The sequence below is a fragment of the Paenibacillus mobilis genome (genome assembly GCF_058267595.1).
On sequence record NZ_JBZCMS010000010.1, the window covers coordinates 114,000 to 159,692 of the forward strand.

Genomic DNA, 45,693 nt, shown 5'->3' on the forward strand with positions numbered 1-45,693 from the left:
TCCGTTCGATATCAAGCACCTTCTGCTTCACGAACAAATCCTGATCCCACGGAAAATACAATCCGCCCTTCAAGCCGCCCCAGGCGTTAAACCCCCAGTCGATCCCCCTGACTTCCCCTATGCCGTCCTTCACGAAGGTTGGCCCGATATCCCTCATCCAGGCATCGTTATACGACAGCTCAACAACGCGGATCTCCGGCGGGAACAAAGCCCGGACATGCTCGTATTGACTGCCCGTCACGCCCATCGTGACCGGCTCGAACTGCGAAATCGCCAGCGCCACTTCATAAAAAGCATCCTGGGCCGGCTTGGCTCCGAGCCTCCAGGTGTCCGTCCTTGTGGGCCACAGCATCCAGGTTCCCTCATGAGGCTCGAACTCGCCCGGCATCCAAAAACCGTCCTGCCTCGGTCTGCCGTTCACGGTATATGACATGCTGCCCACCCCTTCTTTGCAAACTGATGGAACGATAATTTGCTTAAGGACCAGGTCCGCTTAATAACGCGGGTTATATTAACATATGAACTTGCGGACGGAGAGTGTGTTATTCCGCACGTTCAGAGATTAAATTGGTCAAACGAAAAAGCCGCCCGGATGGGCGGCCTTTCTTAAAGCGAAGGAAGGGGATTCGTTCTAAAACCTCAACCCTTCACACTCCCCTGACAAACCAGTTATCTTTGAAAAACGCCGCCAGCTTGCGTCGGTTGGCAAAAGCCAGCAGAACGAAATTTACAAATCCAAAACACAGAACCGGAGCCGGGAACCCCCGTACCAGCAAATAACCGAAAAGCAGCAGCATGCCAAGCACGACCTGGAAGCCGTTGGCATCGTCCGAAATCCGGCGGCTTCCCTTCAGCAGCATCGAAGCAGACAGCAGGCAAGCAAGCAAAATGGCGTAAGCCAGAGCGGCCTCAAAAGAAGTTACCGCGCTCCAAACCCCAAAAGTTACCGCGATGCCTTTCCCGCCCTTGAACTTTAGAAACGGAGAAAACATATGCCCTAGAATCGGCGCAGCCGCCAGCAGAGTCAGGCTGTAGCCGGCAAGGAAGTCCTGGCGGACAAGCCAGGCGAGCGGAAAATAACCCTTCAGGAAATCCAGCGCTATGCCCGCCAGACCCAGCCTCCAGCCTGCTGCCGCCCATAAATTAAACGCGCCCGGATTCCCGTCGCCGACCTGCCTCACATCCTTGCGGACCAGCAGGCCAAGCCAGTAAGCAAACATCAGGGAGCCGAAGACGAATTCCACCCAAGCCAGCATAAAAATCATCATGAAGACTTCCGGCCCCCCACCTCTATCGTCCTGCCTTTCCAGGCGACTTTCTTAAGAAAAACAACCTGGTAGGCCGAATAGATAAACACAATGAGGAAAAATAAGACAGACAGCACATGCAGCAGCGGCATCAGAAAGCCAAACCGTCCGACGTATCCGTTCAGGATCAGCATTTCGATGGTGAAAAGCATGTAAGCAATAAACGTCGGGTAAGCCCAAACCGTCGGCCAAAGGAACCACGCCGACTGGGAGGCGATCAGCGCTATAAACCAGACGGCGACCAAAGCTACCGTAAAGGGACTCAGCTTGGACGTGCTGGTTACCGCCCCTTTGCTGAAGCCCTCCAGTTCGCTGCGGATCCCGCCGGGGTACATCCGGAAGGAAACGTCTTTGCCTCCCAAATAATTCGTGACCGGAATACCCGCTTCCCGGTATTTGGCGCCCAAATTCAAATCGTCCAACACTTCGAAGCGGATGCTGTCATGGCCGTTAACGGCCACATAATCCTCTCTGGTGGTGACGATGCAGGAACCGTAAAGCCCCTGCTGCGGGTTGCGCCGTTCAAACGGCGAGGTGAAAGCAAATACGCCCAAAATATTCGGCACCATGGCCAGGCGCTCATAAAACTTCTCCGTGTAGTGAAACGGTACGGCCGATACCACACCGCCATTGCGGGCTCGTGCATGAAGCAAAACATTTAAAGCATCCGGCGAAAGCCGGATATCGGCGTCCAGAAAAACCAGAAGATCGCCGCTAGAACGGAGGAAGCCGTTCCAGACCGCCCAGGTTTTGCCTGTCCAACCCGCGGGGAGCGATTCGTTCTGCACTACCGTCACCCCGTAGCTTTCGGCCACGGCCCGTGTTCCATCCTCCGAGCCGTCGTCCACGACAATAATTTCGTCTGGCCGGCAGGTTTGGGCCATCAGGGAATTTAGCAGGTACGGCAGGTTCCCCTCCTCATTCCTGGCCGGAATAATGACGGATATCCTCCCGCCGCTGTAAGGGGCGGCGGCTGAAGGAAGCTTTTTCCTCCTAAACAAAACCAGCCCCGACAAACATCCAATCACGCTTAACAACAGTATCCACAAGGTAATCCCTCGCTTTCCGGAGAGCCGGGAATAGCCAAGCTGCAACAAACAAACCGATAAACGGACTCCGGCTTTGCTAACATTTTAATTTTATGTACAAAAAAACCGAGAGATGCCAGATACATCGAATTCTCCTGGCAGAGGCCGACGCTCCTCCACAAAAACAGCTCGATTGATTATCAGCAAAATCTCGGTGATTCTTTTATTATACTACTTCTAATTGGCAGGATAATGGAACTTTTTTTTCGGAAAAGGAACCGAAGGCTCTGCCGCCAGCGCTCTAGCGATCAAACCAACCTCCTCCGGACCTAGCGCCTGCTTCCGGCCGGTCAGGTCCCACTGCCGCAGCATCAGCCGGTAAAGGGGAAGCATGGGCCGTCCGCTGTCATACCCCTCCGGTTGATAAAATTCTTCGAATTGGCCGTCCTCGTCGATGACAAAGCTGGCAAAGGAGAAATGCTGAAATTCCCAATGCCGGCTGAAGCCGCGGAATTCCACCGTCTCAGGGGGAAGAGGAACCGGGCTGTCGAGCTCCTCATAGGAAAGCTGAAGCGCGCGAAACATCTTCAAGATAAGAAAGACCTCGTCGCTGATTTGGCCTGGAATATCATCGCATACCATATCGAGTACCTGATCGTAATAATGGGCGTAGCCTCTTTGCAATATTTTGATCTTCTCGTCGTAGTATTGGCCGTCTCCAAGATTCAAGGCTTTCAGAATTTGCAGCTGATTGCTCAAAATAAGCCTTTCCGCTTTGGTAAGCATCGTTCCCCTCCCCTTTCCGAGTCCTTCCATTTCCCGCTGCCAAGCACGGGTACAGCCAAGTCCCATCCTCATTCTCCCGCCATCAGGCTTCCAAGCGAGATCCTGCGCAGACCGCCCAAATAATCCTCTTTCCTGTCCCTCAGCACCAGCTGGGGCACATGTTCCGCCGGCACGTATTTGGCGCAGGCCGCCGCAACGTCCCGGACCGCCGCTTCATCCAGATTCTCCCGGCAAAAAACAACCGCATGCGGATTGATCACCGCAACCAGCATGGACACCATCCTCGCCAGGCTGTCAATGACCAGCGGTTCGTTCCGAATCCCCTCGGGGCAGCTTCTTCCCCGTTTCGTCGCCTGCAAAAATGTCATCTGATCGTATTGCGGAATATAGGAAATCTCTCCGGAGAAAAAGCTGCTGCCGCGCACGACATCGCCATTAATGAGGATGCCGGCTCCCGGCCCTTCGGTGCCAAGGAACAAATAAACAAGCGTGGGGCTTTCCGTTTTGGCAAACCTTCCGTGATAGCCGAGCACGGCTGCGTTCATATCGTTTTCCACATCCACATGCATGGCCAGTTTCGACTCGTAATAACTTTTGAGGTCAAAGTTTTGGTAGGACGGAAAAATGGGAATATGAAACGTAATTCCGTTTTTGACCGCTCCCGGCACCCCCAGGCTGAGCGCCCGTATTCCGGGATACCGCTCCGAAAGGGACCGGACGATTTCAGTCAGGGAATCCGGATGCTCCTCCCACGAAATGGCCGTCTGCCCCTGCTCCAGCACCTCGCCGACATAATTAAAGACGGAATAGACGGCGTCTTTTCTTTCAATATATAGAGCAAGCCCAAGCTTAAAACCGGGATTAAGCGCATACCGCTGGGCACGCCGCCCCCCGCTGGATTCGTCGGTGCCCACCAGCATGATTTCCCCGTCTCCGGCAAGCTGGTCCACGATTTTGCTGACCGTCGGAAAGCTGACCTCCGCCGCACCGGCAATTTCCGTTTTGGTTGCGTCACCCAGATGCAGGAGCTCCGTACGGATTCGTCTAAGGACGAGCTCGCTCATTTGTTTCGGCGAAACAAAGCGCTCTTTCATAAAGCCCTCCTTCGGGCATGACTTTTTAAACAGGTTTAATAAGTGTTGATTTGAGTTTATCACAGGGCGGAAGCAGTGGCAATGCGGTGTTTTTAAGATTATCGAGGTTGAATTTATGAAGGTCAAATCGCAAAAACAAGCAGGAAAAATCCCGACAAAGCTAGAACATTCCTTCCATGATTATGCAGAGTCCCGAGACCGGAGGTGTTTCCCGCGTGCCTATTGATTATGAACCCTTAAAGGATGCTTTTTTCAGACAGACTTTTCATTATGCTCCCATCGGTATGGCCATCCTGTCAACAAGCGGCAAATTCCTTAAGGCCAACCCGGCCTTATGCCTTCTATTGGGGTATTCGGAATCCGAGCTGAAGCTCAAGCGTTTCGAAGATATTACCCATCCGCATGATCTCCCCCACAATCTGGGACATGCCCAGCTTCTGCTTAATGGAACCCTCGATCTCTATGAAACCGAGAAACGTTACCTTCATAAAAACGGACGGGAGGTATGGGCCCTGCTGGCCGTATCCCTGCTCCGGGACGAAGAGAACACGCCGCTGCAATACATCGCCCAGATTGTGGATCTGACGGAGAAGAAACAGGCTGAGCAGAAGCTGGAACGGGAACACCGCACTCTCCAGCAAAAAGAACTGCTGTACCAGTCCATCGCGGACAACAGCTTTGATTTTATCACCCGGCACGATCTTGACGGCACTTATCTGGACGTTTCGGTTTCCTGCTATGAAATGCTAGGTTACGACAAAGAAGAAATGATCGGCCAGCCGGGACATGCCTTCCTCCATCCCGAAGAAAGGGCCGCTATTCTGGAACGCCATCTGGCTTTGCTGCAGACCGGACAGCGGTACCGGCTGATTTACAGGCTGCGAAGGAAGGACGGACATTATTTGTGGGCGGAATCTACCATGATCGGCATTCCGGACGCGGACTCGGGCCACTTAAAAGAAGTTGTGATCGTCTCCAGGGATATCAACGACCGCGTCGAAACATGCAGCCATCTGATGGACGCCCAGCAGAAATACCAGGTGATCGCGGAGAACGCCAGGGAGATCATTACCTTTACGGATACCCGGGGCATTGTGCAGTATATTTCGCCCGCCGTCTCAGCGCTGCTGGGCTACGATACCGCAGAGGTCATCGGGACCTGCATTTTTGATTACTGGCATCCGTCTGAACGTCGGGCCAGACAAGGCGTGGAAAGAGGCAACGACTGGTTCACCGCTGCGCCCTATAGCCGCCTCCTGCATAAGGACGGCCGCTATGTCCATGTGGAAACGACGTTTCAGCCGGTGCGCAGCAAGGAAGGCGAAATTGTCCAGATCCTCTGCATCAGCCGGGACATTACGGGACGGAAGCTGGCCGAAGACGAGCTGCGGATGACCAAGGAAAAGCTGGAGTCCTTTATTTCCAACCATGCCGATGCCATTTGGCTGATGGACCGGGACGGCCATGTCCAGCAGATCAATGCCTCGTTCCAGAAGCTGTTTCTATGGAGCCCCGCCGAAATTTTATCCTCCCGTCTGCCCGTCATCCGGGAACAGGACGCCAAGCAGATGGAGGAGCTAATAGCCAAGGTGCTGTCTGGCGGCTCTGTAGCCGGTTATGAATCCGTCTGGAGACGGAAAGATGGCATTGGGGTCGAAGTCAGCACCACTCTTTTTCCGATCAGGGACAGCAGCGGCAGCATTACCGGCATTGCCGGAACCACCCGCGACATCCGGGAGAAGAAGCGTTATGAAAAACGGCTGAAGGCCTCCAAGGAGCAGCTTGAGGCTTATCTGGAGCAAAACATCGATCCCGTTTTGATTCTGGATACGGATTACCGGGTGGTAAGGGTGAATCCGGCCTTTGAAACCACCTTCGGCTGGTCCACTTCGGAAATCGTAGGCACGTTCATTTTTGAGCTGCCCAGCGTACCCGCAGGCACGCAGGACAAGCTCAACTCCACTTTCGAGAAAATGAAACCGCATTCCATAGAAACCATCAGAGAAAAAAAGGACGGCGCGGTCATCCCCGTTCTCCTCTCCTTATTCCCGCTTCAGGATGAATCCGGCGACCATAACGGATGGGCCCTCAACCTGCGGGATATGACGGCCTACAAGCAGGCCGAGCAGCTGCTGATCAATTCGGAGAAGCTGTCGGTGGCCGGGCAGCTTGCAGCAGGCATCGCCCACGAAATCCGCAACCCGATTACCGCGATTAAAGGGTTCATTCAGCTGATCAATTCGGGCATCGCGGATAAGCAGCTCTATTATGACATTATGTCTGCAGAAATCGAACGCATCGAAATGATATTAAGCGAGCTGCTGATTCTGGCCAAACCGCAGGTCGTCCAGTTCGAGCAAACCGACATCCGCCGCCTCCTGAACCAGGTCATCACCCTGCTCGATTCCCAGGCCAACATGAACAACGTGCAGATCACGACCGAATACGAACCGGGGACCGCCTTGATCTTATGCGACCCAAACCAGCTTAAGCAGGTGTGCATCAACTATATTAAAAATGCCATCGAAGCCATGCCGGATGGCGGGCATGTCCATATCCAGCTGAGTCGGCAGGAGGACAACCAGTTTCGGGTTCGTTTTACCGATAATGGCATCGGCATTCCGGAGGATGTTTTGGCCAAGCTTGGCCAGCCCTTCTACACCACCAAAGAAAAGGGCACTGGCCTAGGCTTTATGGTCAGTAAAAGGATTATCGAAAATCATAGCGGGACCGTAACGGTCTACAGCAAAGAAAAAGAAGGAACCATGATCGAGGTGGTCCTGCCTGCCATGCCGTCTCATAGTTAAATCCCCCCCGGTCTCTCCACCGTCTTTTTCTTCAAAAAAAGAACCGCTCCCAAACAGCCGGCAGACTGCGGGAAGCGGTTTTTTTGATTAAGCGCGTTAACGATATAGGGAATGAATCTTATTTTCCGGCTGATTAGTTCAGTTTGGCAACTCCCACGGCGATATTCTCCAGCGTCTTCTCCGACAGGGTGCGATCCGGTGAGCTGAGGGTAACGAAACGGTCGTTCAGCTTAAAGGAAAGCATCGCCGTATCGCTTGGCGTGTACCATTTGGCTTTTACGCCGTTGGACAGCGTGATTTCCTTGCCGTCATATTCAAAAGCGTTGTCCCTTGGAGATACCTGGACCCTCATGTGGTCAAATTGAAACGTTACCGAGTCGCCGCCGGCGGCCGCTTTTTGGAAATGGTCGCCTTTCGCCATCTTCATAGGAGCATAGGCCGTAGTAAACCCGTCGAATTGGGCAAATTCGGCTTTGATGGCCTGGACTTGAAATGGCGCATAGTTTACAGCTGCAAGGCTGGTTACCGTTTGGGAGCCGCCGATTTTGGCAACGCTGGCGGCTACCTTTTCCAACTGCGTCTTCGTCATTTTCTGTGCCGGGGAAGATACCGTTACAAAGCGGTCATTCAGTTTGTAGGTCAGCATTGCCGTATTGCTTAGCGTATACCATTTGCCTTTCAGACCGTTGGACAGAGTAACCGTAGTCCCTTTGTAACCATCAGAGTAATCGCGCGGGGATACGCTGACCGTCATGCGGCTGAACTGCAGTTTCACGCTGTCTCCAATAGCTGACGCGCTTTGGAAAGCATCGCCTTTCAGCATCAGTTGCGGCGCATAAGCCGTTTCGAATCCTTCGAAGTTTGCGAATGCTTTCTGGATCGCAGCCGTTTGAGCAGCCGTATAACCAGGCACTACCCAGCTGTCCACGACAACCGGGCCGCCGCCGGAGCCGCTTGGACGGCTGCCGATGGACAATACGCCGGTCTTTTTATCATAGTAGACAGGAACCTTCAGCGCTTTGGAAAGAGAGCTGACCGGAAGATAAATCGAATCCTTATACACGATCGGAGCCAGCTTATGGCCGTTTGCATCGGTTGGCGTAAAGGCTGTTCCGTTAATTTTAATGTTCAGCGTGTGATTCAGGTAAGCGGTAATCTTTTGCAAATTGCCCCCGGCATAAACGCCTGCCGCACCCGATAAAGTCATGCCTGCCACCATCATGGCCAGCACCGATTTCTTGACGTTCTTATTCATAAAATGATCTCTCCTTTGTTTTTGGCTGCCGGAGCAGCATATTTGGTTAGGGAAGATGCCTTAACGAAAGAAATTTGAATTCTAACCTTTTCTATATCTCCTTGCCTGAATTCAATTTCCCGGCTTCTTTTTCTATATCTCTTGTTGAAGCAGCTCCCTTACAAAACCAAGTATAGAACCGCCTTATCTCTAAAACATTTCTGCTTTGTATCGGACCTGTAAACATTGTTTTCCCAAAAAAGTCCTTTAACCACTGCCGGGCGCATTGGCCAAACCGATAAAAAAAGCCGCCGGACTCGAAAGTCCGGCGGCCTGGCTCACAGCCTGATCCGCGATCAAAAATTAAAATCCAAAACCTGCGTAACCGTCTGCGAATCCTTGCCTTCAAAAGTGACGCCGATCCGCTTGCCGGACGGGCTCCAGCTAATCGGAAACTGCAGAAAATAATCCGGTCCTACCAAGGATAACTGTCCCGAGTCATAATCAAAAACATAGAGGCCGTTCAGCCCGTTTTTATCTTCGTTATAAACGTTCAGCGCCAGCTTCGAGGAATCCGGCGACCAGGAGATATAACGCAGCAGAGTACCTTGGGCCAGTGCGCCTCCTTCAACTTTTCCGTCAGGCCCGAGCAGCCGGAGTTCGCTGGATTTCCGGTCGCTTTGAAGAATGACCGCAGCCAAATGTTTGCCATCCGGAGAAATCTCGAACTGCGCCACCTGCTGGCTTACGGTTTCAGGCTGACTTTGCTCAGGCTCGAATTTCTTTAAGACGGACTCGCTATCGACATAATAAATCCAGCCTTGGCTGACCCCAAACTGGGTAAAATATTCCACGGTGGAATCTTCCAGAGCCAGCTTCTTCATCGTCCCGTCCGTCCCGATCTCCAAAATATCCCCGCGGCTGGACATGCTTCCAGCGGCAAGAATATAATGCTCTCCGTCCAGCCAGCCTCCGCGCTCCATATAGTTGTCGACCTTAACTTCGGTCATCGCTCCGGTCTGCAGGTTTTTTATAAAGTTTTGGGCCTTATATTTGTCCGGCCATTTCTGGATAAAGCTGAATTTCCCGTCCGGGGAAACCTGTTCTTTCACTACGGTTTGGTCCGCTTTATCGCTGCCGCTCGCTTGTTCCCGTTTGTCCCCGGCCGTCAAATCCACCACGAAAGGCGTGTATGAAAACTGCGCCCCTTCCGTGGCGGTTGCGGGTTTAACCTCCTTGATCGTCGTAACCCGGAGTTTGTCGTCGGAAACCCAGGAGTCGATGACAGTGTCCTTAAGCTGGTGAATATGACTGACCGAAACCGCCTGAGTCTGCTTTTTCTCCGTGCCCCCTACAACCGTGAGCTTGCGTTTCTCCGGAGAGATGTCCCCCGTAGCAGCCCCGTTATCGGCCTTATTGTTATCCGGCGTGCCGGAGCCGCCGATCAGCCGGTCCTGCAGCGGCTGGCAGGCCGCCAGGCTGACGGCCAAGGCAGCGGCGGCGGCCACCTTCAGGACACGTCCGTAATCCAAATGGTTCATGTTCGTGAATCCCCTTCCTTAGTAGATGTTACAGGTAGTATAGGATCCCCTTATCTCCAATTCATCTCCGGATTGTAACGGGCTTGTAACAAAATGGAACCCGGCTTTTTCTGACCGGAGAAATCCTGTGAACCGCGCAAAAATCACCCGGCAGCCTCGGCCTCGCCCGGCAGCTCAATCACAAACCTGGAGCCGTCCGGTCCGGATTCCGCAAGCTTTACCGTACCGTTTTGTTTCTCAGCAAGACTCCGTACAAGCGACAACCCCAGCCCCGTCCCGCCGGTCTCCCTGGAACGGTCCGTGCTGACCGTGTAAAAAGGATCAAAGATCCGGCTTTGCAGCTCTTTCGCTATGCCAATACCGGTATCCGCAACCTCGATGACGACAAGGCGGCGGCCTGAAGCCGTCCGTTCCGAACGGCTGGATAACGTCACTTTACCGCCGGGCCGGTTGTATTTTACCGCGTTGTCCAGGAGGTTGGTCACCATGTGCATGACATTATCCGGGTCGGCCCAAGCCGTCTCATCCGTTAACCGTGCTTCGAGCGTGACCTGCCGCCTCTCCGCCTTGATCCGCAGCCGGCCGACCGCCTCCTGCAGCAGCGGCTTCAGGCGCACCTCCTCCGCCCGGGTCTGGAAATCGTAAATGTCCATGGAGGAAAGCTGGAGAGCTTTCTCGACCAACGCATAAAGCCGTTCGGCCTCTTTGCCGATTTGGGTTCTGGCGTTGCGCAGCAGCTCCGGATCGTCGCTGTACATCTCCAGCAGGTCCGAATAAGCGAGAATAGAGGTCAGCGGCGTCTTCAGCTCATGGCTGATGTTGCCGATGAACTGCTTTTGCTGCTGCTCCAGCTCCTGCAGCCGGGCTATGGCCGCCAGAAGCTTCTGCTGTTCTTCATTCAGCTCGGTGACATAATTGGCGATACTCCCGCTCATTTCGTAGATCCCCTCGGCGAGTTCGCCGAATTCGTCTTTCCGCTTGACCGGAGGAGCGGCCAAATACTGCCCCTGCCCGATCTGCTTCGCGGCCGTGTTCAGCTTGGACAAGACGTGAACCTGCCGCCAGACATAGAGATAGCCGACCACAAATCCGGCCAGCAGCACCGCCGCGCCGGTGACGATAAACAGGTTTTGGATCCGCTGGTAGAAAGCGTTCTGCTCTATCAGCGAGCTGTGAAACTGTACGGTCCCCAGAAACTGGTCGGCATTGTATAGCGGAGCCAGGTACAGCAGCTGCTCGCCGTCGCTAATGTAAGCCGATTTCCCTTGGGCGGTGTAAGCGAGCGCATCCTTCACGTCGGTTAACGGATGAATCGGCAGCGAGGTGCCGGCAAATTCACCTTCGTCATTATAAAGCGTCACGGCCATCCCGCTTTGCTCGCCCAGATCGACGGCCAGCCGCCGGCCGCTTTGCTCCATAAAGACATCCGGGGGTACCTGCTCGCCGGTCAAATAATCCTCGCGGACCCGAAGGTTGGCCGCATCGGCCTGGTGGGCAAAATTTTGCTCCAGCCGGATCCGCTGATCTTCACGGATTCCCGCGAGTACAAGCGTGCTGAGCAGCACCAGCACCGAAGCCAGCAGCAGGGCCAGCAGCAGCGAAAGTTTCCCTTTGAGCCCGATCCGGAACCTGCGGGATTCTCCCGCCTTCGAGGAAGGCTCGAGAGGATTCTGTTCGGAGGTCATGAGAGGGTCCTCGTGCTTTTATAGCCGATTCCGTAAACGGTCTGGATCAGCCCCTGCCATTCGCCGAGTTTCTTGCGCAATCTTTGAATATGGATATCGACCGTCCGGGTTCCCCCGGCAAAATCCATATCCCAAACCTGATCCAGCAGCGTTTCACGGGAATAAACCCGCTCCGGATGACGGGCCAGCAGAGCCAGCAGATCAAACTCTTTAGGCGTCAAATCCAGCTCCCGGCCATCCATCCGCACCGTCCGGCTGAACGTCTCGATCGTCAGGCCGCCGAGCTCGACTTTTCCCTCATCAGGACCGGTTTGCAGGTCAGCCGCAAAATTTTTCCGCCGGGACAAAGCTTTCACCCGGGCCACGACCTCCCGGATATCAAAAGGTTTGGACATAAAATCATCAGCGCCCAGCTCCAGGCCAAGCACCTTGTCTACGATATCGTTTTTGACCGTCAGCAGCAGCACGGCCGGCCGGTTTTTCTCGTCCAGCTTCCGGCAAACCTCGTACCCGTTCAGTTTCGGCATCATAACATCCATCACCATTACATCCGGATGAAAGGAGGCCACCTTTTCGAGGGCTTCTTCCCCGTCCTCTGCGGTGTCCACGGTGAATCCTTCCCTTCCGAGTGCATAGGCTACCGCGCTGGAAATGCTGGTTTCATCATCTACGACAAGCACTTTAATCATGTTAATTACCCCTTTAAACCTAATATATGTATGATTTTAAAAAAAGAAAGAGCCCCACCCTTGTCGTAAACTAGACGAACCCAGGCGTAAAAAAGTTGTGCCCTTTGTTGCCCCGGCATCTATTCCTTATTTTGCACTATATTTCGGAGGTTTACTCGGTGGTGATTTCAGACCCTCCGAACCTCTGCATGCAAAAAAACGCCTCAACCGGGCTATGGCTATAGACTATAACCCAACCCGATTGAGACGTCCTTTTAACTTTTGTCTTAATCTTTACCTTTAATCACCAGCCCTACTCCTGGTTCCCTTAGTCCTTCGTCACCAGCTTCAGCGGCGCCGGAATGGATTTTTCGACCGTTTTGCCCTGCAGCACGTCGCGTGCCGCCTGCACGGCCATTTGGCCGATCAGCTCAGGCTGCTGAGCCACCGTTGCGGTCAGCTTGCCGTCTTTGATCGCTTTCAGCGCGTCGTCGCTGCCGTCAAAGCCGATGACCGGAATATTTTTGCCCGAGCTTTGGATCGCTTCGATTGCGCCCAGCGCCATTTCATCATTCTGGGCAAAAACCGCCTGCACGTCCGGATGCGCCTGAAGCAGGTTCTCCATCACGTTCAAACCTTTGGTGCGGTCGAAATCGGCCGCCTGGGAAGCTACCACATTCAGCTCGGTGTCCGCCACCTCGTGAAACCCTTTGCCGCGTTCACGGGTTGCGGAAGCGCCGGCTACGCCTTGAAGCTCAACGATCTTGGCGCCTTTACCTACCAGCTTGGCCAGGTATTCCGCCGCCATTTGGCCGCCTTTGACGTTATCGGAAGCCACGAAGGCTTTAACGTCGCCTTTATCCGCCGAGCGGTCGATCGTAATGACCGGAATGCCCAGGTTGTTGGCGTTCTCCACCTCGGTAGAGATAGCCGCCGAGTCGGTCGGGTTGATCAGCAGGGCGTTTACGCCTTTTTGCATCAGATCTTCCACGTCGTTGGTCTGTTTCGCCGAGTCGTTCTGGGCGTCGACCACAATCGTTTCAATGCCCTGCTTTTTGGCCTCGGCCACAACCCCTTCTTTCAAAGAAACGAAAAACGGATTATCCAGGGTCGAAACCGAAAGGCCGATTTTGATGTCGCTCAAATCCCCGCCGGTTTTCGGTTTGGCCCAGCTTGGGGGCTGCATGGAACAGCCGGTCGTTAGCACAAGCAGCAGCGCTGCAATTAATAACGTTAACTTTTTCATCGTTTAATCTCCCCTTTATGCGGATTTCTTCCGGTCGATGAGTACGGCAATCAGGATGACGACCCCTTTGACCACCATCTGGTAGAAGGAAGATACGCCGAGCAGGTTCAGCCCGTTGTTCAGAATGCCGATGATCAGCACGCCGATCAAGGTGCCGACGATGCGGCCGCGGCCGCCGGACAAGCTGGTGCCGCCGAGAACGACCGCCGCAATCGCATCAAGCTCGTAAGATGTACCGGCTGTCGGCTGGGCCGAATTCAGACGGGAAGTCAGGATGGCGCCCGCCAAGGCGGAGAGCAGTCCAGCCAGCGCGTAGATCATGATTTTGACGCGGGATACTTTGATGCCGGATACGCGGGCCGCTTTTTCGTTGCCGCCAATGGCGTACGTTTTGCGTCCGAAAGACGTTTTATGCAGAACCACCCACAGGATGGCAAAAGTAATAATCATTGTAACGGCCGGTACTGGAATGCCGAATTGATAACCGCGGCCAAACAGCTGGAACGCCATGCTGTCGCCGAGTCCCGTAATCGGGTTGCCGTTTGTGTAGACAAGCGTCAAACCTCTGAAGATCGTCATGGTTGCCAAGGTAGCGATAAATGGAGCCATTTTGCCTTTCGCGATCATGAGGCCGTTAACCGCCCCCATAACGCCGCCGGCCAGACAGCCGATGATGATGGACAGGACCGGATCAAGTCCGGAAACCATCAGGTTGGCGACAAATGCGCTGGACAAGGCCAGAATCGAACCTACCGACAAGTCGATGCCGCCCGTCAGAATAACGAAGGTCATGCCAAACGCGATCAGCGCGTTAATCGAAACCTGGCGCAGCATATTCAGAATGTTAAGCGGTTCCAAAAAACTCGGATTCAGCACCGAAACGATGATGATCAGTATAATCAGGCCAAGCAGCGGGCCGAGCTTTTGCGTGACCTGCGACAGCTGGAACCCTTTGGCTGTTTTTGTTTCATTGATCGTAGACATGTTATTGTCCCCCCGTAGCGAGTGTCATGATTTTTTCCTGCGTAGCTTCTTCCCTGCTCAGTTCGCCGGTGATCCGGCCTTCGTGCACAACCACGATCCGGTCGCTCATGCCGAGCACCTCCGGCAGCTCCGACGACACCATGATGATAGCGACGCCATGTCCGGTCAGCTCGTTCATCAGCTGGTATATCTCTCGTTTCGCGCCGACGTCGACGCCACGGGTCGGTTCATCCAGAATGAGTACTCTCGGACCGATGCCCACCCATTTGGCGATAACCACCTTCTGCTGATTGCCGCCGGACAGATTGCCCGCCGCCGTTTCGGACGTGTGGGTTTTGATGCGCAGCCGCTTGATCAGCATATCCACGAACGACTTCTCTTTCTGAGCCGAGATCAACCCTTTGGAGGTAAAGCTCTTCAGGCTCGGCAGCACCATATTCTCACGGACGGAAAAATCAAGGATTAGCCCCTCATCCTTCCGGTCCTCCGTAATAAACCCGATGCCCAGCTTCACCGCGTCGTCCGGCTTGCGGATGGCGGCTTTTTTGCCGAACAGCGTGACTTCGCCGCGGTCCAGCGGATCGAGTCCAAACAAGGCGCGCATGATTTCGGTGCGTCCCGAGCCCATCAGCCCGGAGAACCCAACAACCTCTCCCTCATGAACCTTGAAGCTGATATCCTCGAACATCCCTTTACGGGAAGCATGCAAAACCTCAAGCGCCACTTTGCCGGGATTCGGCGTCCGTGCCGGATAACGTTCCGTCAGCTCGCGGCCAACCATTTTTCGCACCACTTCATCGAAGTTTGTGTCCGGGATCGCTTGGGTATCGACCGTTTTGCCGTCCCGCATCACCGTAATCCGGTCGCAGATTTCGAAAATTTCCTCCATCCGGTGGGAAATGTAGACGATGGAGACGCCTTCTTTTTTCAAAGAGGCTATAACTTCAAATAACTTGCGGATTTCCCGTTCGGTCAGCGCCGACGTTGGTTCATCCATAATGATGACCTTCGTTTCCGTCAGAAGCGCTTTTGCGATTTCGATCATCTGCTGCTGGCCCACCGAACACGCTCCGGCTTCGGCGTTCAGCGGAATGTCCACGGACAACTTGCGGAACTGCTCGGCTGCAAGCGCCTTCATTTCTTTCTCTTTCAAAAGCCCGAAGGACGACGACATCTCGCGCCCGATAAACAGGTTCTGCAGCACGGTCATATCCGGCCATACGTTCAGTTCCTGGTGGATAAAAGCAATGCCCGCTTTCTCCGCTTCCTTCGGATTCGAGAAGTACCTCTCTTGGCCGTCAATCGTAATTGTCCCGGCGTCTTTCACGTACAGGCCGGTCAATATATTCATCATCGTCGATTTCCCGGCCCCGTTTTCGCCCATCAGCGCGTGAACCTCGCCCGGCTCCAGATCAAAATCTACGCCGGACAAAACCTGGTTGCTGCCAAATGCTTTATGAATGCCTTTCATTTCAATGCGCATAACGGCTCCTCCTTAATTCCCGAAATTAACGCCCGCCTGCAAAATCACGTTTGCATACGGCTTGGCTTCACCCGTGCGAATCACGGCTTTGGCCCTGCGGGTCAGCTGCTTGAACTGCTCATGAGGCTGCTGTTCAAGCTCGGCTCCCGCAAACTTTTCTCTGATATATTGAAGCGCTTCCGGATTACCGGTTTGAATCTCCTCCGCCAGCACTACTTTCTCCACAACCATATCCTCGGCCACCGCATTGACGGTGTCTTCAAAGCTCGGCGACCCGAGCGTCAGCGCCAGGTCGATTTTGGGGACCCCGTCCGGAACGGGCAATCCCACATCGGCGATCACGATCGTATCGGTATGGCCAAGGTCGGCCAGCACCTTTGCGATATGACTGTTTAATATCCCCAGTTTCTTCATGTTACATCTGCTCCTCTACTTCCCGTCGTTCCGGCATCCCGCCTTGTGCCCCAAACTTCGTCACGGACAAGGAAGCCGCCCGGTTGGCAAAACGCACGCTGTCATAAACCGGTTTGCCTTCGGCCAGCGCCACCGCAAAAGCCGCGTTAAACGTATCGCCCGCTCCCGTAGTATCTACCACTTCGACCTTGTAAGAAGGCACCAGCACTTCCTGCCCGCCGTCGAAATAACGCACGCCCTTGCTGCCTTCGGTAATAAACAGCTTGTTCGGATATTTCCGGAGGGCTTCGGCGATACTCATTTCCGTAAAAAGAATCTTCGCTTCGTGTTCATTCGGCGTAATATACGCCGCATTGTCGATAACCTCCTGCGGGATCGGCCTTGCCGGAGCCGGGTTCAGCAGCAGCGGAATGCCCAGTTGTTTGGCCAGTCTGCTGACGTAAACCACCGTCTCTTCGGGAATCTCCTGCTGGATCAGCACCATATTCGCGCCGCTAAACGCGTCCACTGCCCTGGAACTGATATAAGCAGGCGTTACTTCATCATTGGCGCCTTTCACAACCACGATGCTGTTGTCGCCTTCAGCCAGAACGATGTGCGCGGTTCCGCTTTCGCAATGTGTAACCGGTTCCACATGCGTCACAGAAACCTGATTGCTCTTGAAGTTCTCCAGAATCTGATCGGCAAAATGATCATCGCCCACGCGGCCCACCATCGTTACCTCTGCGCCAAGGCGCGCAGCTGCTACGGCCTGGTTGGCTCCCTTGCCTCCGGGAACCGTCTTGAAGCTTTCGCCGAGAACCGTTTCGCCGGCTCCCGGACGTTTGGATGCCGTCACTACAAGATCTACGGCCGAGCTGCCTACCACTACGATTTTTGCCATGTTATTCTTCCGCCTTTCTCGTCGTATCCCGTTCGGTAAACGTTACGGGCATTTGAATTGTAGTTTGATCAATAGGTTTATTCTCCATAAATGCTATCAGCAGTCTGGCAGCCGCCCTTCCCATATCGTAAGCAGGCTGGCGGACCGTCGTCAGCGAAGGGTTCAAAATCCGGCTGAGCGGCACATCGTCATACCCGATGATCTGCACGTCTTCCGGCACTCGCTTGCCCAGCCGCAATGCCTCATGCAGCACGGCTGCCGCCACGATGTCGTTGCTGGCGATGACCCCGTCCGTATCCGGATATTGGCTGAACAACTGCTCAGCCCAGGTCCCCGCTTCCGTAAAGGAAAAAGAAGAAGTCTGGATGACATTGTACGAAATCCCCTGCTCCTTCAGCATATCCACGGCGCCTTTGTAACGGTCCTGTGCCGGACGGATATGTTTGGGTCCCTGCATGACCGTTACACGGCGGCTGCCCCGGGCTACAAGCTCGCGGGCGGCGATTCGGCCGCCTTCCCGTCCGTCGGAATAAACCGACGGGCTGTCGTCCACCGTCCGGTCCAGAAACACCACCGGGATCTCCAGCTTCCGGTAGGTATCCGTGTCCGGATAGTTGGTGGAAGCGATGACGCCGACCACGTTATTTTGCACAAAAGTCTGAATATATTCCTGCTCTTTATCCCGGTCCTCGTCGCTATTGCCGAAAATGATGCGGTAATCGTTCTCCTGCATCTCGTCTTCGACCCCTCGGGCAAGCTCCGGAAAAAAAGGGTTTGTAATATCTGGCAGCAAAAGGCCGGTCAGCTTCGATTTTCTTTTGTAGAGAGATCTTGCGACCTCATTCGGCGTATACTGAAGTTCCTTGATAGCGATTTCAATGTTGCGGCGCGTATCCTCGTGGACATAACCCGTTCCATTAATCACGCGCGAAACCGTCGCCACCGAAACTCCGGCATGTTTGGCCACATCACGTATGGTTGCCATAGCTGTTCTCTCCTCATTGGGAAACCGGTAATGTGTAACCGGTTACATCATTAAGATAACATATCGTTTGAAGCTTGGCAAGAGGGGTTTTGGCGGCATAATTTGGAAAATGTTTAAATTTATCCGGAGGCCGGTAAGCCTGGGCCAGCTCCTGCGTGATAAAATAAACGGAGCACCGGGCAGGTTGATTATATGGATCTTTTTAAGCTCAAGGAAACGACGGACAACAACAATAAAGGAGGGTGGGCCAGCATGACCACTGAACTGAAAATCATGTCTTTCAATATACGCACGCTGCACGGGGATGATGGAACGGTTAACTGCTGGGATAACCGGAAAAACCGGGCCGTGCGGGTGATCGACGCTTTTGCGGCGGACATCGTCGGCCTGCAGGAAGCCTACGAGGCTCAAACCGATTATCTGCTGAAGCACTCCCGTCTGCCATACCGGTCTATCGGCACTTCCAGACTCGGAGATACGAGCGATGAATACGTTAATATCTTATATCGGACGGATAAGTTCGACGCCGTTCAATCGGGCCAGTTCTGGCTGAGTGAAACGCCGGATGTCCCCGGCAGCCGCAGCTCTCTGGACTCCGATTATCCCCGTATCTGCACTTGGGTTCGTTTGCAGGCCAAGGGCGGCAGCGCTGATTTTTATTATTTTAATATCCATTTCGCACTGAAAGAGGCCGCACAGGTTCAGTCCACCAAACTGATGCTGGAGCGGGTCGGGCAGATTGCCGGTTTAACCGGACTTCCTGTCTTTATCGGCGGAGACTTCAATTCCACGGAGCAAGGCGAAGCTTACCTTCTGCTGCAGGGCTCCGATTTCACCGATACCTGGATGCAATCGGGACAGGACCTGGCCGGCACCTGCACCTTCGGCAATTACACCGGCGATACAGAGGGACCGCATATCGACTGGATTTTTCAGCGCGGCGCAGGGCCTGTGAAATCCATCGTCATTAACCATTGGAATGAAGACGGCCTGTACCCGTCGGACCATTATCCCGTGGAGCTTACGATTGAAATCCCGGGGCGGTAGAATAACCGGAACGGAAAAGAGCCGCTGGCGGAACGAAATCCGCAGGGGCTCTTGCTGTTTTTCCTCTTATTCGTTTCGGGTCAAAGCCATGCTGAAGCGGGTGCTGAAGCGGGTTAAGTAACGTTCGCCCCAGCGTTATTGTCGTGTCTCTTCTGAATCTCATGAACGCCCATAATGACCGCCACCAGCTCATAATCATTCAACAGCTCGCTGGAATTGCTGAGTTCGTAGGCACTCGCCGAAAACCAGCCGCTCACCTTGGCGAACCGGGCTACGACGCCGTAATCATTGACGACCTCATATTCCTTGGAGAAAGCCGGGGATAAAATATCGTACTCCCCCCTCCCGTTCGTTTCGTACGTGTATTTCTTGCTGAAGAAGGTAAAGCGGCTTCTCAGCTTGCCCCATGTATTTCCGTGGACGTCCTGAACCTCCCAGCGGCCGGAGAAAAAGGGGAATCTCCCGCTGCATACTTGTACGCCATTCCCGTAAACCTCAATCGACGATCCAAAAGCGCTCTTCAAATTCAGATAACCGACCCGCTCATTCCGTTCGTTCAGAATTTCCGTTTCACCGGCATTAAAAAAATTATCGCGGAAATATAAGTTCATCAGCTTCACCTCCATAATAATTTACATACGGCTGAATTTCCAAAAGGTTACAGCTTACTTCATTCCACTCTAGAGATTCATTTGCCAAGCACATATTAAACAGACATTAATTATTGTGTATACTTTCTATATGATGTTCATTAAAGCCGCTGCGGAAGTAAATCAAAGAACAGGAACAATAAAGGAGGAACCCAAGCTTTGGCCAGATCCCTGAACAAAGAACAAAACAAAACGAACATGCTGCGGAAAATCATCCCTCCCATCATGGATCAAGGCGGTTTCCAGCAGCTTAAAATGGAAGAAATCTCGGTCCTGATGGAGGTCAGCCGGGCCACTATGTATAAATATTTTTCGTCAAAGGAGGAGGTCGTCGAAGGAATCGTGGACATTCTAGTCGATTATATCCAAGAGCTGAAGGAGCCCGCGGTGGATGACGACCCGGCGTCTTTCGGGCTGTGCTTTCAGCAGCTGTTCGAGCAGGCTGCCTCGTCCGTCGGCAAAATTACCGAGGGATTTCTGGCGGAGCTTCAAGCCTCGTCCCCGGATGCATACGACAAGCTGAGCAGGGCGCTGGAGCAGCGCAATCGGAAATTGCTCGAATTTTACGCGGCAGGCAAAGAGAAAGGCATCTTTAACCCGATTAACGAAACCTTTATTCTTCTCCAGGACGCGCTGCTGCTTCGCGAAATCACGAATCTCAAATACGTGCTTCAGAATCAGACAACCCTCAAGCAAGTGCTTACCGACTACTATCAATTAAAAAAGATTCAGCTGTTCCGCCCGGAGCGTCTTTCCCTGGTAGACGACTCCAACATGATGCCCGTGATCGAACATCTGGCGGATAAATACACACGCAGACTCCAGGCTTTGTTGTAACAACAAGCGGCCAGCCTCCGAGGACTCCCGGAAACCGGCCGCTGTTTGTCTGCTTATTCCCGGCCGGAACGCAGCACGCGCATCGCGTTGATTACGGCGATTACCGTAACGCCTACGTCCGAGAAAACCGCCTCCCACATGGTGGCGAATCCGAAAGCCCCCAGCAGCAGGAAGACCGTTTTAACCCCTAGCGCAAAAATAATATTCTGCCAGACAATCCGCCGGGTTCTTTTGGCGATGCGGATCGCCGAAACCAGCTTGGACGGCTCGTCGTTCATAATGACGATATCGGCCGCTTCGATGGCCGCATCGGAACCAAGTCCCCCCATGGCCACACCGATATCGGCACGTGCCAGAACCGGCGTATCGTTAATTCCGTCCCCTACAAAAATAATTTTATCTTTGGCCGTTTTCTGCTCGTTCAGCCTTTCCATCCGGCTCACTTTGTCCTCCGGCAGCAGCTCGCTGTAAACTTCGTCGATCTTCAACTGCTGCGCTGCGGCTTCCGCAACGGACCGGATATCTCCGGTAAGCATGACGGTTTTCTTCACGCCGAGCTCTTTCAACGCTTGAACGGCGGCTGCCGCATCTTTTTTCAACTCATCCGAAATGATGATCGAACCGGCATATCGGCCGTCAACGGCCAGATACACCACGGTTCCGGGGGCTTCAGGCCGAACGAAAGGGATATTTTTCAGCTCCATCAGTTTGGCATTGCCGGCCAGCACCTGGTTCCCTTTAACGGCTGCTTCTGTGCCGTGCCCCGGGATTTCGTTATATTCGCCAATCACGCGCACCTCCAGCTCCCCCTTGTACGCATTCCGGATGGACTCCGCAATAGGGTGATTGGAGTGAAATTCAGCATATGCGGCGTATTCAAGCAGCTCCTCTCTGGAAAACCCGGGTTCAGGGTTAATCCCCGTAACTTGAAAAGAACCTTTCGTCAGCGTGCCGGTCTTGTCGAACACCACGTATTTGGCCGCATTCAAAGCTTCCAGATAGTTGCTCCCTTTCACGAGCACTCCCTGTCTGGACGCCGCTCCGATCCCTCCGAAAAACCCGAGTGGAATCGAAACAACAAGCGCGCAGGGGCAGGAAATGACCAGGAAGATCAGCGCGCGGTACAGCCAATCCGAAAACTCGGCTCCGCTGATCACAAGCGGCGGAACAACGGCAAGGAGCAGCGCCACGATGACGACAAATGGCGTATAATACCTGGCGAACTTCGTTATAAAATTTTCCGTGGGCGCCTTTTTGCTGCTCGCATTTTCGACCAGTTCGAGGATTTTGGCCACCGAGGACTCGCCGAACGTTTTTGTGACCTCTATCGAAAGTACCCCGTTTTTGTTAATAAATCCGGCCAATACCCCGCTTCCGGCCTGAACCTCTCTCGGCACCGATTCTCCCGTCAGCGCCGACGTATCCACCAGGGAGCTTCCTTCAAGAATCCGGCCGTCCAGCGGAACCTTTTCCCCCGGCTTCACGACGATCCGGCTTCCGATGCCGACCTCCTCCGGATGAACACGCCTGATTTCGTTTCCTTCTTTCAGATTCGCAAAATCCGGCCGGATGTTGACCAGGGAGGTTATGGATTGCCGCGAGCGTTTGACGGCGAGGTTTTGAAACAGCTCCCCGACCTGATAAAACAGCATTACGGCAACGCCCTCCGGATACTGCCGAATGGCAAACGCCCCGAGAGTGGCGGCCGACATAAGGAAATATTCATCAAAAATGCGGCCTCTGACGATATTTTTCAGCGCCTTAAGGACGATCTCTCCCCCGACGATCAGATAAGCGGCTGCAAACAGCACGAATTCGGGCCATCCCGAAATATGCCCCAGCATGCCTGCTCCTGCGATCAGTGCCCCCGCGATCAAACGAACAATCAGAACTTTGTCGAGCCCTTCCCCGGGCATACGGTTTGGGCTGAGGTTCTGGCCGGAATCTTGAATGCGGCGGCCATCAGGCTGCAGAGGCAGAGATTGGGCCCCTTTTTTCGCCTGCAGTTTTATTCCGGGTTCCAGCCTTTTGACGGTTTTGGCCGTCTCTTCCAGCACCCCGGCTTCTGCTTCGGCCGTTGTCTCCAGCGCTAAAGTCCGAGTCATAAAATTGACCGAGCATGCCGAAACGCCGGGAACTTTTTTCACTCCATTTTCAACTTTTAAGGCGCAATTCGCACAATCCAGACCTTCCAGCACATATTCATGTTTTATATTGGTTTTGGCATTTGGCATCGTGGGACCCCTTCCCCCTGCTCTGTGTTAATACATGAACAACTGTTCATATGTTTGCTTTCATTATATTCTTGCCTTTATTTTACGTCAATGAATCGGTATAATTTTAGGGAAACAGCCGGTTTTAAAGGCTGCATTCCTTGAAACGGGTAGGTGAGATTATGAAATACGAAGAGGCAACCGCGGAAGAATGTGATCTTACCTGCGAAGGAACCGACGATAACCTGCAGGCCGTGAAAACGGCTATGCTGAATATAGACTCCGCCGCGCAGATGGCAGATTGGTTTAAAGCTTTCAGCGATCCTACGCGAATAAGGCTAGTTGATGCACTGCGGCAAAAAGAGCTTTGCGTGCATGATCTGACCGTTCTGCTCGACATGGGGCAGTCCGCCGTCTCCCATCAGCTGCGGTACCTGCGCAATTTAAGAATCGTCAAAAGACGCAAGCTGGGGAAAACCGTATTTTATTCCCTCGACGATACGCATATCGAGCAAATTTTTATGCAAACCCTTCAGCACATTACGCACGAATGACGTTTCGTTCCTAACTAACTGGGGAACAATTATCGATCCGGACCCGAAAAAGGCGCCTGTCTCCTTCTGGAGAAAGCGCCTTTTTCTTTTTTTTAGACTCAGGGCTCGCCAGACGAACCTCAGAATTTCAATACTCGATTTCTTTCACATTCAACAGGGATTCGGCGACCGCCTTATCCTGCTTGAGCTTGTCACCCGGCGTACGGATTTCAGGGGCATGTTCGCTTTGCTCTTCCTGCGGCTCCGTATAGGCACGGTCACGCATCGGCATCGGCTCCTGCTCCGATTCTTCAAACTTAGGCATCTTGAATTCTCCTTTCCAGGCGATGACGCAGGCTATCCGCCCCGGTCATTCCGCTTGTTTCAGGATGTTTTCCGTCCTGCCTATTATTTACCCGTTTGAGCAGGATCTATGCCCAACTTCCTCCAAATTGACTGCGAAGCGGGCTCTAACGGCGGTCAGCGTTGTTAGTTAACGTTCTCAACGGATATTTTCGTGTTGGGCTCATGATTAGCCGCTCTGGCAACCATTTTTTATTCCCCGAGCAGCTTCATAAAGTTCGCGGGCAGCGTAAACTGCTTGTCGTTAATCATGATCTTTTGCAGCTCTTCGGCTTCCGCCTCGCTGTTCGCGTCCTTCACTTCCTGGATTTCCCGCTGCAGCCGCTCCATTTGGTGGTCCAGCGCATTCGCCGACTCGGCCGCCGCTTTCAGCTCGTTCAACAGGTTTTGCGGAACCGCTTTGCTGTACTTGTAAAAGATTTTGTGCTCCAGACTGGCCCAGAAATCCATCGCAATGGTGCGAATCTGGATTTCGACGCACACATGCTCGCACGTATCGGACATAAAAACGGGAACCTCCACCAGCAAATGCAGGCTCCGGTATCCGTTGCCTTTCGGCTGCTGGATATAATCCTTGATCTCCAGAATCTTTAAATCATCCTGCTTCTGCAGCATGTCGCTGATGACGTAAATGTCGGATATAAAAGAACAGGTAATCCGCAAACCGGCGATATCCTTAATGCTTTCGCGGATGCCGGACAATGAAAACTCGCGGTTTTTGCGCAGCATTTTATTCATGATGCTCTCCGGCGACTTCAACCTGGATTTCGTATGTTCAATCGGGCTGTAGTCGTGCAGCGTCTGAAATTCTTCTTTCAAAATGTCGATTTTGGTTTCGATTTCATCCAGCGCAAACTTGTAAATCAGCATAAAGCGGGTGATTTCATATCTGAACTTTTTTAGTTGATCGATTTGCGTTAAAGAATTCATGGTTTAAAAATCCCTTCTGTTCTGTCGTTACCCTCTGAACTTACTATAGCCCAAAACAGCAGGGAACTTCAATTTTCGCGGCCAGGGGCGCCGGACGTCACCCCGTCCCATTCTTCTGCGCTTTCTTCCCCATAAATAAGGCTTAATAAGCGCCCCCCTGCTTTTCCGGCCTACTTGAGTTATAATGAGCTTCACGGAAAGGGAGTGTACGCATGGAATGGAAATTGAAGTCTTTTGAGCAATTGACCGGGGACGAAGTCTACCGGATCCTTCAGCTTCGCATGAACGTTTTTATGCTGGAGCAAAATTGCCTGTACCCGGAAGCGGATAACAAGGATCAGGCAAGCCATCACCTGTTTCTGGAGACAGATGGAGAAATAGCGGCTTACTGCCGGCTCCTGCCAGGGGGGATCTCTTACCCTCAAGCTTCAATTGGCCGGGTAATCGTCAAACCTTCCTACCGGGGGCGCGGTCTGGCTCAGGAGCTGATGGGCAAAGCTCTTGCTTTCCTGACAGGGGAATGGGGAGAAACCGAGGTGAAAATCCAGGCCCAGCACTATTTGGAGAAGTTTTACGGCTCTTTCGGCTTCCGGCCTGTTTCGGACGTTTACCCGGAGGACGGCATTCCTCATGTGGACATGGTATTAATTGCAGAAACACCTACGGGCTTTTCCAAAAATAATCCTTAAAACGCAAATACACCCTTCAGAAGGACGGACGCACGGCTCGGACGGCTGGTGCCCCTATCCATTCTAAAGGGTGTTATGTCAAAGCATGAGGCCTTGAGGGCCATCATACCCTTGATTTTTTTGATGGAGAATCGGGTCGAAAAAGTAATGCTTACCGCAGGGTCTTTAACGCGCCACTCCAGGCCACAACCTGATCAAGCATTTCACCGACGTTGCTGCTCAGGTGCGGAGCTTGGGGTTTAAACACGGTGCCGTTCTCAAAGTCCGTAAACAAAGACAATGTAGGGTGAACGCGCACGTCCGCAATCATCAACTCGCCCAAAATGCCTCTCAAATGCTCAGCCGCGCGCGCTCCACCGGCAGAACCATAACTGACGATGCCCGCCGCTTTGTTGTTCCAGGCTTCACGCGCAAAATCCAGGGCGTTCTTCAAAGCCCCCGTGATGCTGTGATTGTACTCCTGGGCAATAAATACGAATCCGTCGAGACTTGCAAGCTTCTGATTCCAGGCCGCAATCCCCGGCTCCGATCCGTCGGTTGTGCCGAGAAAAGGCAGCTGATAATCCGCAATATCAATAATCTCATAATTCGCGTCTCCGCGTTTGTCCGCGATTCCTTTGACCCATTCCCCGACCTGCGGGCTGACGCGTCCTTCGCGTGTGCTGCCCAAAATAATGCCGATGTTCAATTTTTCCATGATTGGTTCCTCCTTGGTTGCATTTCCGATCAGCAAAAGAATGCGATTCCCGGACGGATCGGCCGTCTCGCAAATGCCGTCGTTTTCCGTTACGGAGACGCCAAGATTTTTCAGGTTCGTTATGACCTGGTCCCGGGCTTCGACACTTGGATAAATTAACGAAAAAGCTTGAAGTCCTGCACTGTTCTCCGCCGGCCTTGGCGCTCCGACCCCGTTCCAAGTATTTAATCCGATGTGATGATGATATTTACCCGTGGAAATGAATAACGCCTGGTTCCCAAAACGGCTGACCACCTCGAATCCAAGTCCTTGACCGTAAAACCTCTCGGTTTCAGGCAATTCGGAAACATGCAGATGGATATGGCCCATTACCGTACCTGCCGGCAGCCCCGCCCATACCTGGTCTTGTTCCCCCGCAAGCAAATCCCTGAAGTCCAAAGGATCAACGGCCATGACTACTTCGCCGCCTCTCCATGTCCATTCCGAAGCATCCCGGTCCCGGTAAATCTCAATGCCGTTCCCGTCCGGATCAGACAAATAAAGGGCTTCGCTGACCAGGTGGTCGGAAGAGCCGACAGGCAGCCCCACCTCGGAAAAATGACGAACCACCTGCGCCAGATCGGCACGGCTTGGAAGGAGCAGCGCAAAGTGGTACAACCCTGTGGTTCTTCCCTGATGCGCAATAACATCGGCAGGCTGCTCAAGGGTGATAAGCACGTTTTTCCCGTCTGCGGTCAAATCGGCCGCTCTCGCGGTCTGACTCAAAACTTTAAAGCCGATCACCTGCCGATAGAAATCCAAGGAACGCTGCAGGTCCTGCACTTTAAGGTAAACCCGCCCTACGTAAGTGTTAGGTTTGCTGTGGAAATTCACCATTTGTACTCCCTTCTAAACTGAAAATCAAATCTTAAAACTCAAAATCAAACCTTTCAGGTTTAAATCAGTGTGCCTATTACTCTTCTGTTTTGTCACTAAGTTACTTTATGTAAGTTATTATATTTTTAATATTTATTTTCGTCAAGTATGTAATTATTTTTCTGTAATGAAATAACTTTTGCGGTGTAGTATAATGGGGACGAAGGGAGTGATTCCTATGGGTAAGTCGATTTGTCCGAAATTTGAACAAGCCATGCAGTTGTTAAGCCAAAGATGGAGCGGCTTGATTATTCATCAGCTGCTGGAGGGTCCGCAGCGGTTTTGCACCGTAGAAACCGCAATTGGAATCAGCGGCCGGGTGCTGTCAGAACGTCTGAAGGACCTGGAGCAGGAAGGGATCGTAAGAAGAACCATTTATCCCGAAACCCCTGTACGCATCGAATATTCCTTGACCGAGAAAGGGCTGGATTTTGAGCCGATTCTCCGGGATATCGAAAAATGGTCCCAAAAATGGATCAAAGCAGAGGAACAATATATCGAGGAACAACTATCATAAACAAAAGCGGCCTTGGAAAATCCGGCCGCTTTTTTCTGTTTTTCCGTATCGGAAACGTTCCTGCCCTATCCTAACCTGTCAGGTTTTAATTAAATCTCCCTGATCTCAAACGGAAGCAGCACCTCTTCAATTTGACTTCTGTGAGGCTCGTATTCTTCCGGAAGCATCAGGCTGCTGCCCATCGTTTCGTAGGTTTCGTCATGCGCAAAGCCCGGCGGATCCGTGGCAATTTCGAACAGAATTTCCCCGTGCTCCCTGAAGTAAATGGCGTTAAAATAATTCCGGTCCTGAACGGCTGTGACCCGGTAGCCATTCGACTGCATATAACTCTGCCATTCCAGCTGATCCTGATCATCTTTGGCCCGCCATGCAATATGATGAACCGTGCCGACGCCCATCGTTCCCCGTGCCAAAGCCGTTATTTTTACATCAACGATATTTCCGATTTCAGCTGCAGCACGATACCGGGCGATATCACCTTCGGTGCCGACATATTCAAGCCCCATTACTTTCTCCAGCAGTTCTCTCGTCTGACCGGGATCCGCCGACAGCAGCGTAGCTCAGCCGAACCCTTTGATGGCCACTTCAGCCGTTACCCCGCCAAAAGCCCATGGATTCGGTTCGCCCTCCTCCCTTTCGACCAGCTCCAGATGAAGTCCATGCGGATCATCGAATTCGAGATAGTCCTCGCCGAATCTCGTCATTTCGGTAAAAGGGACGTTTAACCGCGTCAGTCTTTCTCTCCAGAAAGGCAATGCTCCAACCGGAATCACGTAAGAGGTAACCCCCACCTGACCCGATCCAATGGTGCCCCGATAAGCGTTCGGCCAAGGGAAAAATGTAATGATGCTGCCCGGTTGGCCTCCCTCATTGCCAAAATACAAATGGTACGTGCCCGGATCATCAAAGTTGACCGTTTGTTTCACCAGCCGCAATCCGAGCACCCCTGCATAGAAATCTACATTTTCCTGCGGATGCCCAACAATCGCCGTAATATGGTGAATGCCTGCTGTTTGTTTTGTCATTTTGCTCGCTCCTTTTCTTTATTACATATTTAAATATATTCACTTAAATTATCTTTAATTAAAGATGCTTGATGGATTCATCATACTTCTATCCGAAAGGAAAGTCAACAGGGATTGTCCGGCTTCCCTTCATGTTCGTGAAATAGGAAAAACCACTTCTTCCCTAACTACGCACAAAAAAATACACTACGGATATTGTGCGCACATCCGTAGTGTATTTTTTTTCAGGCCTTATTCTTTAACGCCGCCCAGCGCTACACCCGCAATAATATACCGGGATAACAGGAAGTAAACCACGAACAGCGGCAAAGCGGTCAGAGCCAGCCCCAGATAAATGGAGCCGAACTCCGTTTTGTAAATATCGCCGCGGAGCAGGCTGACCATGATCGGCATCGTATATTTTTCCTTTTGCGTGAGCAGGATCAGCGGCATGAACAGGTTGTTCCAGTTGCCCACAAAAGCAAAGATAGCCTGCGTGGCCACGGCCGGCATCATCAGAGGCAGGATGATCCGGTTAAAGGTGGAGAATTCACCCGAACCGTCTACGCGCGCTGCTTCCACAATCTCTAAAGACAACGTGGCGAGCAGGTATTGGCGCATGAAGAACACGACGGCCGGGGCCGCAATGGCCGGCAGAATCAACGGCCAAAAGCTGTTGGTCCAATGCAGCTTATACATAAATTGATAGAAGCCGATTGCACTGGCTTGATAAGGGACCATCATGACGCACATGATGAAGGTGAAGAAAGGCTGGCGCATTTTCCAGTTGTAAGCCACAAGCCCATAAGCCGTCAAAGAAGAAAAATAAACGGTAAAAACGGTCGCAGCCGTCGAAATAATAAACGAGTTCAGGAACCCTTGAATCGGATCGAAACTTTTGTCGAGCAGCACATGCAGGTTGCTCATCAAGTGAGTGGAAGGCAGCAGCGATAGACCGCTTTGGATCTCCGGCGTAGAGCGCGTGGCGTTGACAAACATAATCCAAAACGGAAGGATGCTGAGGATCGACAATAAAATGCAGACGATATAAATAATCGTTTTGCTGATTCTACGGCCGGCAACTTCGCTTTTCTGAACTTTTTCCATGGATTACACCTCCCGCGCGGCTGCTTTGGCAGCTTTTTCACTTTTGTAAATGTTTTTTTGGGCTTTTTTCAGTTTTGCCGCGTCACGGTCCCGCATGAAGTAGAACAGCAAGCCGGACAAGACCGCCGCAATGACAAACATGATCATGCTTGCCGCTGCAGCGCGGTTGTACATATAACTTCCCTTAAATGCCTGCCCGTAAATAAACATGGACGTGGTCAGCGTGGAATCGTCCGGTCCGCCTGCCAGGAACAGCTGCGGAATATCGAACATCGTCAAACCGCCGATCATCGAGGTAATCAGGGTATAAAGCAGAATCGTGCGAAGACTCGGCAGCGTAATGCGGAAAAAGGTTTGAAACCCGTTGGCGCCGTCAATCGCCGCGGACTCAAAGAGAGCCGGATTGATACCCATAACGCCCGCCACAAGGACAATCATCGTATTCCCGTACCACATCCAGAACTGGATAAATGAAACGATGCCCCTTGCCGTCGTCTTGTCCTGCAGGAAAAAGGTCGGCGCATCCGACCAACCCAGCATTTGAAACAAACTGTTGACCGGACCCATAGGGTAAGCGAACAAAGAACTGAAAAGGACGGCGATCGTACTCGCGGTGATAATATTAGGCATATAAAGCAAGACCTTAAACGCCCCTTGGCCCTTGATGTTGAGACGGCGGTTCGTGAACCAGGCCGTCAGCAGGAGCGCAAGAACGATCTGGGGAATGAAATTCGTAATCCAGAGCAAGGCCGTATTGACCAGGGATTTTCTGAACGATGGATTATCAAAGATCAAATCTTTGAAGTTTTGAAAAGGATTATCCAGAATGTGAATCGGTTTTGGAATTAAACCCTTCATATCCGTAAACCCGATCACTGCCGTATACAGGATGGGATACAAAGAGAAAATCAGAAACGCAAGGACAAACGGTAAGGTAAAAATGTAGCCGTATTTCGAATAGTTGACACCCTTGCGGCGCATGCTCTCACCTCATTTATTGGTAGAAGGGGCGGGAAATTTCGCCCGCCCCTTCCCTCTTTCTTATTCGCTCTTGTTTCTTGTTTATTCGCTGTCGATACCAAGCTGGTCTTTGACCTGCTGCTTGAAGGTTGCGATAGCATCGTCGCGGCTTTTGTTGCCAGCCGTATATTCGCGTACCTGGTCGCGCCAGAGCTTGTTGATCGTTTCGTCGTATTGGGTCAAGTTCTTGCCGGAAGCGTTGGCGTTAGCCGGAACAAACACGTCAAACATGTTTTGTCCGCCGAGGAGCGGAACTTCACCGTTGGATTTCGACATGACCACGGAGGAAGCTACGCTGTCCTTCGTCCCTTGCTCGCCTTCCTTCATCGTGCCGTTAGCCCAGTAATATTGCAGGCCTGTTTCGGAAGTATCCAGCGTTACCCACTTGATGAAGTCTGCAACCGCTTGTTTCTTCGCATCGTCCTGAAGGACATTTTTGTTGGCCAGCAGCCAAGTGCCGCCCCAGAAGAAACCGGTTGGCGGTTCAGTTACCGCCCAGTCGCCGTTCGTATCTTTCACTTGACCGCTCATCGTGTAGTTGATCAGCCAAGCCGGGCCAAAGAAACCGAAGATCGGTTTGGAGCCGGAACCGGACATATCCGCGTACCAGGCTTCCGTCCAGTCCTGCGTATCGTTGTGGTAGCCGTTGTCTTTCAGCTTCTTGGAAAGATCCAGGAACTCTTCGCGTTTAGGATCGATATGAAGTTTGCCGTCCACGATCCAGCCTTTTTCGGAGCTGTTTTCGATCGGGTGCCAAATGTCGCCGTCGCCGGAAACGATGCCGTATCCTTTGGCTTTCAGCTTGGCGGCAGCGTCGAAGAATTTATCCCAGCCAGGGCCGATGGCCGTTTTGATCGTTGCCGGATCGTCTGTACCAAATACGTCTTTGGCAATCGAGCGGCGATAAATGAAGGCGCCGCCGGTAGCCTGATAACCCAGGCCTTTCAGTTGGCCGTCACTGCTGGTGCCGATATCCACCGAATATTGGGCAATCCCTGCGTCCTTAACCATTTGGTCGTCCAGACCCAAATCAGAGTAATTGGCCGCATAAGTTGAGGCATCACCTTGTGTATATTTCAGCACAAACGCTGCTTCCGCTGAATAAATATCCGGGGCATCTTTACCGCCGGCAGCGAGTGCCTGGTCAAGAGCCGGCTGATAGGCGCCGTCGGTCGTTGCAATAACTGTAGTTTTAAATTCTACATTTGCGTCTGGATGCGTTTCCAAATATTTAGTCGTCATGTTCGGAATTTCGTCTGTGAAACTCCAGAGGTTGATCGTGATTTTATCGCCTTTTGCCGTTGAACCCGTGTTGGTGGATGAAGCCGTTGAAGCATTTGAGCTTGCGCCGGATGAGTTGGAATTGGAGTTTCCGCCGCCGCAGGCTGCGAGAACCATCGTCATCGCAAGCACGGTAGAGATTCCGGCTAAAACACGTTTCGTTCGTTTCATACTTTGCCTCCCCTTTTTATTGAAGCTATTTTGTAACCGCATACATGATTATAGACCCTATGTTTCGACTGCATAAGGAGGCCGCCATTGGGGAAAATTCCACTTTTTTTGGGTAGTGATTTTGGGTCTATTTTTGATTGGAGGCAAAAAGAAAAGACGCCAAGAATGTTCTTGAGCGTCTTTAGATTCGAATAGAATGCCTGACTTCAATTTAAATTGTCCAGAAGAGAAACGATGGCCATTATCCGCTCCCGCTTACGGAGCCGACGAAATAATCACCCGGCTTACGTTGGCTCCGCCCAAACCTCCGCTCACGCGGATCACGTTATGGGTGCCCGCATTCAAATCAATAAGACGGCTGGCCTGACCGGTATAAGTGCCCCAGCCCCCAGTACCGGGCAAAGTAAGGTCATAACCGTTCCCGGGCGAATCGCCGCTGGCGTTCACGTGAAAGGTTGACGAGTTGTCCGCAGAGGCGTAGATGACGGTAAGCAGCTTTTTGCCGCCCCCCAAGCCGTCGATGCCGGTCAACTCGAAATAGGAGCCCGGAATGTGCAGGTTTTCAATGTTGCCGCCGGATTTGGTTGCCCCGCCTCCAACAGTCACATTGCTTCTGCTCATCGGATATTCCTTTTGCTGAGGTTCGCCGGGGTTCTGAGGTTCTTGGGGGGCCTGCGGAGTTCCCGGATTCAGCGATACGATGACCCGGGATACGTTGGCCCCTCCCATACCGCCGCTCAGCCGGATCAAGTTATTTGTGCCGGGTTCCAAATCGATTAAACGGCTGGTCCGGCCGGTGTAGTTCCCCCAGCCTCCCGTGCCGGGCAGGGAAAGGAAATACCCGTCGCCGGAAGGGTCGCCGCTCGCGTCCACCTTAAAGGCGGCTCCGCTGTCGCCGGAAGCGTAAAGCACGGTAACAAGCGCTTTGCCGCCCGTACCGCCGTTAATGCCATTCAGTTGGATGTAGGAACCCTGGATGTGCATATTTTCGATATTGCTGCCTGACCGGGTCGCCCCTCCTCCAAAGGATACGCTGCCGGCATCCATCGCATATTCCGTTTGCTGGGTGTACTCGTCAAAATTTTCATTAATCAAGTCGTAATACTTGACCTCCGTCGCCTGGGAACGCGGCCCAACGGCCGGGACGCCGTCCGCTGTCTGAATGACCTTTTGGATCGTTCCGTCGGCATTGAAATTCAACCGGTCGACGGCTACGGAACGCAGTGTTCCGTTGGCGGAAATTTTAGCGTTATGATAAAACATGTACCAGTTGCCCTTATACTCCACGACGGAACCGTGGGAGGTTTCGCTGCCTTCTACCGGATCCAGGATGACGCCGCGGTTTACCCAAGGGCCAAGCGGGCTGCTGCTGGTTGCATAACGCATATTGTTCCCGCCCGAATGGTTATCGGAATACATCAAATAATAGAGATTTCCCCGTTTGAAAACCCAGGTGGCTTCATGGAAGTCGTTCAGCTCCGTGAACTGCTTGATCGGGCCGTCTAACGATACCATGTCGTCACCCAGCTTGACGCCGTAGCTTTTCCCCCCGCCGCCGGCATAAAGGTAGTAGGTCCCGTCGTCATCGCGGAACACGCTGGGGTCAATCATGTTGCCGCCCGGAAGCCCTTCTATATAACCTTGGACTGTAAAATCCGCGGCTGGTTTATCGCTCGTGGCCACTCCGATTTTCCAGGTGTCGTTCCAATTGCTTCCGCTGGGATGCGGGAAATAGAAATAATAAGTTCCATCCTTGTAAGCAGCGTCCGGTGCCCACATAAATCCTCCCTCCGGACGTCCCCACGGCACATCGTCAGCGCTCAGAATCTCCCCTTCATCCACCCAATCCACCATGTTATCCGAAGAAAACACATGGTATTTATCCATCAGGTCACTGCCTCTGGAAGGAAAAATATCGTGCGACGGGTACACATAAATACGTCCATCATCCCATACATGCGCAGAAGGGTCGGCTGTAAAAATACTGGTGAAGATCGGATTGCCGGAATAGGCGACATCATCGGCGGATACGGAAGAGGACGTGAAACCGAAGAAACCGGAGATCACCATAGTTCCTGACAATAATAGGCTCAAGAGCTGTTTTCTCATAAGACTACCTCCTCAAGTATTTGGTTTCGGGCTGCAGCCCGGCTTACCGTTTCAAAAACGCACATCCCTCTAGCCTGCCTGGCATCAGACAGCAGCAGACAGCGAAGCAGAACAACCAACCACTCCTCTCGGCGTGCATGATGGAAAAAATGTAAATATTATGAATCAATAATAACTTACAATATATGTAACCTGTTAGATAGTGGGACATTATTAAACTTTTAATGCCATTCTTGGCTTCCCTTCCTCCCGGCGCAAACAAAGAAAACCACTCCGGAATTTAGAAGTGGTTTTCTTTATTAAAGGACTGTTCCTTGTACGTTAGATGGAACCGTCTTACGTCGGATTTTTTAGAATTGAGAAAATCAGCCAACGGTTTTTCCCTCCGCCCGTTCCCCCACCTTCCCCAAGCTCCGGTCGAGCAGGGTCATTCCAATGAGAACGATACCGATTCCTCCGCAAAACCAAGCAATATGATGCATGCCGGCCGAGGTGGCCCCGGATTTGAGAAACAGTCCGTTCGCAGCCGATGCGAGGATAGCCCCCAAATAAAAAAAGGTTCGCATCAAACCGGATGAAGCGCCTATCTGCTTGGGATCCGCTTGATAGTAGACCGCATTCTGGTTGGCCAGCGTAAATAAGCCTTGAGGAATCCCCAGCAGCAGGGTGATCACGATCAGGAAGACCAGACTGCTCGATGAATGGATGAATAGCAGGAGCATGACGGCAATAAATTGAAAGAAACTTCCGACGATCAATTTCAAGCGGATGGCAGGATTTTTTCCTGTGGCCCGAGAGACCGCAATAGCCGCCAAAAACAACGGAAGCAGCAGCAAACCGTCCACGGAAGGGGATAATCCCCTGCCTTTCTCCAGCCATTGCGGATACCCGTACAGGAAACAGTAACTCACGACAGCGTACAGCAGGCTTCTTGCATAGGTGAGCAGCAAAGGAATGTTTCCGCCCAGCAGCCGGAGATTAATGAAGGGATCCTTGGCTTTTAATTCGGCAATCGTGAATACGGCCCCCACAGCCATTGCAATCAAAAACAAATAAAAATGGCTCCAGCCCGGGTTCATCAAAAAAAGCAAAAGCGAGGTTAGCGTAATGCCGAAGAAAATGATGCCCTTTAGATCTATGGAGCTTTTTATTCGCCGTCCCTCTCCGTCCAAGCTTGGCAGGGGCTTTGGAAAGCGGGAATAACCCAACAGGACACAGGCAATCGACAACGGAAGGTTCAGTATAAAAATGCTTTGCCAGCCGCCGAATTCAATCAGCAATCCTCCCAAACTCGGACCAATAACGGCAATGGTCTGATTGGAAATCGCAAGGGTCGTGAGAATCCACGCCGGACTTTCTTCGCCTGTGCGTTCCGCTTCCCTGCGAATCAGGTACATGGAGGCAGGATAGCCGGCGCAGGTGCCGAACCCGAGCATCACTCTTGCCGCTACCAGCCACCAGAAATTGGGGGCAAACGAGGCAATAAGGCTGGAGATGCCCACCAATGACGTTGCCAGGATAAACAGGGGCTTGGGACCGAAATTATCAATCAGCTTGCCGACAACCGGCTGCCCATCGACGTCGCGAGATACAAAGCAGAGACCAGCCAGGCCGTCTGTGACGGGGGAGCCCCGAACGCCTCCCCGATCGGGATCAAGGCAACCGATATAATCGAGGAGTTGATCGGATTCAGAATGGAGCCCAGAATCATCGGCAACATCAATTTTTGGTTAAAAAGAGACGCATTGCGGGCCCTGGACAAGGTTGATTCCTTCTTTCCCTTTTGTCGTTTATTTCAATGTATCGATCCAGGCCTCAATCGTTGTGACATCAGCCTGACGCGGAAAAACTTTCTCCAGCAAAAACTGGTGCATATCCGGTTCAGGATCAAAACACGCATCGGCCAGCACCTTAATGCCAAAATCTTTGTCAGCCGCTTCCCGAAGCGTAGAAAGCACAACGCCGCTAGTAGAGATTCCGCATAGAACAAGCTCCCCGATTTGCTGCGCACGCAAAATGACTTCCAGATTGCTGCCGGCAAACGCGCTGACGCGATATTTAGTCACGACAGGTTCATGGGCTTGGGGCAACACGGACTCATGAATCTGCGTAGCTTCATCTGCGACCGTCATCCCGCCGTATTTGCCTATGTTCGAGAACATTTTGTTAAGCGGACTAATCTCAGGGTACCCGGGACTAAATCCCACTCTCACGAAAATGACGGGAAGCCCGTGCACACGGGCTGCTTGAACAGCTTTCCGATAGGCGGCCAACGCCTCATCCCGGCGATCTCCCAGTCGGGAAACGATGCCATTTTGTACATCCATGACAAGCAAAGCAGCTTTACGACCTACATTTTGCATGTGTTGTAAACTCCTTTTCATTGGATTAAAATTAAGCGGAGAACCATCTCATTTATATTAAACGGAGAATTCTCCGTTTGTCAATTTGTTGTTCCATTTACCGAGGAGTGATGCCCCAATGGCCGAAAAAAATCAATCCCAGGCACGTCCGGAACGGCGCGATGCCGCCGAAAACCGTCAGCGCATCCTGGATACCGCGCTCAGGCTGTTCGATGAGCTGGGAGTTGAGCAAGTCAGCATGAATCAAATCGCTTCGGAAGCCGGCATTGGTCCAGGCACGCTCTATCGCCGTTACCGGAATAAAGGGGAACTATGTCTGGATTTGATCAAGGACAAAGTGGAGATTTTTTTCGAGGAAGTGGAGAGCTTTCTTGAACAGAACCGGGCAGAGCCGCCAGGCACCCGATTAAACGGAATTCTCCGGTTTTATATCCGGTTCAGGGAGAATAAAGCCCAGCTGCTCAAGGGCGTTGAGGACGCTTCAAATGCCAAACCCTCCAAGGTTACGAAACGCAGCCCGATTTATGATGAACTTCATCAGTATTTCGCTGACCTGTTTGAAGAGATGACGACCGTTAAAGGAGCTCGGCCGAGCAGCTCATTCCAGGCGGACCTGCTGCTTGCCGCTTTGCGCAGCGATACTTACGGCTTTCTGAGGGAAGTGCGGGGGTATTCGCCGGAGGACATTTTGGAGCAGCTTTGCGCCACTTTTATAGACGATAAAGGAATATGAGCAGCTGAATTTAATTCAATAAGAACAAAAAGGCCATCCGATGGATGGCCCTAAAAATAAAGGCAGCAGTGAAACCAACGGCAGAAAACCTGCCGTCAGGAACCCTTTGAACCCTAAATCAATCACTGCTACTGCTGTTCCTCCTCCAGCGTTACGGTCACCTTAAACAAATCTCCGTCAATTTCGAGATCCAGCTCTCCCCCATGCAGGTCCACTATCGATTTGGCGATCGCAAGCCCAAGGCCGGAACCTTCCGTATGGCGGGAAGTGTCTCCGCGTTTAAAACGTTCAAACAGCTCGTCGATATTTTCGCTCAGTTCATATTTGGTTACGTTCTTGAACGTAATGATCGTTTGCCCGGGGTTTGCTTCTACTCCTATATACACCCGAGTGTTTTCAAGCGCATATTTGACACAGTTGCCGATCAGATTGTCGAATACCCGCCACAGCTTTTGACCGTCCACCCATACCAAAACCGGGCTGTCCGGAGTCGTCACCCGTAGCTGAAAGCCGGACTGTTTGATCGTCTCGTCATATTCGGCAAGTGCCTGCTCCAGCAGCTGGACAATATCTACTCTCTCCTTCGCAAGCTCGACTTGCCCGCTAGCCATTTTGCTGGCTTCGAATAAATCATCGATCAGCACCTTCAGCCGCTGCGACTTGCGGTCAAGAATGTCCACAAAAGCCTGCCGGTCTTCTTCGGAAAGCTCCTTGTTTTTAAGCAGCTCGGTATAAGTAATGATAGAAGTCAGCGGTGTCCGTAAATCATGGCTGACGTTCGTGATCAGTTCCGTCTTTAGTCTTTCACTTTTAGCCTGCTCCCTGCGCGACGTTTTAACGCCATTTTTCAGCAAATTGATGTTCGCCGCCAGCGAAGCCAGTGGTGATTTCCCTTCGATGGTCAGATTCTGCTCCAAATTACCGCTGACCAGCAGGGCCGTATGACTGGCGATCCGGTTAAAATAACTGATCCGTTTCAAGGTAAGCCAAAGGGCCGGAACCGCGAAAAGCAATAAAAGAATCGCGTAAATAACGATCGCTTCATTTCTTGTGCACACCACAGCAAAGCCGATGCCTGATCCGAAAGCAACAACCAAAACGAACAACGCCTGAAAAGCCAACGACTTAATCAACGCTGCTTCCCTAAGACGTTGATAGATCCAGGAAGCCACCGTTTTTCTCGAAGCTTCCTTAAAGGATCCTGCCTCGCGGTATTCCTTGATTAGCATCCCCGCCTGCAGGACCAGCAGCAGCATGAACAAAGAACTCACCAACAGGTATACCAGCGAATGATATAACATGTCCGCAAATCCAAATCCATACCCCAAGGAATTCTGGGTCCATTTCATATGGACTAACGCCGAAATTGCCGTTATGAATAGCAGCAAGGCTCGAAGATCGAACGGAATTCTGCGGTAATAAGGAATCAAAGCATCAGCGGATCTGAACAGCCTTTCTATCCGGTAGCGGCGTGTCACCCCAATCAGCCCTGCAAAGGCCAGTACACCTAAAGCGGTATATACGAAAAACGAAATCTGTTTATTCTCATACATGTGAAACTCGGCCATGACCGGAGAGTCCTCAGGCAAGGATTTAGGAACGCCGATCTGTCCTTCAAAGGTCCCGTATTTAAAGCCGATCCCATTTTGATCCACCGGGGAATCGGTGTAGACGGCTTGATTGGATGCCGTTAACGACCGGTAGTTATGGATGAACCTCATCCCCGAGCTTTTTAATCCGTTATCCGCATTGCCTTCATCACTGGAAGCCACATTCGTAAATACCTTCCCGGTTTCCGTCTCTACTAAGCGATAGGCGAATGAGGCCTGAAAGTTTTTATAGTTGGAACGATAACGCTCCAGATCTTGAACATACTCTTTGATCTCCTGTTCCTTTTCTTTCACGATCTTTGTTTTAACCGCATCGTCACTTTTGAAATCAGCCGTTATATCGGCAATTTTGCTGTTCATTTCTTTGGTAAAAAAGGTCACGAGTTCCTCGTTGCCGGAATTGCGCGCTTCCTGAATTTGAGATTCGTATTGATCCCGGATGGCCGTCACCTGGTCGGTCAAACTGCCGGATCGGCTGCGGTAGTCTTCGATTTCCGCCTGAGTGACCGTGATTTTTTGTTTGGCCTGATCGGCCGAAATCGCGTTAAAATCCATTTGATTCACGTAATTAATCAGCTGCTGCACCTGATTGGCATACTCCGCCGTATAAAAATAGTTTTTCTTAAAATACGTGCCTCGGGTCTGCGCCAGCTGAAACAGCGTGCTGACACTCAGGGTCAGCAGGACCACCCAAATCAGCGTTAGCAGACTATTTTTCCATTTTATATCCAATTCCCCAGACCACCTTTAAAAAATTCGGATTTTTAGGATCGATCTCAATCTTCTCTCTAATGTTACGGATATGGACCGCGACGGTATTTTCCGCGTTGAAGCCCGGTTCCTTCCAAACCCGTTCGTAAATTTCGTTGATCGAAAATACCCGGCCGGCGTGGAGCATGAGCAGTTCAACAATTTTATATTCGATCGGAGTCAGCCTCACTGGCTCGCCATGAACCGTTACCTCTTTGGACGAAGGATCAAGCACCAGGCCTTTCAGGTCTACCACCTTGCTCTGGCCTTCATAATGCCCCAACGTCACATATCGGCGCAGGTGCGACTTGATCCGGGCAATCAGCTCCAGCGGATTAAACGGTTTGGTGACGTAGTCATCGGCCCCGACCTGCAGTCCCCAAATTTTGTCCATATCCTCGCTTTTGGCGCTCAGCATAAGGATCGGAATATTTTTCTGCTCCCTGATTTTAAAGGTGGTCGTTATTCCATCCTGACGCGGCATCATAATATCCAAAACAATCAAATGGATGTCCTGCTCCTTCAGCACTTCAATGGCCTCGATCCCGTCTTTGGCCTGAACAACCGAAATGCCTTCATTTTTCAGATAGATTTCAATCGCGCGCCGTATCTCTTGATCGTCATCCACGACCAGAACGCGGTATGAGCCGGTATTCACTTTTTCGCCCCCTCTCTATTTTTTGTTCCAAGCTTTTGGAATAGTTCTATTGTAATTTCCGGTTCTTAATAATTAGGCAGGGAATTTCTTAAGGAATTCTGAAGAATGGCAACGCCTTATTCTAATTTCTCCGCCGGGGAAGCGCAACATACTTCGCTTAGCAAACCTTTTCCAATAAAAAGAAAAAGGCCGATTTCCCTCTAGGGAGATCGACCTTTTGGATCTTTCTGGACGCCGCCTGGCTATACTTTTTCAACTATCTTTATAAAAGCACCGGGGTGTATGCAGCTCAGTTCCCCCAATATTGCTCCGCAATCCGTTGACCTTGTTTAATTTTCGCCCACTGTTCCTCTTCCGTTAGCTCATTGCCGCCGTCACAGGACGCAAATCCGCATTGGTGGGAAAGCAGCAACCGGTCCTTATCAATAATTTTAGAGGCCTCGTCTAGCATTCTGATTACACGGGTTTCGTCATCAAGCGTATTGGTTTTGGAGGACAACAGCCCCAGCACGATTTCTGTCTCAGGCTTGTCCTTGAATACCGCCAGCGCCTCAAGCGAACCCGCACGTTCATCATCCCATTCCAGGAAAAAGCGGTCATATTTAAGCTGCTTCAAGAAAAGATTTGCAATTTTAGCATAGGAACCGCCGCCCATATTACGGGAATCATAATTCCCGCGACAGTTGTGCGTCCACATTTTCAGCCCTAAACCATGACCAAAGTCGATAATCGTATTGTTAATATCGATAAACTCTGCAGCTAATGCCTGTACTTCCGCTTGATTAATATGCTCGCCCGTATAGGGGGAGTTCGGGTTATCGTCCGCAAACAGCTCCCATAAGCAGTCGTCAAATTGCAAAATTTTCCCGCCGGCAGCAGCAAAGTCCTGAACAAACTCCTTATAAGCCTTAACAAGACCTGCTTTCAGCTCCAGTTTATCCTTATAAACGGCTTCTTTCCCGCCAATGTTATCCGACCAGGACAGCTCCCCGAAAATATGGGACGGAGAAGGCACGCACAGCTTTGTTTCCCGTTCGCCGGCATGGGTTTGAAGCTTTTTAAATACATCGATAAAATGATGGTTTTTCCCGCCCAATTCACCCGTAATGCGCAAACCGATATCTTTCCGTGTTTCATATTTCGAAGTTCCATCCGTATCTCTGAAAAAATAGCCATGATCCGCTATGTAGCGGCTCACACCTTGGAAGCCCCAGACAAAGTCCAGGTGCCACATCGATTTGGAATATTCCCCATCGGTAAGAATGGACAACCCATTTTTAATTTCTTGATCGACTACAGCCTGAATCGCATCGGATTCACACTGCTCATACCCTTGGAAATCCTGGTAAAAAGGATAACTGATATCATCGCGATGTTCGATCTGATGTTTATATTCCAATAAATTGGACGGACGTAACAAGCTGCCTACAATTTGAAATCTATTGCACATGAATATTCCTCCTCAAGCTAACACACGCTCTTTTGTCATGCTTTAATTGTAGCATTGAGGAAAACCTTCCACCTAACACTTAAAATCAATATCCAGCTATAGCTAAAAGTTATATCCAGAACCAATTTTAATCTTAAGGGTATATCAAGCGTAGCCATAGGATTCCCTACCCGTACGAATGACGAGCCTGTGGTAGATAGGAGAATGCTTTTTTAGATGAAATTCGTTTTGTGCTTAGCTGCACTGCCCTAATGATTAAAACCAAACTATCCTTACATAATGTATTGATCCAGGAACGTGTTGCGAAACTTACCTGTTGGATCGTATCTAAGCAGCAACTCCCGAAAATCCGTTAACCGCTCATACTGCGCTTGTACCCTTACCGGCTCCATCGTAAACAGTTTTGCCCAATGCGGGCGTGCTCCAAACGGCTCCAGTTCACGCTCCATAAGCGGAAGTAACTGGCGCACCCTTTCCCATTCCGGCTTCCATGTGAAATGAAAAGCAACACTGTCCTGCCGGTAGCAGGGGCTCATCCAGAGGGTGTCCGCGGCAATGGTTCGGATCTCGGAGATGAAGAGCAGAGGCGCAATTCGATCACTCAGCTTGCCTAACGCGCGCAGCGCCTCGGCCGCATACTGCCTCGGCACGAAATATTCACTTTGCAGCTCGTTGCCCGCACTGGGGGTAAATTCCATACGGAAATGAGGCAGCCTTTCGTGCCAGGGGCCGGGAGCCCCCAACTGCTCGCTGCAGTTCACCACAGATTGGCCAGGTACCATATGAAGTTTTTCCGAAGCTGGCAAAGCCCCGAAGAAATGGCCCGCCCCCTCTTCCTGCCCGTTGATTTCCAGCTTTCGTTTTACCCACGCCTGATTAAATATGGGTTCCGCCCAATTCGTAAACAAACTGACACTGTAGGCAGCAGAGAAAATTTCGTCCAAGCCGCCGCGAGCCAGTGCCGAAAAAGGAAGACGCTCATATACGGTCTGACTAACCTGAAAGGAGGGGACTACATCCAGTTTAAGCCTTGTGACGACTCCCATTCCGCCAAGTCCAACAACCGCCCCTTCGAACTCGGGGGCTATTCCGCGCGTGAGTGCCGTAACTTTTCCATCCGATTTCATCAGCTCGATAGCGCTTACAGAAGCGGCAAGGTTTACATTCAAATCACCCGAGCCATGTGTGGCTGTCGCAACGGCGCCAGCTACGCTTATATGCGGCAGAGAGGCTAAATTAGGCAGCGCGAAGCCATGATCGTTTAAGTAACGGCACAGATCGCCATACCGAATACCCCCTTCAACAGTTACGGTTCTCTGTGCTTGATCAAGCTCAATGACCCGATTCATCTTTCTAAGCGAAAGCTGGCTGCCCCCGGTATCGGCAATCCCGTTAAAAGAGTGACGCGAGCCAAGCGCACGTATGCTTGTGCGGCTAGCGACCAGGTCCTTGACCTCTTCCAGATTTTCAGGCTCAAGCAGTTCCATCGAGCTGTAGCGATAATTCCCGGCCCAGTTCAGCTGATCTCCCATATGAACGCTCCTCTTTAATAGGCTAGTTATAGATTTGAATCTGATGAATTATTGAGTTACCTATGGATTTCATTGTCTACTATATACATTTGCCTAACACTAGCCATAATCCTTTCTTTATAAAAAAATCCGATACCCTAATTGGCATCGGCGGACCCAAACTTGAAAAATAAAGGACTAGACTTACGCTGTTATCATCCGCGGATATCGTTTGTTTTCTAGAATCACTTTATTCTAACGATTACCTTTCCTTTGGCCCTTCCGCTTTCCAAGTAATGAAAAGCTTGACCTGCATCTTTCAAATGATACACCTGATCAATAATTGGCTTAATGAGACCTTTTTCAATATGCTCCTTTAAAACCCTCAATTGTTCCCCGCTTGGTTTCATGAATAGAAAGTGATATTCCGTTTTACTCTTCTTCTCCTGAGCTTTGATCTTACGGCTTGCGATGGACAAAATTGTTGTTTTCATCCAACCCAATTTCGCTTCTTTTCCAAATCTGCCGTTTGGCATGCCAGAGATGGAGACGATTTTTCCGCCTGGTTTCAGGATGTGGAATGATTTCTCCAAGGCTTCTCCACCTAAAGTATCAAAAACAGCGTCATATCCGGTAAGAATTTCTTCAAAATTCTCTTTTTTATAATTAATAATTAGATCGGCCCCCAGCGCTTTGACCAATTCATAGCCTTTTTCGCTTGCCGTTGTGGCGACAAAAGCGCCCATCAGCTTGGCCAACTGGATGGCGAAGGTGCCTACGCCTCCCGAACCAGCGTGAATCAAAATTTTTTGGCCTTTTTGAAGGTTTAATATTTCACCAAAAGCCTGGTAAGTCGTAAGTCCAATCAACGGGATCGATGCTGCCTCTTCAAAGGTTAGATTTTGCGGCTTCAGCCAAATGTCTTTCTCATGAACCGCAATAAATTCAGCTAATGTTCCGATTCGGTTTTTGCGGGGTCTTCCGTACACTTCATCCCCGGGTTTAAAAGTATTCACCCGATCACCAACTTTGACGACAACACCGGAGAAATCATTTCCTAAGATTAGAGGAAACTTGTAACTCAACAGGAATTTCATTTCCCCTTCTTTAATCTTAAAATCAATGGGGTTTAAACTCGCCGCATGAATTTCCACCAGAACATCATGTTCTCCGATATCAGGTATTGGCTGTTCAGACATCATTAAGGGAACATTTTTTCCGTATTTCTCAATGACCATAGCCTTCATTTCAAATCACTCTCTCTTGTGATTATTAGTTTAAACGAATGAACCTAATGTGCGGAACAAGTTCCTTCCCGCAGTATTTCCTTCAGTATTTCCGTTCAGGCCTTAGGGGATTATTGGACAAATCGCATGCTTGTTCAACAGAAGTAATTAATGATTTGAGCTGCTCAAGCGGTTTACGGACAGTTAATATATAATAGTTCTCTACGCCTTTTTTTTCGGCTTTAATGTAGCCAGACTGTTTCAATACCTTTAAATGATGGGATATAGCCGGTCTAGACAAATCCATATGGCTTGCTATTGTATTCACATTAAGTCCTAATTTGTTCTGCGCCAACAGCATAATAATAGCTTGACGGTTTTCATCGGTTAGCACTTCCAATAAAGGGATACAATCTTTAAATTGTTGCAGAACTTGCTCTGTTTGTTGGTTCATTCCATCCACCTCTATAGTTCATTCGTTTAATCCTTTAAACGTAATTATAGCTATTTTCTTATCAAAAGCAAGCTTTCTTCCAGCAAATGAAACAACAAGGGAGCTCAGACTAATCTGAGCTCCCTTGTTGTTAGCTAAATGGCAACCATTATTATTCAGTTGTATATTTCTTTAATCGTTACCATGTTCAGTGACATTAATGTTGGTGTCTTAAATACTCAGTAAAATCAATAAATCCCTGTTTTTCATCCTTTATCTAAAGTTACAATATAGTTGGTTACCAGGAAAATGATGTTAAGCACATGGTGACAATAAAGTTTGTGTCTGGTATTTACATTTAAGTTGGTGTCTATCGATAGCCTGTTTATATTTCAGACATGTTCATATTCTATCCATAACTTATCTTCCGCCCCTATATGTTTTTTAAAAAATACAGTATGGCGCGCTGCACGAGATAAACCGCAGCGGCCCGCTGTAAGTTTTCTACCTTGATTACCTTTCGATCGAGGCGGGTAACGAGTAGCATTAGCTTTGCCGGCCGGCCCCTTCTACTTCCAGCAGTGTTTATAAATAAAAGACCATTCCAATGAACTGTACCCTTTGTCAAGGACACTTGTAAAAAAAGGGACTTGTGGTTTTAAGCCGCAGATAAAAGATGATTCCTGTACTGTACAGGAGTCATCTTTTTACGTCCCCATTGATATCTGTGG

General features: G+C 51.2%; 40 protein-coding genes and 2 pseudogenes (1 of these 42 cut by a window edge). 7 read left to right on the forward strand and 35 right to left on the reverse strand.

What is annotated here, in order from left to right; genetic code table 11:
* The 5 genes from aguA to AC3ZPD_RS17970 form a co-directional block, all read right to left on the reverse strand.
* Window positions 1-433, reverse strand: the beginning of a protein-coding gene (gene aguA / locus AC3ZPD_RS17950) for an agmatine deiminase (protein WP_490985651.1). Its footprint begins 668 nt before the window's first position; the window shows 433 of its 1,101 coding nt (coding positions 1-433); it begins with the start codon at window positions 431-433; the stop codon falls past the left edge of the window.
* Window positions 434-647: 214 nt separating this feature from the next.
* Window positions 648-1,268: a glycerol-3-phosphate acyltransferase gene (locus tag AC3ZPD_RS17955; protein WP_490985652.1), complete on the reverse strand. Its 621-nt coding sequence runs from the start codon at window positions 1,266-1,268 to the stop codon at window positions 648-650.
* On the reverse strand, window positions 1,265-2,356 hold the full coding sequence (locus AC3ZPD_RS17960; RefSeq protein ID WP_490985653.1) for a glycosyltransferase family 2 protein: 1,092 nt from the start codon (window positions 2,354-2,356) through the stop codon (window positions 1,265-1,267). The genes AC3ZPD_RS17955 and AC3ZPD_RS17960 overlap by 4 nt, the downstream gene beginning before the upstream one ends.
* Before the next feature lie 216 nt (window positions 2,357-2,572).
* The gene (locus AC3ZPD_RS17965; RefSeq protein WP_490985654.1) at window positions 2,573-3,121 is read right to left on the reverse strand and encodes a YfbU family protein; all 549 of its coding nucleotides are present in this window, start codon (window positions 3,119-3,121) and stop codon (window positions 2,573-2,575) included.
* A 68-nt stretch (window positions 3,122-3,189) separates the two neighbouring features.
* Window positions 3,190-4,215, reverse strand: coding sequence for an ROK family transcriptional regulator (locus AC3ZPD_RS17970; protein ID WP_490985655.1), 1,026 nt, complete (start codon window positions 4,213-4,215; stop codon window positions 3,190-3,192).
* Window positions 4,216-4,430: 215 nt separating this feature from the next.
* Between AC3ZPD_RS17970 and AC3ZPD_RS17975 the strand changes: the two genes are divergently transcribed.
* The gene (locus AC3ZPD_RS17975) at window positions 4,431-7,022 is read left to right on the forward strand and encodes a PAS domain S-box protein (RefSeq protein WP_490985656.1); all 2,592 of its coding nucleotides are present in this window, start codon (window positions 4,431-4,433) and stop codon (window positions 7,020-7,022) included.
* A 133-nt stretch (window positions 7,023-7,155) separates the two neighbouring features.
* On the opposite strand, the gene AC3ZPD_RS17980 is transcribed toward AC3ZPD_RS17975, so the two are convergent.
* From AC3ZPD_RS17980 to AC3ZPD_RS18025, 10 genes are all read right to left on the reverse strand, one after another.
* Complete coding sequence (locus tag AC3ZPD_RS17980; RefSeq protein WP_490985657.1) at window positions 7,156-8,277, reverse strand: hypothetical protein; 1,122 nt, start codon at window positions 8,275-8,277, stop codon at window positions 7,156-7,158.
* Window positions 8,278-8,612: 335 nt separating this feature from the next.
* Window positions 8,613-9,797 carry a TolB family protein gene (locus tag AC3ZPD_RS17985; protein WP_490985658.1) on the reverse strand — a complete coding sequence of 395 codons (1,185 nt, stop codon included), beginning with the start codon at window positions 9,795-9,797 and terminating at the stop codon, window positions 8,613-8,615.
* A 143-nt stretch (window positions 9,798-9,940) separates the two neighbouring features.
* Window positions 9,941-11,482 (reverse strand): sensor histidine kinase, encoded by a 1,542-nt coding sequence (locus tag AC3ZPD_RS17990; protein ID WP_490985659.1) that lies wholly within the window; start codon window positions 11,480-11,482, stop codon window positions 9,941-9,943.
* Complete coding sequence (locus AC3ZPD_RS17995) at window positions 11,479-12,171, reverse strand: response regulator transcription factor (protein WP_490985660.1); 693 nt, start codon at window positions 12,169-12,171, stop codon at window positions 11,479-11,481. Before AC3ZPD_RS17995 ends, AC3ZPD_RS17990 begins: the two co-directional genes overlap by 4 nt.
* Window positions 12,172-12,478: 307 nt before the next feature.
* Window positions 12,479-13,396 carry a ribose ABC transporter substrate-binding protein RbsB gene (gene rbsB, locus AC3ZPD_RS18000; RefSeq protein ID WP_490985661.1) on the reverse strand — a complete coding sequence of 306 codons (918 nt, stop codon included), beginning with the start codon at window positions 13,394-13,396 and terminating at the stop codon, window positions 12,479-12,481.
* 15 nt (window positions 13,397-13,411) lie between these two features.
* The gene (gene rbsC / locus AC3ZPD_RS18005; protein ID WP_490985662.1) at window positions 13,412-14,380 is read right to left on the reverse strand and encodes a ribose ABC transporter permease; all 969 of its coding nucleotides are present in this window, start codon (window positions 14,378-14,380) and stop codon (window positions 13,412-13,414) included.
* Window position 14,381: 1 nt separating this feature from the next.
* Window positions 14,382-15,863: a sugar ABC transporter ATP-binding protein gene (locus tag AC3ZPD_RS18010; RefSeq protein WP_490985663.1), complete on the reverse strand. Its 1,482-nt coding sequence runs from the start codon at window positions 15,861-15,863 to the stop codon at window positions 14,382-14,384.
* 12 nt (window positions 15,864-15,875) lie between these two features.
* Entirely contained in the window at window positions 15,876-16,277 is a 402-nt protein-coding gene (gene rbsD, locus AC3ZPD_RS18015; protein ID WP_490985664.1) for a D-ribose pyranase, read from the reverse strand.
* Between the two features lies 1 nt (window position 16,278).
* Window positions 16,279-17,160 carry a ribokinase gene (gene rbsK / locus AC3ZPD_RS18020; protein ID WP_490985665.1) on the reverse strand — a complete coding sequence of 294 codons (882 nt, stop codon included), beginning with the start codon at window positions 17,158-17,160 and terminating at the stop codon, window positions 16,279-16,281.
* Between the two features lies 1 nt (window position 17,161).
* Window positions 17,162-18,145 carry a LacI family DNA-binding transcriptional regulator gene (locus AC3ZPD_RS18025; protein ID WP_490985666.1) on the reverse strand — a complete coding sequence of 328 codons (984 nt, stop codon included), beginning with the start codon at window positions 18,143-18,145 and terminating at the stop codon, window positions 17,162-17,164.
* Between the two features lie 252 nt (window positions 18,146-18,397).
* Between AC3ZPD_RS18025 and AC3ZPD_RS18030 the strand changes: the two genes are divergently transcribed.
* Window positions 18,398-19,192: an endonuclease/exonuclease/phosphatase family protein gene (locus AC3ZPD_RS18030; protein ID WP_490985667.1), complete on the forward strand. Its 795-nt coding sequence runs from the start codon at window positions 18,398-18,400 to the stop codon at window positions 19,190-19,192.
* 113 nt (window positions 19,193-19,305) lie between these two features.
* Here AC3ZPD_RS18030 and AC3ZPD_RS18035 read toward each other — a convergent pair whose 3' ends face one another.
* Entirely contained in the window at window positions 19,306-19,803 is a 498-nt protein-coding gene (locus AC3ZPD_RS18035; protein ID WP_490985668.1) for a hypothetical protein, read from the reverse strand.
* 198 nt (window positions 19,804-20,001) lie between these two features.
* Between AC3ZPD_RS18035 and AC3ZPD_RS18040 the strand changes: the two genes are divergently transcribed.
* Window positions 20,002-20,679, forward strand: coding sequence for a TetR/AcrR family transcriptional regulator (locus tag AC3ZPD_RS18040; RefSeq protein ID WP_490985669.1), 678 nt, complete (start codon window positions 20,002-20,004; stop codon window positions 20,677-20,679).
* A 53-nt stretch (window positions 20,680-20,732) separates the two neighbouring features.
* Here AC3ZPD_RS18040 and AC3ZPD_RS18045 read toward each other — a convergent pair whose 3' ends face one another.
* Window positions 20,733-22,913, reverse strand: coding sequence for a heavy metal translocating P-type ATPase (locus AC3ZPD_RS18045; RefSeq protein WP_490985670.1), 2,181 nt, complete (start codon window positions 22,911-22,913; stop codon window positions 20,733-20,735).
* A gap of 161 nt (window positions 22,914-23,074) precedes the next feature.
* Between AC3ZPD_RS18045 and AC3ZPD_RS18050 the strand changes: the two genes are divergently transcribed.
* The gene (locus AC3ZPD_RS18050; RefSeq protein WP_490985671.1) at window positions 23,075-23,446 is read left to right on the forward strand and encodes an ArsR/SmtB family transcription factor; all 372 of its coding nucleotides are present in this window, start codon (window positions 23,075-23,077) and stop codon (window positions 23,444-23,446) included.
* A 127-nt stretch (window positions 23,447-23,573) separates the two neighbouring features.
* On the opposite strand, the gene AC3ZPD_RS18055 is transcribed toward AC3ZPD_RS18050, so the two are convergent.
* Window positions 23,574-23,750: a hypothetical protein gene (locus tag AC3ZPD_RS18055; protein WP_490985672.1), complete on the reverse strand. Its 177-nt coding sequence runs from the start codon at window positions 23,748-23,750 to the stop codon at window positions 23,574-23,576.
* Window positions 23,751-23,980: 230 nt separating this feature from the next.
* Window positions 23,981-24,718: a GTP pyrophosphokinase gene (locus AC3ZPD_RS18060; protein WP_490985673.1), complete on the reverse strand. Its 738-nt coding sequence runs from the start codon at window positions 24,716-24,718 to the stop codon at window positions 23,981-23,983.
* Window positions 24,719-24,930: 212 nt separating this feature from the next.
* On the opposite strand from AC3ZPD_RS18060, the gene AC3ZPD_RS18065 reads away from it, so the two are divergent.
* The gene (locus AC3ZPD_RS18065) at window positions 24,931-25,407 is read left to right on the forward strand and encodes a GNAT family N-acetyltransferase (RefSeq protein ID WP_490985674.1); all 477 of its coding nucleotides are present in this window, start codon (window positions 24,931-24,933) and stop codon (window positions 25,405-25,407) included.
* 151 nt (window positions 25,408-25,558) lie between these two features.
* Here the strand turns inward: AC3ZPD_RS18065 and AC3ZPD_RS18070 are convergent, their stop codons facing one another.
* Together AC3ZPD_RS18070 and AC3ZPD_RS18075 are read right to left on the reverse strand one after the other, a co-directional pair.
* Entirely contained in the window at window positions 25,559-26,104 is a 546-nt protein-coding gene (locus tag AC3ZPD_RS18070; RefSeq protein ID WP_490985696.1) for an NADPH-dependent FMN reductase, read from the reverse strand.
* A 27-nt stretch (window positions 26,105-26,131) separates the two neighbouring features.
* Window positions 26,132-26,977: pseudogene (locus AC3ZPD_RS18075) on the reverse strand (VOC family protein); the annotation flags it as partial.
* 220 nt (window positions 26,978-27,197) lie between these two features.
* On the opposite strand from AC3ZPD_RS18075, the gene AC3ZPD_RS18080 reads away from it, so the two are divergent.
* Window positions 27,198-27,536, forward strand: a complete 339-nt coding sequence (locus AC3ZPD_RS18080; protein WP_490985675.1) for a winged helix-turn-helix transcriptional regulator — start codon at window positions 27,198-27,200, stop codon at window positions 27,534-27,536.
* An 89-nt stretch (window positions 27,537-27,625) separates the two neighbouring features.
* On the opposite strand, the pseudogene AC3ZPD_RS18085 reads toward AC3ZPD_RS18080, so the two are convergent.
* The 8 genes and pseudogenes from AC3ZPD_RS18085 to AC3ZPD_RS18120 all read right to left on the reverse strand — a co-directional run bounded on the left by AC3ZPD_RS18085 (window position 27,626) and on the right by AC3ZPD_RS18120 (window position 36,591).
* Window positions 27,626-28,561 (reverse strand): annotated as a pseudogene (locus AC3ZPD_RS18085) (ring-cleaving dioxygenase).
* A gap of 231 nt (window positions 28,562-28,792) precedes the next feature.
* Entirely contained in the window at window positions 28,793-29,647 is an 855-nt protein-coding gene (locus tag AC3ZPD_RS18090) for a carbohydrate ABC transporter permease (RefSeq protein ID WP_490985676.1), read from the reverse strand.
* Window positions 29,648-29,650: 3 nt separating this feature from the next.
* Entirely contained in the window at window positions 29,651-30,628 is a 978-nt protein-coding gene (locus tag AC3ZPD_RS18095; RefSeq protein WP_490985677.1) for a carbohydrate ABC transporter permease, read from the reverse strand.
* Between the two features lie 81 nt (window positions 30,629-30,709).
* A complete protein-coding gene (locus tag AC3ZPD_RS18100) occupies window positions 30,710-32,119 on the reverse strand; it encodes an ABC transporter substrate-binding protein (RefSeq protein WP_490985678.1) in 1,410 nt (469 codons plus the stop codon).
* A gap of 255 nt (window positions 32,120-32,374) precedes the next feature.
* A complete protein-coding gene (locus AC3ZPD_RS18105) occupies window positions 32,375-34,228 on the reverse strand; it encodes a family 43 glycosylhydrolase (RefSeq protein ID WP_490985679.1) in 1,854 nt (617 codons plus the stop codon).
* A 365-nt stretch (window positions 34,229-34,593) separates the two neighbouring features.
* Window positions 34,594-35,838 carry an MFS transporter gene (locus tag AC3ZPD_RS18110; protein ID WP_490985697.1) on the reverse strand — a complete coding sequence of 415 codons (1,245 nt, stop codon included), beginning with the start codon at window positions 35,836-35,838 and terminating at the stop codon, window positions 34,594-34,596.
* The gene (locus tag AC3ZPD_RS18115) at window positions 35,778-35,990 is read right to left on the reverse strand and encodes a hypothetical protein (RefSeq protein ID WP_490985680.1); all 213 of its coding nucleotides are present in this window, start codon (window positions 35,988-35,990) and stop codon (window positions 35,778-35,780) included. The genes AC3ZPD_RS18110 and AC3ZPD_RS18115 overlap by 61 nt, the downstream gene beginning before the upstream one ends.
* A 28-nt stretch (window positions 35,991-36,018) precedes the next feature.
* Window positions 36,019-36,591, reverse strand: a complete 573-nt coding sequence (locus AC3ZPD_RS18120) for a cysteine hydrolase family protein (protein ID WP_490985681.1) — start codon at window positions 36,589-36,591, stop codon at window positions 36,019-36,021.
* Between the two features lie 118 nt (window positions 36,592-36,709).
* Here AC3ZPD_RS18120 and AC3ZPD_RS18125 point away from each other — a divergent pair, with 118 nt between their 5' ends.
* A complete protein-coding gene (locus tag AC3ZPD_RS18125) occupies window positions 36,710-37,324 on the forward strand; it encodes a TetR/AcrR family transcriptional regulator (RefSeq protein ID WP_490985682.1) in 615 nt (204 codons plus the stop codon).
* 128 nt (window positions 37,325-37,452) lie between these two features.
* Here AC3ZPD_RS18125 and AC3ZPD_RS18130 read toward each other — a convergent pair whose 3' ends face one another.
* The 6 genes from AC3ZPD_RS18130 to AC3ZPD_RS18155 all read right to left on the reverse strand — a co-directional run bounded on the left by AC3ZPD_RS18130 (window position 37,453) and on the right by AC3ZPD_RS18155 (window position 44,983).
* Window positions 37,453-39,666 (reverse strand): sensor histidine kinase, encoded by a 2,214-nt coding sequence (locus AC3ZPD_RS18130; protein ID WP_490985683.1) that lies wholly within the window; start codon window positions 39,664-39,666, stop codon window positions 37,453-37,455.
* Window positions 39,644-40,342: a response regulator transcription factor gene (locus AC3ZPD_RS18135; RefSeq protein WP_490985684.1), complete on the reverse strand. Its 699-nt coding sequence runs from the start codon at window positions 40,340-40,342 to the stop codon at window positions 39,644-39,646. The genes AC3ZPD_RS18130 and AC3ZPD_RS18135 overlap by 23 nt, the downstream gene beginning before the upstream one ends.
* A gap of 289 nt (window positions 40,343-40,631) precedes the next feature.
* Window positions 40,632-41,792 carry a cobalamin-independent methionine synthase II family protein gene (locus AC3ZPD_RS18140; RefSeq protein ID WP_490985685.1) on the reverse strand — a complete coding sequence of 387 codons (1,161 nt, stop codon included), beginning with the start codon at window positions 41,790-41,792 and terminating at the stop codon, window positions 40,632-40,634.
* A 272-nt stretch (window positions 41,793-42,064) separates the two neighbouring features.
* The gene (locus AC3ZPD_RS18145) at window positions 42,065-43,324 is read right to left on the reverse strand and encodes an FAD-binding protein (protein ID WP_490985686.1); all 1,260 of its coding nucleotides are present in this window, start codon (window positions 43,322-43,324) and stop codon (window positions 42,065-42,067) included.
* 224 nt (window positions 43,325-43,548) lie between these two features.
* Window positions 43,549-44,550: an NADP-dependent oxidoreductase gene (locus tag AC3ZPD_RS18150; protein WP_490985687.1), complete on the reverse strand. Its 1,002-nt coding sequence runs from the start codon at window positions 44,548-44,550 to the stop codon at window positions 43,549-43,551.
* An 82-nt stretch (window positions 44,551-44,632) separates the two neighbouring features.
* Window positions 44,633-44,983, reverse strand: a complete 351-nt coding sequence (locus AC3ZPD_RS18155) for an ArsR/SmtB family transcription factor (protein ID WP_490985688.1) — start codon at window positions 44,981-44,983, stop codon at window positions 44,633-44,635.
* Between the last annotated feature and the right edge of the window lie 710 nt (window positions 44,984-45,693).

Coding starts and splice junctions, on each gene's coding strand:
- AC3ZPD_RS17955 (WP_490985652.1), bottom strand. CDS start 1,268: ATGATGATTTTTATGCTGGCTTGGGTGGAATTCGTCTTCGGCTCCCTG.
- AC3ZPD_RS17965 (WP_490985654.1), bottom strand. CDS start 3,121: ATGCTTACCAAAGCGGAAAGGCTTATTTTGAGCAATCAGCTGCAAATT.
- AC3ZPD_RS17970 (WP_490985655.1), bottom strand. CDS start 4,215: ATGAAAGAGCGCTTTGTTTCGCCGAAACAAATGAGCGAGCTCGTCCTT.
- AC3ZPD_RS17980 (WP_490985657.1), bottom strand. CDS start 8,277: ATGAATAAGAACGTCAAGAAATCGGTGCTGGCCATGATGGTGGCAGGC.
- AC3ZPD_RS17985 (WP_490985658.1), bottom strand. CDS start 9,797: ATGAACCATTTGGATTACGGACGTGTCCTGAAGGTGGCCGCCGCCGCT.
- AC3ZPD_RS17990 (WP_490985659.1), bottom strand. CDS start 11,482: ATGACCTCCGAACAGAATCCTCTCGAGCCTTCCTCGAAGGCGGGAGAA.
- AC3ZPD_RS17995 (WP_490985660.1), bottom strand. CDS start 12,171: ATGATTAAAGTGCTTGTCGTAGATGATGAAACCAGCATTTCCAGCGCG.
- rbsB (WP_490985661.1), bottom strand. CDS start 13,396: ATGAAAAAGTTAACGTTATTAATTGCAGCGCTGCTGCTTGTGCTAACG.
- rbsC (WP_490985662.1), bottom strand. CDS start 14,380: ATGTCTACGATCAATGAAACAAAAACAGCCAAAGGGTTCCAGCTGTCG.
- AC3ZPD_RS18010 (WP_490985663.1), bottom strand. CDS start 15,863: ATGCGCATTGAAATGAAAGGCATTCATAAAGCATTTGGCAGCAACCAG.
- rbsD (WP_490985664.1), bottom strand. CDS start 16,277: ATGAAGAAACTGGGGATATTAAACAGTCATATCGCAAAGGTGCTGGCC.
- rbsK (WP_490985665.1), bottom strand. CDS start 17,160: ATGGCAAAAATCGTAGTGGTAGGCAGCTCGGCCGTAGATCTTGTAGTG.
- AC3ZPD_RS18025 (WP_490985666.1), bottom strand. CDS start 18,145: ATGGCAACCATACGTGATGTGGCCAAACATGCCGGAGTTTCGGTGGCG.
- AC3ZPD_RS18030 (WP_490985667.1), top strand. CDS start 18,398: ATGACCACTGAACTGAAAATCATGTCTTTCAATATACGCACGCTGCAC.
- AC3ZPD_RS18035 (WP_490985668.1), bottom strand. CDS start 19,803: ATGAACTTATATTTCCGCGATAATTTTTTTAATGCCGGTGAAACGGAA.
- AC3ZPD_RS18045 (WP_490985670.1), bottom strand. CDS start 22,913: ATGCCAAATGCCAAAACCAATATAAAACATGAATATGTGCTGGAAGGT.
- AC3ZPD_RS18050 (WP_490985671.1), top strand. CDS start 23,075: ATGAAATACGAAGAGGCAACCGCGGAAGAATGTGATCTTACCTGCGAA.
- AC3ZPD_RS18055 (WP_490985672.1), bottom strand. CDS start 23,750: ATGCCTAAGTTTGAAGAATCGGAGCAGGAGCCGATGCCGATGCGTGAC.
- AC3ZPD_RS18060 (WP_490985673.1), bottom strand. CDS start 24,718: ATGAATTCTTTAACGCAAATCGATCAACTAAAAAAGTTCAGATATGAA.
- AC3ZPD_RS18065 (WP_490985674.1), top strand. CDS start 24,931: ATGGAATGGAAATTGAAGTCTTTTGAGCAATTGACCGGGGACGAAGTC.
- AC3ZPD_RS18070 (WP_490985696.1), bottom strand. CDS start 26,104: ATGGAAAAATTGAACATCGGCATTATTTTGGGCAGCACACGCGAAGGA.
- AC3ZPD_RS18080 (WP_490985675.1), top strand. CDS start 27,198: ATGGGTAAGTCGATTTGTCCGAAATTTGAACAAGCCATGCAGTTGTTA.
- AC3ZPD_RS18090 (WP_490985676.1), bottom strand. CDS start 29,647: ATGGAAAAAGTTCAGAAAAGCGAAGTTGCCGGCCGTAGAATCAGCAAA.
- AC3ZPD_RS18095 (WP_490985677.1), bottom strand. CDS start 30,628: ATGCGCCGCAAGGGTGTCAACTATTCGAAATACGGCTACATTTTTACC.
- AC3ZPD_RS18100 (WP_490985678.1), bottom strand. CDS start 32,119: ATGAAACGAACGAAACGTGTTTTAGCCGGAATCTCTACCGTGCTTGCG.
- AC3ZPD_RS18105 (WP_490985679.1), bottom strand. CDS start 34,228: ATGAGAAAACAGCTCTTGAGCCTATTATTGTCAGGAACTATGGTGATC.
- AC3ZPD_RS18120 (WP_490985681.1), bottom strand. CDS start 36,591: ATGCAAAATGTAGGTCGTAAAGCTGCTTTGCTTGTCATGGATGTACAA.
- AC3ZPD_RS18125 (WP_490985682.1), top strand. CDS start 36,710: ATGGCCGAAAAAAATCAATCCCAGGCACGTCCGGAACGGCGCGATGCC.
- AC3ZPD_RS18140 (WP_490985685.1), bottom strand. CDS start 41,792: ATGTGCAATAGATTTCAAATTGTAGGCAGCTTGTTACGTCCGTCCAAT.
- AC3ZPD_RS18145 (WP_490985686.1), bottom strand. CDS start 43,324: ATGGGAGATCAGCTGAACTGGGCCGGGAATTATCGCTACAGCTCGATG.
- AC3ZPD_RS18150 (WP_490985687.1), bottom strand. CDS start 44,550: ATGAAGGCTATGGTCATTGAGAAATACGGAAAAAATGTTCCCTTAATG.
- AC3ZPD_RS18155 (WP_490985688.1), bottom strand. CDS start 44,983: ATGAACCAACAAACAGAGCAAGTTCTGCAACAATTTAAAGATTGTATC.